At 33.9% G+C, this 57,671-nt stretch carries 43 protein-coding genes and 1 other RNA gene (2 of these 44 running past the window's edge); 15 read left to right on the top strand and 29 right to left on the bottom strand.

Annotated elements, in window-relative coordinates; genetic code table 11:
• The 4 genes from RB619_RS14430 to RB619_RS14445 form a co-directional block, all read left to right on the top strand.
• On the top strand, positions 1-226 hold the 3' end of the coding sequence (locus tag RB619_RS14430; protein ID WP_308098637.1) for a hypothetical protein. The gene continues 665 nt to the left of window position 1, outside the view; the window shows 226 of its 891 coding nt (coding positions 666-891); its start codon lies beyond the left edge, outside the window; its stop codon occupies positions 224-226.
• 32 nt (positions 227-258) lie between these two features.
• On the top strand, positions 259-900 hold the full coding sequence (locus RB619_RS14435) for a methyltransferase domain-containing protein (protein WP_308098638.1): 642 nt from the start codon (positions 259-261) through the stop codon (positions 898-900).
• 288 nt (positions 901-1,188) lie between these two features.
• Positions 1,189-1,782: a dihydrofolate reductase family protein gene (locus RB619_RS14440; RefSeq protein ID WP_308098640.1), complete on the top strand. Its 594-nt coding sequence runs from the start codon at positions 1,189-1,191 to the stop codon at positions 1,780-1,782.
• Between the two features lie 117 nt (positions 1,783-1,899).
• The gene (locus RB619_RS14445) at positions 1,900-2,073 is read left to right on the top strand and encodes a hypothetical protein (RefSeq protein ID WP_166638495.1); all 174 of its coding nucleotides are present in this window, start codon (positions 1,900-1,902) and stop codon (positions 2,071-2,073) included.
• Positions 2,074-2,291: 218 nt separating this feature from the next.
• On the opposite strand, the gene RB619_RS14450 is transcribed toward RB619_RS14445, so the two are convergent.
• The 11 genes from RB619_RS14450 to RB619_RS14500 all read right to left on the bottom strand — a co-directional run bounded on the left by RB619_RS14450 (position 2,292) and on the right by RB619_RS14500 (position 27,002).
• The gene (locus tag RB619_RS14450; RefSeq protein ID WP_308098643.1) at positions 2,292-3,911 is read right to left on the bottom strand and encodes an ABC-F family ATP-binding cassette domain-containing protein; all 1,620 of its coding nucleotides are present in this window, start codon (positions 3,909-3,911) and stop codon (positions 2,292-2,294) included.
• Between the two features lie 281 nt (positions 3,912-4,192).
• The gene (locus RB619_RS14455; protein ID WP_308098645.1) at positions 4,193-4,966 is read right to left on the bottom strand and encodes a TlpA disulfide reductase family protein; all 774 of its coding nucleotides are present in this window, start codon (positions 4,964-4,966) and stop codon (positions 4,193-4,195) included.
• A gap of 44 nt (positions 4,967-5,010) precedes the next feature.
• A complete protein-coding gene (locus RB619_RS14460; protein ID WP_308098647.1) occupies positions 5,011-5,682 on the bottom strand; it encodes a DUF3592 domain-containing protein in 672 nt (223 codons plus the stop codon).
• Between the two features lie 260 nt (positions 5,683-5,942).
• Positions 5,943-11,438, bottom strand: coding sequence for a glycosyl hydrolase family 18 protein (locus tag RB619_RS14465; protein WP_308098649.1), 5,496 nt, complete (start codon positions 11,436-11,438; stop codon positions 5,943-5,945).
• A 473-nt stretch (positions 11,439-11,911) separates the two neighbouring features.
• Positions 11,912-13,978, bottom strand: a complete 2,067-nt coding sequence (locus RB619_RS14470) for a family 20 glycosylhydrolase (protein ID WP_308098651.1) — start codon at positions 13,976-13,978, stop codon at positions 11,912-11,914.
• A gap of 158 nt (positions 13,979-14,136) precedes the next feature.
• Positions 14,137-16,077, bottom strand: coding sequence for a glucosamine-6-phosphate deaminase (gene nagB, locus RB619_RS14475; RefSeq protein ID WP_308098653.1), 1,941 nt, complete (start codon positions 16,075-16,077; stop codon positions 14,137-14,139).
• Between the two features lie 118 nt (positions 16,078-16,195).
• Positions 16,196-17,776 (bottom strand): RagB/SusD family nutrient uptake outer membrane protein, encoded by a 1,581-nt coding sequence (locus tag RB619_RS14480; protein WP_308098655.1) that lies wholly within the window; start codon positions 17,774-17,776, stop codon positions 16,196-16,198.
• A gap of 11 nt (positions 17,777-17,787) precedes the next feature.
• Complete coding sequence (locus tag RB619_RS14485) at positions 17,788-20,817, bottom strand: SusC/RagA family TonB-linked outer membrane protein (RefSeq protein ID WP_308098657.1); 3,030 nt, start codon at positions 20,815-20,817, stop codon at positions 17,788-17,790.
• A 358-nt stretch (positions 20,818-21,175) separates the two neighbouring features.
• A complete protein-coding gene (locus RB619_RS14490; RefSeq protein ID WP_308098659.1) occupies positions 21,176-22,198 on the bottom strand; it encodes a glycosyl hydrolase family 18 protein in 1,023 nt (340 codons plus the stop codon).
• Positions 22,199-22,287: 89 nt separating this feature from the next.
• Positions 22,288-23,802, bottom strand: a complete 1,515-nt coding sequence (locus tag RB619_RS14495; RefSeq protein ID WP_308098661.1) for a SusD/RagB family nutrient-binding outer membrane lipoprotein — start codon at positions 23,800-23,802, stop codon at positions 22,288-22,290.
• Positions 23,803-23,813: 11 nt separating this feature from the next.
• Entirely contained in the window at positions 23,814-27,002 is a 3,189-nt protein-coding gene (locus RB619_RS14500; RefSeq protein ID WP_308098663.1) for a SusC/RagA family TonB-linked outer membrane protein, read from the bottom strand.
• A gap of 271 nt (positions 27,003-27,273) precedes the next feature.
• On the opposite strand from RB619_RS14500, the gene RB619_RS14505 reads away from it, so the two are divergent.
• From RB619_RS14505 to RB619_RS14515, 3 genes are all read left to right on the top strand, one after another.
• Entirely contained in the window at positions 27,274-28,326 is a 1,053-nt protein-coding gene (locus RB619_RS14505) for a histidine kinase (protein ID WP_308098665.1), read from the top strand.
• On the top strand, positions 28,316-29,017 hold the full coding sequence (locus tag RB619_RS14510) for a LytTR family DNA-binding domain-containing protein (RefSeq protein WP_308098667.1): 702 nt from the start codon (positions 28,316-28,318) through the stop codon (positions 29,015-29,017). The genes RB619_RS14505 and RB619_RS14510 overlap by 11 nt, the downstream gene beginning before the upstream one ends.
• 177 nt (positions 29,018-29,194) lie before the next feature.
• On the top strand, positions 29,195-30,649 hold the full coding sequence (locus RB619_RS14515; protein WP_308098669.1) for an MFS transporter: 1,455 nt from the start codon (positions 29,195-29,197) through the stop codon (positions 30,647-30,649).
• A gap of 115 nt (positions 30,650-30,764) precedes the next feature.
• On the opposite strand, the gene RB619_RS14520 is transcribed toward RB619_RS14515, so the two are convergent.
• From RB619_RS14520 to ffs, 5 genes are all read right to left on the bottom strand, one after another.
• Entirely contained in the window at positions 30,765-31,262 is a 498-nt protein-coding gene (locus tag RB619_RS14520; protein ID WP_308098671.1) for a hypothetical protein, read from the bottom strand.
• Between the two features lie 92 nt (positions 31,263-31,354).
• Entirely contained in the window at positions 31,355-32,011 is a 657-nt protein-coding gene (fsa, locus tag RB619_RS14525; RefSeq protein ID WP_308098672.1) for a fructose-6-phosphate aldolase, read from the bottom strand.
• A 170-nt stretch (positions 32,012-32,181) separates the two neighbouring features.
• Positions 32,182-33,258 carry a hypothetical protein gene (locus RB619_RS14530; RefSeq protein WP_308098674.1) on the bottom strand — a complete coding sequence of 359 codons (1,077 nt, stop codon included), beginning with the start codon at positions 33,256-33,258 and terminating at the stop codon, positions 32,182-32,184.
• 35 nt (positions 33,259-33,293) lie between these two features.
• Positions 33,294-34,097: an SDR family oxidoreductase gene (locus tag RB619_RS14535; RefSeq protein ID WP_308098676.1), complete on the bottom strand. Its 804-nt coding sequence runs from the start codon at positions 34,095-34,097 to the stop codon at positions 33,294-33,296.
• Between the two features lie 184 nt (positions 34,098-34,281).
• An RNA gene (gene ffs / locus RB619_RS14540) (signal recognition particle sRNA small type) lies at positions 34,282-34,379 on the bottom strand.
• An 88-nt stretch (positions 34,380-34,467) separates the two neighbouring features.
• Here ffs and RB619_RS14545 point away from each other — a divergent pair.
• Both RB619_RS14545 and hutI read left to right on the top strand, forming a co-directional pair.
• On the top strand, positions 34,468-35,520 hold the full coding sequence (locus RB619_RS14545; RefSeq protein WP_308098679.1) for a glutaminyl-peptide cyclotransferase: 1,053 nt from the start codon (positions 34,468-34,470) through the stop codon (positions 35,518-35,520).
• 106 nt (positions 35,521-35,626) lie between these two features.
• Positions 35,627-36,865 carry an imidazolonepropionase gene (gene hutI / locus RB619_RS14550; RefSeq protein ID WP_308098681.1) on the top strand — a complete coding sequence of 413 codons (1,239 nt, stop codon included), beginning with the start codon at positions 35,627-35,629 and terminating at the stop codon, positions 36,863-36,865.
• Between the two features lie 71 nt (positions 36,866-36,936).
• Here hutI and RB619_RS14555 read toward each other — a convergent pair whose 3' ends face one another.
• Positions 36,937-37,815: a hypothetical protein gene (locus tag RB619_RS14555; protein WP_308098683.1), complete on the bottom strand. Its 879-nt coding sequence runs from the start codon at positions 37,813-37,815 to the stop codon at positions 36,937-36,939.
• A gap of 97 nt (positions 37,816-37,912) precedes the next feature.
• Between RB619_RS14555 and RB619_RS14560 the strand changes: the two genes are divergently transcribed.
• Together RB619_RS14560 and RB619_RS14565 are read left to right on the top strand one after the other, a co-directional pair.
• Complete coding sequence (locus RB619_RS14560) at positions 37,913-38,959, top strand: formimidoylglutamase (RefSeq protein ID WP_308098685.1); 1,047 nt, start codon at positions 37,913-37,915, stop codon at positions 38,957-38,959.
• Positions 38,960-39,084: 125 nt separating this feature from the next.
• The gene (locus RB619_RS14565; RefSeq protein WP_308098687.1) at positions 39,085-40,332 is read left to right on the top strand and encodes a DEAD/DEAH box helicase; all 1,248 of its coding nucleotides are present in this window, start codon (positions 39,085-39,087) and stop codon (positions 40,330-40,332) included.
• On the opposite strand, the gene RB619_RS14570 is transcribed toward RB619_RS14565, so the two are convergent.
• The 3 genes from RB619_RS14570 to aroC form a co-directional block, all read right to left on the bottom strand.
• Entirely contained in the window at positions 40,329-42,515 is a 2,187-nt protein-coding gene (locus RB619_RS14570; protein WP_308098689.1) for a response regulator, read from the bottom strand. The genes RB619_RS14565 and RB619_RS14570 overlap by 4 nt on opposite strands.
• A gap of 141 nt (positions 42,516-42,656) precedes the next feature.
• A complete protein-coding gene (locus tag RB619_RS14575) occupies positions 42,657-43,934 on the bottom strand; it encodes a dicarboxylate/amino acid:cation symporter (RefSeq protein WP_308098690.1) in 1,278 nt (425 codons plus the stop codon).
• A gap of 53 nt (positions 43,935-43,987) precedes the next feature.
• Positions 43,988-45,046, bottom strand: coding sequence for a chorismate synthase (gene aroC / locus RB619_RS14580; RefSeq protein ID WP_308098692.1), 1,059 nt, complete (start codon positions 45,044-45,046; stop codon positions 43,988-43,990).
• A gap of 186 nt (positions 45,047-45,232) precedes the next feature.
• Here aroC and RB619_RS14585 point away from each other — a divergent pair, with 186 nt between their 5' ends.
• Both RB619_RS14585 and RB619_RS14590 read left to right on the top strand, forming a co-directional pair.
• Positions 45,233-46,087 (top strand): UDP-2,3-diacylglucosamine diphosphatase, encoded by an 855-nt coding sequence (locus tag RB619_RS14585; protein WP_308098694.1) that lies wholly within the window; start codon positions 45,233-45,235, stop codon positions 46,085-46,087.
• Positions 46,088-46,218: 131 nt separating this feature from the next.
• Positions 46,219-46,716 (top strand): hypothetical protein, encoded by a 498-nt coding sequence (locus RB619_RS14590; RefSeq protein WP_133526994.1) that lies wholly within the window; start codon positions 46,219-46,221, stop codon positions 46,714-46,716.
• Positions 46,717-46,932: 216 nt separating this feature from the next.
• On the opposite strand, the gene RB619_RS14595 is transcribed toward RB619_RS14590, so the two are convergent.
• The 7 genes from RB619_RS14595 to RB619_RS14625 all read right to left on the bottom strand — a co-directional run bounded on the left by RB619_RS14595 (position 46,933) and on the right by RB619_RS14625 (position 54,000).
• The gene (locus RB619_RS14595; protein ID WP_308098698.1) at positions 46,933-47,355 is read right to left on the bottom strand and encodes a protease complex subunit PrcB family protein; all 423 of its coding nucleotides are present in this window, start codon (positions 47,353-47,355) and stop codon (positions 46,933-46,935) included.
• Positions 47,356-47,379: 24 nt separating this feature from the next.
• Complete coding sequence (bshA, locus tag RB619_RS14600) at positions 47,380-48,516, bottom strand: N-acetyl-alpha-D-glucosaminyl L-malate synthase BshA (protein WP_308098700.1); 1,137 nt, start codon at positions 48,514-48,516, stop codon at positions 47,380-47,382.
• Between the two features lie 507 nt (positions 48,517-49,023).
• Positions 49,024-49,506: a hypothetical protein gene (locus RB619_RS14605; protein ID WP_031455874.1), complete on the bottom strand. Its 483-nt coding sequence runs from the start codon at positions 49,504-49,506 to the stop codon at positions 49,024-49,026.
• Between the two features lie 91 nt (positions 49,507-49,597).
• Positions 49,598-50,389 carry a (Fe-S)-binding protein gene (locus RB619_RS14610; protein WP_198999540.1) on the bottom strand — a complete coding sequence of 264 codons (792 nt, stop codon included), beginning with the start codon at positions 50,387-50,389 and terminating at the stop codon, positions 49,598-49,600.
• A 123-nt stretch (positions 50,390-50,512) separates the two neighbouring features.
• The gene (locus tag RB619_RS14615) at positions 50,513-51,850 is read right to left on the bottom strand and encodes a (Fe-S)-binding protein (RefSeq protein ID WP_308098705.1); all 1,338 of its coding nucleotides are present in this window, start codon (positions 51,848-51,850) and stop codon (positions 50,513-50,515) included.
• A gap of 6 nt (positions 51,851-51,856) precedes the next feature.
• Positions 51,857-52,822, bottom strand: coding sequence for an MlaD family protein (locus RB619_RS14620; protein WP_308098707.1), 966 nt, complete (start codon positions 52,820-52,822; stop codon positions 51,857-51,859).
• Between the two features lie 50 nt (positions 52,823-52,872).
• Positions 52,873-54,000, bottom strand: a complete 1,128-nt coding sequence (locus RB619_RS14625) for an N-acetylmuramoyl-L-alanine amidase (RefSeq protein ID WP_308098709.1) — start codon at positions 53,998-54,000, stop codon at positions 52,873-52,875.
• An 82-nt stretch (positions 54,001-54,082) separates the two neighbouring features.
• On the opposite strand from RB619_RS14625, the gene RB619_RS14630 reads away from it, so the two are divergent.
• Together RB619_RS14630 and RB619_RS14635 are read left to right on the top strand one after the other, a co-directional pair.
• Positions 54,083-56,827 (top strand): putative LPS assembly protein LptD, encoded by a 2,745-nt coding sequence (locus RB619_RS14630; protein WP_308098711.1) that lies wholly within the window; start codon positions 54,083-54,085, stop codon positions 56,825-56,827.
• A gap of 28 nt (positions 56,828-56,855) precedes the next feature.
• Entirely contained in the window at positions 56,856-57,236 is a 381-nt protein-coding gene (locus RB619_RS14635; RefSeq protein WP_308098713.1) for a Rid family detoxifying hydrolase, read from the top strand.
• Here the strand turns inward: RB619_RS14635 and RB619_RS14640 are convergent.
• Both RB619_RS14640 and RB619_RS14645 read right to left on the bottom strand, forming a co-directional pair.
• A complete protein-coding gene (locus RB619_RS14640) occupies positions 57,217-57,591 on the bottom strand; it encodes a methylglyoxal synthase (protein WP_308098766.1) in 375 nt (124 codons plus the stop codon). The two genes, RB619_RS14635 and RB619_RS14640, sit on opposite strands and share 20 nt — an antisense overlap.
• 10 nt (positions 57,592-57,601) lie before the next feature.
• Positions 57,602-57,671, bottom strand: partial view of an N-acetylglucosamine kinase gene (locus RB619_RS14645; protein WP_308098715.1) — the 3' portion only. The gene runs 782 nt beyond the window's last position; the window shows 70 of its 852 coding nt (coding positions 783-852); its start codon lies off the right edge, out of view — the gene reads right to left on this strand; its stop codon occupies positions 57,602-57,604.

Genomic DNA, 57,671 nt, shown 5'->3' on the forward strand with positions numbered 1-57,671 from the left:
ATTATTGATACCTTTCTTCATAATAGGACTAGTCCCTTTTTTGATAATTTTTTTAATGCTATCTAATTTGTGGCAAACTCAAATTGAAACTATACCAGGAATAATATCTTTTTCGATAACACTTTGGGTCTCACTTTCAATTATTTTCTTCTTTTTTATTCCTCAACAAGAAGACAATCTGGACATTACAAGCAAGAAATCACAAACAAATAAGGTTTTAATTTAATCAAGTATAATTGATTGTGGCATTAAAAAATCATGAATAAATACAAAGAAACTTTTGAGACTTGGAATAAAATTGCCAATCTCTATGAAGACAAGTTTATGAATTTAAGTTTATATGATGAAACGTATGATTTCTTTTGTGACGCTTTAAAACCAGATCAACTAAACATTTTTGAAATTGGTTGTGGACCAGGAAATATTACAAAATATTTATTGTCAAAAAAGCCAAACTTACAAATTAAAGGCATTGATATCGCTCCAAAAATGATTGAATTGGCAAAAGCAAACAATCCTTCTGCTGAATTTAAAGTAATGGACACAAGAGAACTTAGTTCCTTAAATCAAAAATTTGATGCCATTTTGTGTGGCTTTTGTTTACCTTATTTGTCCAAAGAAGATTGTTCTAAATTAATAACTGATTCAGAGAAAATACTTTTAAACAATGGAATTTTATATTTAAGTTTTGTTCAAGGAAAACCCTCCGAATCCGGTTTTATTTCTGGAAGTACTGGTGATCGTACTTATTTTTATTATCATACTTTAGAAGATATCAGCAATCAACTTTTAATAAATAATTTTGAAGTTCTTAAATTATTCGAAATAAATTATCCAAAGGGAGAATTTATAGAAATTCATACTATAATAATTGCTAATAAAATTGAAAAATCAATTTAAAAACCGATTATATAAATAGGTTTTCAATGGGTTTATTTTTAAAATTCTGAAGGGATGATTTATATTGTAGAAACGGATTTCAATCTGTTAGAAACACCAGTTTTTATGCTTTATCTATAAACCGGATTGAAATCCGGCCTTACAATATTGGTCGAGTCTATGGCTCTTTTTTTTGATTTTTTTCGAAATTCACTTAACCTGAAATCCTAAAACATTTCCCTAAAAATTCTATAACACTTTTCTCTGATTTTTAAAGTAATTTTAAGTTGAATTTAAAAACTCAAAATTATGAGAAAGATAATCGTCATAACCATGATTACCATCGATGGTGTAATGCAGGCACCTGGCGGTCCAGAAGAAGATACTTCTGGTGGTTTTGAATATGGAGGTTGGGTAGCGCCGTTTGGAGATGAACAATACGGCAATGTTATGCAGGAGCAAATGAAGCCCGCCGACATTCTTTTAGGCAGAAAAACATTTGATATTTTTGAAGACTACTGGCCCAAACATGCAGAAGGCTGGCCTGGAATTAATGAAGTCACAAAATACGTCTTATCTTCAACCAGAACAACCTCCGATTGGGAAAACTCGGAATTCCTTTCCTCTATAGACGATATCAAAAAACTTAAAAAGTTAGAAGGCGGAGACATTAAAGTTTGGGGAAGCGCTACACTTGTCCAGCTTTTACTTGAGTATGATTTAGTTGATGAATTTGCACTCTTAATTTACCCGATTATTCTTGGCAAAGGCAAAAAACTATTTAAGGATAGTGCAACTCCTTCGGGATTTGACCTAACAGAAAGCACTGTTACACCAAGTGGAATAATAGCCGTAAGCTATAAAAAAGCGGGAAAAGTTAAAACAGGAACTATCGGAGAATAAAAAATGATTTTTATAATAGAGCTGAACTCCAAATCCTAAAACATTTCCCAAAAATTCTATAACACATTTCCGCGATTCTTGAAGTAATTTTAATAAACAATTTAAAAACTCAGAATCATGCAAAATAAAATTACTAGAATGTTAATGGTATTCGTAATACTGTTTTCATTTACAAGCTGCGAAGTTATTGGAGACATTTTTAAAGCCGGAATGGGATTCGGGATATTTATCGTAATTTTTGTCGTTGCGATTATTATCTGGATTTTTGCAAAAATGTTCGGCAGTAAATAGTCATAAATAAACAAATAAAAAATCCCAAATTCCAAAATTAAACTTGGAGTTTGGGATTTTTTTTATGAGTGTAGAACAAAGTCCAATCTTTGTCGAGCTTCTCGCGAAGATTTCTCCCTTCAGTCGAAATGACAAACTATGCGTGAAAGATACAGAATAGAAAATCCCAAATTCACAAAAATTGGAATTTGGGATTTTTATAATTGGAATTTCAAAAACTAAAGATTATACATCTTTTTTCTTTGTTCCTGAATTTTTTCATCATCAAGATATTCGTCAAATGTCATGTAACGATCGATAACTCCGTTTGGTGTCAATTCTACGATTCTGTTACCAACAGTTTGTGCAAACTCATGGTCATGCGTCGTGAAAATAACAGAACCTTTAAAGTTTTTCAATGAGTTGTTGAAAGCTGTAATAGACTCCAAATCTAAGTGATTTGTTGGTTCGTCTAGCATTAAGATATTAGCGCGCTCCATCATCATTCTAGACAACATACAACGTACTTTTTCTCCTCCAGATAAAACTCTTGAAGTTTTTAAAGCTTCTTCTCCAGAAAAAATCATTTTTCCTAGGAAACCTCTAATAAATACCTCATCACGCTCTTCTTCAGTTTTTGCATATTGACGAAGCCAATCCACTAAACTTAAATCATTTTCGAAATATTTATGGTTTTCAGCAGGAAGATACGCTTGATTTGTTGTAATTCCCCAATCAAAAGATCCAGAATCTGCTTTTTGTTCGTTGTTTAAGATTTCATAGAAAGCTGTTGTAGCACGTGAATCTTTAGAGAAAAGAACGATTTTGTCGCCTTTCGCCATATTCAAGTTAATATCTTTAAATAAAACTTCTCCATCAACAGACGCCGATAGGTTTTCTACATTCAAAATCTGATCTCCAGCTTCACGATCCTGATCAAAAATAATGGCAGGATAACGACGGCTTGAAGGTTTGATTTCAGAGATATTCAACTTTGAAATCATTTTTTTACGAGAAGTTGCTTGTTTCGATTTCGCAACGTTTGCACTAAAACGACGAATAAATTCTTCAAGCTCTTGTTTCTTCTCTTCTGCTTTTTTGTTTTGCTGCGCACGTTGTTTTGCCGCTAATTGGCTAGACTCGTACCAGAAAGTATAGTTTCCTGAATAGTGATTGATTTTTCCGAAATCAATATCAGAAATATGTGTACAAACGGCATCTAAAAAGTGACGGTCGTGAGATACTACAATTACAGTATTTTCATAGTTTGCCAAGAAGTTTTCTAACCAAGCGATTGTCTCGAAATCCAAATCGTTGGTAGGCTCATCCATAATCAATACATCAGGATTTCCGAAAAGTGCTTGCGCCAAAAGCACACGAACTTTCATTTTCCCTTCCATATCTGACATTAAAGTATAATGATCTGCTTCTGTGATTCCTAAGTTAGATAACATCGCAGCAGCATCAGAATCAGCGTTCCATCCGTTCATTTCTTCGAATTGAACTTGAAGCTCCCCTATTCTATCTGCATTTTTATCGTTGTAATCTAAATAAAGTTCATCCATTTCTTTTTTAACAGCGTACAAAACTTTATTTCCCATTAAAACGGTTTCCAAAACAGTATGCTCATCAAACAAGTTATGGTTTTGCGTTAAAACCGACATACGTTTTCCTGGCTCTAAATGGATATGCCCAGAAGTTGGGTCCATATCGCCTGAGATAATTTTAAGAAATGTAGATTTTCCAGCACCGTTGGCTCCAATAACGCCGTAAATATTTCCGTGAGTGAATGTGGTATTTACTTCGTCAAACAAAATTCGTTTGCCAAATTGAACTGATAAATTATTGACTGTTAACATGAATGTCTTTTTAATTAATTTGGTGCAAAAGTAGTGAAAAAGGTTCTAAGTTGCAAAGATACTAAGGTGCTAAGGTTTTTTATGCGAACGAATATTTCTCGCAGAGGCGCTAAGTTTTGTTTTTATATAGATGATTATGCGCAATCTTGTCATTTCGACGGAGGAGAAAACTTCGCAAGAAACTCCACCTGCTATAGTCGCCAATCTTTGTATAGCTACTCGCGAAGATTTCTCCTCCGTCGAAATGACAAAATTGAGATTACTTTACGAGATTATCTCAACTACAATTTACTTTCCTTCGCCAAAGCCACTTCCAAACTTTCAAAATTAGGTAGCACTTTAGAAATCAAACCTTCTTTGTTCAAGATAAAATGAGTGGGGAATGAATTCAATTGTAAAGATTCATTCATATATTCTTTCATATCTGGAATTACCGAATATGAAAGTGGTTTTCTGGCTAGAAATGTCTTTAATTGTTCAGGAGAATCTTCGGCTAAACTTATAAAAAGAATATCTTTTCTGTTTTTATATTCTTCGACTAATTTATTGACTTGCGGAAATTCTCTAATACATGGCGTGCAGTGAATGTACCAGCATTTTATCACAATGATTTTTCCTTTCATGGTTTCGTTTGTAACCAAATTTCCGTCTAAATCTTTAAACGAAAATTGCGGAAAAGCCGTTCCTTCCATTTTGTAGTTTTTATAAGCATCAAAACCAATTTGGTTTATTGTAGCTTTTATACTTGTATCTGTTTTTGGCAGAATTTTGAAAAGTTTATAAGCATATTCGTTCGCTTCAGATTTTAATCGAATTGGGATGAAATTTCCGTTCGCTAATTGATCTAAAAAAGATTCTTTGGAGATTTCTTTTGAAGTAACATCCAGCGCTTTAAAATCTCTTGAAAGCATAATGTTTTTGCTTTGATAAGCTGACCAAGCTTCGAAAGTCTTCTGAACCTGGATTGGATCAACTTCTGGGTTTCCTGCTTTGATTTGGGCTGTACTTATGTTAAAAATAAAAAGAAGTGCAATTAAGCTGATAAATTTATGCATTGATTCTGAAACATTGTATTTGACTTCAAAAGTACTTAAAAGTTTTATTTCTTTAAAAATGAAATATCCATATGATATCTATTAGGATCTTTTGGATCAATCAAAACTATAATCTCATGTGTTATCGAAAATTCTGTAGGATCTAGCCAAATATCGTCACTTTCAAACAAATAAGTTTTATTAGTCGTTAAATCCAACCACTTACTGCATATAAAATAAGGATGAGAACCATTTACTGTTACATGCATATTAAGCTGTAATCCATTAAACTTTGTTGCAATACGTTTACCGTTTTGATGCAAATAATAAATCTTTTTTCGTTTGAAATAGTCTGACCTAAAAAATGAGAAACCTGTCAAAAAGAAAACAGTTCCTGCGAGTGCTAAAACTGATGATGCAAGATACAAAGAACCAAAATTATTAACTTTAGCTTTAGTGGGATTTACTGGGTCATACAAAACTTCAACAATCTTGTCTTCATCATTACTTAGCGGATTAATACTATTATAGGAAGTAAATTGGATTTGCTTACCTTTTTTTGTCGTGAACGACACTATAGATGTATCATCTGACACTATGTCTTCGATTTTACCCTGTCCAACAGCCGCTTTTTTTATAAAAGCCATTTTTTCTTGGTACTTAGAAAAGGCTACTGCCAATAGCACCAAACCAATTATACAGAAAATATACTTCATAATAGAAATGCTACTTTTCATTTTTACTCTAATAATTAATTTTAATGCAAAATACTATTAATAGAAATGCGACAACTAAAATTCTAATCTTTTTTACCTAAAAAAAAACCTGGCAATAGAGATTTGCCAGGTTCATAATGCGCTCATTAAGGAGAAAACCAAATAACAAATCTCCTTAACTCACAGCATTTATTTGAAATAAAAATTAGATTAAAAAATAAATAACCAAACTCAATTTTAACCGTCCCAATTTTTTATTTCGAAATTTTCAATTCTTTATTCTAGTTTAAAAAATTCATTACTTTGAATGATTTTTTGTTTCCTGCTTTGTCTGTCACTACAACCAAAAACAATTGTTTTGTCGAGAAACTTTGACTTTGAAGCACTACTTCTTTACTGTTTTGAACATTTTTACGGCTTGCTACATTTTGCCCAATCAAGTTGAAAACATCAATTTGAGCAATATCTTCTGTTTCATTTGAAACCGATAAAGCGTCATTTTTAAAAAGTGCTATTGTAGCATTATTTTGTACCGAAATATCATCAAGTACCAATGTTTTTGCTGCAGATTGCGAAGCGAAATAAGCGGCATATGCATTAGATAATTCAGATGAATTACCACAAGAAGATGCGTCCCAGTTTACAGACCAAGTCATTAAACCTCTTAAAGAAGGATATGGCCCGCCTGGTTGCATAGTATATGTTCTTCCTGAAAAAGTGGTTCCAGTTCTTAAATAATTCATGGCATTAATTCCTTCTGCTGGCGTTAAATAACCGCTACCTGCTGCGCTTGGACAAGCTGGTAATGCAATAAGAACTTTTGAAGCCGGTAAACCATCAAAATGCATTCCTGTTGTACCAATGTTATATCCTTTTATCACCATATCAGTTAGGGCTGTTACCATGTTTGCTTTTTTAGCAGTACCATAATATTGGCCATCTAATCCGTTTTCTCCTCCTGTGTTATACAATTGCACCGCTAACAAATCCAATTCATTACGCAAGTTTTGAATGATTGGCAGGAAGGAACCAAAAGTATCTGTATACGTCGAATATCCTCCTTGTACATATTGTGTTTCAGGAGCTGCAGTTAATAAAAACCCAGGACCATAGTACGCTTTTAATTCCTTGAAAGCATCTACTACGTTTTTTAATCTTGGATAAGCAGAAATACCTGCATAAGAAATATCTCTTAAAGCTCCTGCGCTAAAATTCATCGATCCACCTTCAAAATCAATATCAACTCCATCAAATTGATATTCATCGATAATTGCTTTCAGACCATTAACAAAAATATTTTTTTGAGTTACATTGTCTAAAACAACATGACCATTTTGGCCTCCAATAGAAACAATAACAGGAACACCGCTATCTCTCAAGGATTTTATATCATTTTTCAACAATTGTTTATCAAAAACACCGTTGGTCAAATATCTCGTGTCATTTGTAGTTAATATTGGCGTATAACCATCTCGATTAACTGTTTCTACGAAAGAATAATCAACTACGTTAAATTTACTTCCCACCATTTGAGAAAAATATAAAAATGGAGCAGAACTATTTTCCCACGAATGTGCATATCCTAAAATTACTTTAGATGGAAGCGCAATGAATCTATTAGTGCCCACTTGAGCAATTTTAATTGTATTGTTTAATGTAGTTACACCAGATTGATTATCAGTTGCTTTGATTACAATTGGATAATCCTGATAAGCAGATGGAGTAAAATTATACGTATAAGTATTATTTGCACCTGCTGTCATATTAAACGTGCCTCCATTTATTGTAATACTAACACCTGAAACCGATCCGTCACTATCAACAGCTGTAACTGAAATTGGCACAACTTGAAATGAATTTTGATATATAGTAGTATTCGATGGTGCGTTCCAAGTAATTGCCGGTAATGAATTAGGACAAGTAGTTCCTGAACATTGTAAAGAGAACGCTTTTGTGTTTTCGGCAGTTGTACCGCTTGAAGCAGTTACTGTTGCTTTCAACGTGTAATTTTTATTGAAATCTGCTGCAGCTGGCGTCCAGTTTGCTACATATTCTGTTCCTGAAAGTGCTGCTGTAATATTTTGTCCGTTGATATTGAATACGACTGACGAAATTGTCAAGCTTGCATCAACACTTGCAGTTGCTTTCAACTGAATTGCAGTTCCCGGCGCTATCGCTACAGTCGCCACTGAAGGAGCCGTAATCGTAACCTGAGGCGGTGTAACTGTGTTTGTGTTGAAGTTGTAAACTTGAGGTGTTGTCGGCACCGCAAAGTTTGTCAAATTATTTGGAAAATAGGCTACCTCACCATTTTCCCATGAATTCAATTTTAAACTTGAAATGATTGAATATCCTGTTAAAACCGAATTGTTAAAGCTGAAATTTCCTGAAGCATCTGTAGTTGCAATAAAATTAGCATAACCGTGAGTGCTATCTGTCCAAGGTAAAATTAATTCTACTTTAGCTCCAGAGACTGGAGTTGAACCATTTTTAACTGTTCCGCTGATTAAGTTTCCACTGGTCACATTTTGAGTAAAGTTCAACGTTTTATTTGCATTTATAGCGGTATAAACTGTTGAAGCTGGACTAAAACTTAATCCTGTTTTTGCAGCGGTTACTGTATAATTGGAACCTGAAACTAAATTAGCAACACTATAATTTCCTGAAGCATCAGAAGTGGCTGTTAAAGTTGTTGTTCCTGTAACTGCTGAAATTGTTGCACCTGAAACAGCTGTTGTTCCATTTTTCACCGTTCCACTTACGGTATAATAAACAGGAGTTACAACTTGAGTGAAATTTAAGGTTTTATTTGCATTAATAGCTGCATAAACCGTTGACGCAGGTGTGAAAGTCAATCCTGTTTTAGCAATTGTTACTGTATAATCTGAACCCGCAACCAAATTAGCAACACTATAATTTCCTGAAGCATCAGAAGTGGCTGTCAAAGTTGTAGTTCCTGTAACCGCTGAAATTGTTGCACCTGAAACTGGAGTTGCTCCGTTAAGAACGCTTCCGCTTACTGTATAATAAGTCGGAGTTACAACTTGAGCAAAATTCAATGTCTTGTTTGAATTAATAGCATTATAAACCGTTGACGCTGGTGTAAAAGTTAATCCCGTTTTAGCAATCGTTACAGTATAATTTGATCCTGAAACCAAATTAGCAATGCTATAATTTCCCGAAGCATCAGAAGTAGCCGTTAAAGTTGTAGTTCCTGTAACTGCTGAAATTGTTGCACCTGAAACTGGAGTTGCTCCATTAAGAACAGTTCCGCTTACTGTATAAGTTGTCGTCACTGCACCTGTATTAAAATCGTACACTGTTGCAGTGGCCGGAACAGGAAAGTTCGCTAAGTTTGATGGTAGATAAACCACTTCTCCATTTTCCCAAGTATTTAGTTTTAAGCTTGAAATAGTTGTATAGCCACTTAAAATAACGTTGTCAAAACTATATTTCCCTTGCGCATCTGTAACGGCAAGTTTGCTTAAATAAGGATGTGCATTATCTGTCCAAGGCAAAATCAATTCTACTTTTGCACCTGAAACCGGAATTGTTCCATTTTTAACTGTTCCGCTAATTTTACTTGCGCCAACAACAATAACATCTTGAGAAAAATTCAATGTTTTATTGGCAGTCAAATTAGTATAAACCGTTGAAGCTGGCGTATAAGTTTGTCCGGCTAAAGCAGCTGTAACTGTATAATTTCCAGCAGAAGGCAGACTTAAAGAATATACACCGCTAGCATTTGTAACTGCTGTGAAATTTCCACCTGTAGAAGATGCTGTAACAGTTACACCTGAAACCGGAGTTGTATTGTTCAAAATAGTGCCACTTACGGTATAATAAACAATTGGTGCGCCTTGAACGAAATTCAACGTTTTGTTTGCATCGATTGCATTATAAACTGTTGAAGCTGGCGTGTAAGAGAATCCAGATTTCGCTGCTGTAACTGTAAAATTAAGCCCAGCAGTTAATCCTGCAACGCTATAAACTCCGCTTGCATTTGAAACGGCAGTCAAAACTGTTGCTCCAGAAGTAGCCGTAACCGTAACGCCTGATACTGGGGTCGATCCGTCTAAAACTGTTCCGCCAACTGTGTAAGTAGGTTGTGTGCCATTAATAACAACAGCAGTTTGGTTTACAGTAACATTTGTTAGTGTGACAGGCGTAAAAGTGTACGTTGCTTTTAAAGCGGTAAGCGTATAATTTTGTCCTGAAGGCAAATTATTAAATGTAAAATTACCTGCAGTAGAAACTACTGTTTGTAATACTGCATTGCTTGCATCGCGTAATTCAACTGTAACATCTGGCACTAAAGCCGCTCCGTTTTTTACAGAACCTGCAATACTTACCGTTCCTGCAACAATGCTTCCAAATGAAGTGTCAACTTGTTTTAATAAAGCATTTGGAACAGCGCCTCTGGTATCTTGAGATAATTCCCAAACCATACCTCCGGCAAGATTTCGAGATTTAATGTATTGTACTTTTAAATCCATCGATTGTTTATCTTCATAAGAGATAAACTGTTTTAAAGTAGCATTATATAAATAAGGAACTTTTGTTGTATTATCAAAATAGCGAACCCATCCTGCTGCAGCCGCAGTTGGTGTAACTAGCATTGTATTTGGATCTAAATAGGCATGTGAATTCGTAACCGGATTTCCGACTAAATCACAAATTTCGATACTTCCTGATTTTTCACAAGCTGCCGGACCATCCCAAGTTCCTGTTGGATTTTGTGGATTTGTACATCCTGAAACGATATCTCTTGGAGCCGAAACGAATAATCCCGGTAAATTCGGATTCGTTCCGTTATTAGCAACATGGTCGAATTTTTTTCCGTAAAAAGGTAAACCCATGATTAATTTATTCGCAGGAAAACCAACAACATTCAAATATTGGCTTGTCAATTCGTCAAGTGATTCAGATTGAGTTGCGCCATATAGTGGATCATTAGTGTTTCCACTTCCATATAAAGGAGCATTGTAACAGGTTTTATCATACCAGTTTCCTCCAAAATCATATCCAAAATAAGTGATGTAATCACAGTAAGTCGAAATATCTTCTGTCATTCCATACTGTCCTCTGTTAAGTGGTCCCAGATATTGTTTTGCAACATTTCGAACATTGTTTCCGGCAGCAATTGTAACTAATTTATTTGGCATTGCCTGACGCATCGCTTTTAATAAATAAACTAGATTTTTGTTGTCGTCCGGACTGTATTTTTGTGCTGGAATTGGAGCTCCGTTAATTACTTCGGTGCCATCTGTTCCTCCGGAAAGAGGATATTCCCAGTCAATGTCAAATCCGTCAATAAAAGGATATTTAGTAATAAAGTTGGCCATATCTGCAGCCAAAGCAGCTCTTGCCACTGGACTTGCGGCAATTGGAGAAAGATCCTGACCTTTAGTCCATCCTCCAACAGAAATCAAAATTTTTAGATGCGGATATTTTTGCTTAAGCTTCATTAAATCATAGAAATTCCCTTTTACAGGAGCATCCCACGGAATTCCACCTTCCATATGCTCAAAATCAGCATAAGAGTCTAAACACAACAACTTTGTATTCTCCGGATGTGCCGGATCATAAGTTGTACCATAAAAAGAATAATTTAAATGCGTCAATTTGCTTCCGTCTATCTGCGGGACATTAAAATCCCGGGCATAAATAGACCATTGCGCATAATACCCTACTACTTTTTTACCGTGAGCTGGTTGGGCTAACGCAAGTAAGGGAAACAACAAAAACAAAAAAAGTAATCTGTAATAATGTTTCATAGTTATTAATATTGGTTAATAGAAAATAAATAATTGGGCCGAAGCAGTTTTTACTGCTGGGTTTCGCTCAATGCAGTTTGGAAGGCTTCATCGATTGGAAATAAACTCAAATTAAATTCTATAGATAAATATTACTATTACTGATTCTTTATAATCATTAGCAAATAGTAGTGATTGATATTTATTTATAATTTTTAAAAAATTACTATTAAATACAACTGATAAATTTGGGACTACTCATCAATTTTAACTCTGTTATTGTCATGTTTTAAATTCTACTCTTTCTATTTGGTTTTTAAATGTTAATACTCCTTGAATGGTTATTTTTTTGTAATAATTTTATTTTTAATGTGGAATAAAAAAGAATCTAAAAGTTTAATATAATTACCTCTGCCAAATGTTTTTTTGGCAGAGATAATCAGCAATCTTAAAACAATACTTAAACTTACTAAATACTAATTCAAACCAAATTTTTATATTAATTTCTTTAAACCTGCGTAAACTGCAAGCTCAACATCGGCATAATCTTTTGTATTGCAGTCTTCGATTAATTTCTTCAAATCTTCTGATTTTAAAGTCGATTTATTATCTAAAACCAACAAAACTTGTTCTGATGCATCGCTTAATTTTTTTGCTAAAGGAAGAAATGGCTGTACCAATGGCGCATTTGCACTTAATTCATTCAATCCTTTATTAACGGCAATCCATTTTGTTAAAAATGATGCTACTTTAGCTTTATTTTCAGGCGTTTTATTCGCTACATATTGTGTTACTGCATCATTAAAAGTCAAAGCATCTTTTGCGTCAGGTGTACAAGCATCTGCAAAAAGTGTCAATGGCGAATACATTTGGTATTCCGTTCCTCCTTTGTTGCGGGTATATCCTTTTAACGGTTCGCAAACATTTGAAAACTCATTTAATGCATTGATATCTTGATTGTTTGCAATATTTCTTAAGATTACCCCTTTATTACGAATATGCGTCAAGCCTAATTCTTCAAGTCTAAACGAAACTACCTCTAAACGTTTGCGCATATTTGAAACATCTGTAATATCTTCTGCTGACCAAAGTCTTTCTGCAATTGCCGCTGTTCTTGGCCAAACTCTTGAATCAATAGTAGTTTCAGATGCAAGCTCTGTCCACATTGTCGCTTCACCTCCCAGGATTCTTGCTTTTTCTTCTGCGGTCAATACAGCACCTTTTGGCATCGGATCATTCAAATAATGACTTTCAACTGGATACATCAAATCAATATAATACCCGTTTGACAAGACTGTTTTATATCCTTTTTTTACAGCATCGACTAAAGATTGTCCTGCAGCCATTCCTTCATTTGCACCTCTCCAAGAATGCACAATTGCTTCTTTTGAAAGATCCTTTGTTAGAATTTCTTCCCAACCCATTAACTGTTTTCCATGCTTTTTAAGCATTGGAGCCAATTGCATAGTGAAATAGGTTTGTAATTCGTGATTGGTTTTTAAATTGTGTTTCTTTTTAAACTCTTGAATTTTTGGATTTGCATCCCAGTCTTTCCCTTCATTTTCGTCTCCTCCAATATGGAAATAAGCTCCCGGAAATAACGGGCAAACCTCATCAAAAAGTTCACTTAAAATTTGATATGTTTTAGGATTTGAAGGATCTAATGTTGGCGAAAAAATACCTGCATTTCTTTCAATTCCATAGGTAGCAATTGCTGTTCCCTGAATATTTTTTTCAGAAGTTCCTCCTGTCAACGTAATCACTTTGCTTCCAATTTCTGGATAAGCCGTTAAAATCGAAGATCCGTGACCTGGAACATCTATTTCTGGAACTATCAAAATACCGCGCTCATCAGCATATTTTACGATATTTTTAATTTCCTCTTGTGTGTAATATAATCCATCCGAAGCCACTTCAATTAGTTTTGGATGTTTTTTCATTTCAATTCTCCAGCCTTGATCATCAACCAAATGCCAGTGAAAAACATTCATTTTCATTGCTGCCAATCCGTCAATATTTCTTTTGATAACATCAACCGGCTGAAAATGTCTTGAAGCGTCGATCATCAAACCTCTCCAAGTAAATCTTGGAAAATCTGAAATTTGAGTGTTCGGAAAATAAAATGAGTTATTATTATTTTGCAATAATTGCAATAAGGTTTCAAGGCCATGAAGTGCACCCAAATCACTTGTTGCATTTATTGTAATCTTGTTTTGTTTGACATCTAAGTGATAACTTTCATCTTCGTACAAACCAATTTTTCCGCTTTTGGTACAGTTTATCTGAAGTTCTGCTGTTGGAACCTCATTTAATTTTGTAACAAAACCTTGTTGAAAAAATAAACCAGTCCTGCCATCTAAGCGACGCAAAAAACGAGTTACTCCGCCAAAAACTCTTGGATTTGGGTTTCCGGTAATGTTTACTTTGAAATTTTTAGTTAAAGTAAAATTCCCATCGTTTAAAACAACACTCTGAGGCCAAGGCATAAGATTTAGCTGCTCTTTTTGAATTTGAGCATTAGATGTTAAACCTGCAAATAGTAGGACTAATAAATACTTCATTTTAATTTTTTTGAAATGATGTTTCCCTCAAGAAACATTAATAAATAGATAAAAGAAACAAAACTCAGAATGATCTCTATTGAACCTCACTAATCGCTATGAAACCAATCTGAATTTTGTAATTTGATTCGCTCTAAATACGAATCCTAAATTTTATTTTAGTAATCAAAACGTTTAAAGGCTTCGATTGCTTCATATTCTGCTAATCCTAATTCATCATACAGAATTGCTGTGTTTTTATTTCGGTCTTCGGCTCTAACCCAGAATTCACGAGAATCATTTCCTTGGAACATAACTCTATCTTTTTGAGACTGGTGATATAAAATCGCATGGCGTTTCAACAATACTTCTGATGGAGAAAGCGGTACTGCCATATCAATTTCGTGAATATCCCATTCGTGCCAAGCTCCTCTGTAAAGCCATAACCAGCAGTCATCCATGTATTTTTCTGGTTTCAATTCTTTCATCGCTGCGAAAATTGCATTCAGACAAACTTCATGTGTTCCATGCGGATCTGCAAGATCTCCAGCAGCAAATACCTGATGAGGCTTGATTTTGGCAATAATATCTTTAACAATAGCAATGTCTTCTGGTCCTAAAGGATTCTTTTTAACCTGTCCTGTTTCGTAAAACGGAAGATCCAAAAAGTGTGTATTTTCATCTTTAAGTCCAATGTATCTTGTCGCTGCGTACGATTCTCTTCTTCTGATCAATCCTTTAAGTTTTCTAACTTCCAAAGAATCAATCTGATTTTCAGATTTGCTGTTCAAGAATTCAATTACCGATTTGAAATTGATGTCTTTTGGAAGATTTTCCCCAGCAAAATCGTTGCAAACTTCAGCAAACTTCAATGCTTCGTCATCTGTAACGGCAATATTTCCAGAAGTCTGATATACAACATGTACATCATGGCCTTGTTTGATCAATTTTGAGAAAGTTCCTCCCATCGAAATCACGTCATCATCTGGATGCGGACTGAAAAGGATCACTCTTTTTTTAGCTGGATTGGCTCTTTCAGGACGATGAGAATCGTCTGTATTTGGCTTTCCGCCCGGCCATCCTGTAATAGTGTGCTGCAATACGTTGAACATATTGATGTTCAAATCATAAGCAGAACCTTCCTGCGCCAAAAGATCAGACATTCCGTTATTGTTATAGTCACGGTCTGTCAATTTCAATATCGACTGTTTTGTTTTTTGGCACAACCAAACAATCGCTTTGCTTTTTAATTCCTGATTCCAGATGCATTCTCCAACTAGCCAAGGCGTTTTGAAGCGCGTCAACTCAGACGCTGCAGACTGATCTAAAACGAAAGTTGCATTTGGGTGATTCTGTAAAAATGTAGCAGGAACTTCAGAACTGATATCGCCTTGGATTGTTCTCTTGATGATATCGGCTTTGTTTTGTCCCCAAGCCATCAATACGATTCTTTTCGATCTCATAATGGTCGAAACTCCCATCGTGATCGCACGTTTTGGCACATTGTCAATTCCATTAAAATCAGAAGAAGCATCAACTCTTGTAATATGATCCAACGTAATGATTCTTGTTCCTGAATTGATATGCGAACCTGGCTCATTGAAACCAACGTGTCCTGTACGTCCGATTCCCAATAACTGAAAATCTAGACCTCCAGCTTGTTTAATATTCATTTCATAATCAATGCAGTATTGATTTAATTCATCGATTGCAACTGTACCATCAGGAATATTAACATTTTCAGGTTTGATATCAATGTGATTAAAAAGATGCTGATGCATAAAATAATGATAGCTCTGATTGTTTTCTTTCGACATTGGATAATATTCATCCAAGTTGAAAGTGATCACATTGCTAAAGCTTAATCCTTCTTCTTTGTGCATTCTCACTAGCTCCTCATATACTTTAATAGGAGAAGAACCTGTTGCCAAACCTAGTACACAAGATTTGTTTTTTTCTTGCTTAGATCTGATTAACTGAGCGATTTCCTGCGCTACAATTACTGATGCTTCGGCTGAACTTTTGAAGATTTCGTTGTGAATTTTCTCAAATCTAGTCTCTTCAAATTTACCAGCGCTTTTATAGCTAATATCAGGTTTAATTTCTAAAGCACTTTTCATTTTTTTTCTTTTTTTGGTATGTACAATTTTGGTTATTGAAATGGTATAAGTAACTCTCATCACCTATACCATTTGCAATTACTAACCAAACTTAAATTTTTATAATCTTAAATTCTTTTTAGAAATTAGGACCTGTAGTATCCCACCAAAGTCTTGTTCCTCCAGTATCCGGTCCATTTAATTTTGCAATTCCACTAGCAACTCCACCTGCATTGGCAGCTTTCTCTGATGTTACATAATTGATTCTACGAACACCAAATTGCGTAGTGATTGTTCCTCCACTGTAGTTTTTAAGTACTGGTAAAAGTTTTGGATAACCTGTTCTTCTGTAATCAGACCAAGCTTCTTGTCCTTCTGGGAAACCAGCGATCCATTTTTGAGTAATGATTTTTTGCAATTTAACTTCGTTTGTTGCTGCAGCATCCCAAGCAACTGTAACGTTATTTAAAGCAGGTGAATTATTCTCTGGGAACTTAGGATCTACATAAGCCATAGCCGTTTTTGTGTTATCAGCAGTATAAGCCGCCGCACCAGAAGCGCCTCTCTGATCAAATGAAGCTTTAATTCCCGCTTCATACAAAGTCTGAGCTGTTCCATTCATGTTCCAACCTCTTAATGCACCTTCAGCTCTTAAGAAATAAGCTTCAGCAGTTGTGAATAAAACAATTTCTTTTGATCTAACAACAGCACCTATTCCAGAAAAATCCTGGTGATCTCCTTTACCGTTGATTGCAATACCTGTACGTACACCTTTGTATTGCCCAGGAAATTGAGTTGATGTATCGAAATAAGTTGCCATTCTAGGATCTTGGTAACCACCTAAAATAGACTCCATATCAGCAGACATACGAATATCTAACCAAGAACCACTAATTGTATTAATTGGGTTTGTATAAACTGGAGATACAATTTTAAATAAATCTGCATTTGTAGTGAATACTCCAAATTTTTGAGCTACTGCTTTTTCTGCTTGAGTTTTAGCTAAAGTAGGATTAACTTTAACGATACGCATTGCAAGTCTTAAACGTAAAGTATTTGCAAATTTCACCCAAGCTTTATAATCTCCGCCGTATGATGACAAGTCAGTACTAACAAACGTTGAAGCTTCTCCAGCATCTACTCTTTTTGTTAATTCGGCAACAGCAAAATCTAATTCACTAAACATTTGATTGTAAACTTCTTCTTGAGAATCGTAAGGAATTGTAGTTTCTGGCGAACCAAATTTAGAATAGATAATTGGTCCCCAAGTATCAGTAACTCTATGCATTCCTTCCACTTTCAAAATCAATGAAAGTGCATAAAACTGATCGTATTTACCTTTTGATTTATTAGCGATATCATATGCATTAAACATTACATATTTATAAGCATAATCCCAGTTGAAAACATTCCAACCATCAACTAATGAATAAGTTGTATTATTGATACCTCCGGCAAATCCAGTTGGCGTAGCCATATATCCAGACCAGATATCACAACTTAATCCTTGCTGTAATTGATAAACCCATTCTGGAGTCAATACTTGAATATTATTGAACATTGGAGCGAAACCTCCTTTAATGTTATTAAAATCTTGCTCTAATTGCTTTGGTGTAAAACCATTTGGATTAGTATTTATATCTTCAAAATCACCTGTACAACCTACCGCAGTAAGTAATGAGATACAGATAGCTGCTTTTGCTATTTTATTTAGTTTCATTTTGTTTAAATTTAGAAAGTTACATTTAAATTAAGACCGATACTTCTTGTAGATGGCAAACCATAAATATCAACTCCTTGAAGACCTTGGCCAGTACTTAATGCAATATTTGGATCAAAAGGAGCATCTTTGTAGATAAAGAATAAGTTTCTAGCAATTAATGAAATACTTGCAGTATTGATGAAAGGCAATGATTTAGGGTTAAAGTTATATCCGATAGAAACCTCTCTAACACTTACATTTGTTGCAGAATAAACATATTCACCTGTAATACCAGCTCTACCACCAACTTGTGTGTAGTACGATTTAGCATCCATTGATGTAACTGCTGTTCCATCAGGTTTAACTGCATTTATAGTAACACCACCTGCATTTCTAGCATCGCCAGTTGCTTTTGAAACTCCAAAAGAGTCATTTTGAGCTTGAGTCAAACTCATTACATCACCTCCAAAACGACCATCAATCAATACATTTGCGAAAAATGATCCAAGCTTGAATGAGTTAGAGAAACCTAACATGAAATCAGGATTAGAGTTACCTACTTCTTCAAAGTCAGTTTTTTGGAAAGTTCCATCATCATTTAATAAAATTCTTCCTTGTGCGTCTTTCTTAAAGTTAATACCTTCAATAACTCCGTAAGGTCTTCCTTCGATTAATGCATATCTGTAGCTGTTTACTCCAGCCTCAGTTAAATTAACTCTGTTTCCAATGTTGTCAGGAAGCTCTTTTACTTTGTTTTTATTTTGTGAGAAGTTGATAGATGTATCCCAAGTGAATTTATCTCCTCTGATAATTCCAGCATTTAACACAACCTCAATACCTTTATTTTCAATACTTCCTGCATTAAATCCGTAAAAATCAACCCCTTCTTGGTTTCCAACCGGAGCAACAACTTGTAAGTATTGGTTTTTAGTTTCAGAATTATAATATGAAACCTCAAAACTAAATCTGTTATTAAACATTCTCCACTCTGTACCAAATTCGAATTCTGATTTTAACTCAGGTTTCAAAGTAGTTCCATTTTTTGGTCCAGCATTTGGTTTTGGATCTGTAAAACCTGGTCTGAAGTAGTACGTTGGAGTTGAGATAAAAGGAAAAATATCATTACCAACTTGTGCATAAGTACCACGTACTTTTCCGTAATTAATCCACTCTGGCAATGTTGTCATTTCACTAATAAGAGCAGTAACCCCTACAGATGGATAAAAATAGCTAGATGTTCCTGTGTTTGCTAAAGTCGAAGACCAGTCGTTTCTTCCAGAAAGATCTAAGAATAACATATCTTTATATCCAAAAGTTGTAGCAGCAAAAACTGATTGTACTTCTCTTCTAGAATCGATTGTTTGATAATTATTTGCATTATTTACAAAATTAGCTAATGTAAACCAGTTAGCATAAGTTAATCCTGCACTAATTCCTGAATCTAAAATTGTTTTTTGATTTGTTAATGTATTTGTGATACTTGTACCAACGTTAGCATTGAAAGAGAAATCATTTCCAATTTTTGTATTAATTGTAGCAATTAAATCACCATAACGCTGTGTGCTCAATGCATTCTCAGAGTAATATCTACCATTTGCATGAGAAAGAGTTCCTTGAGTTGTAGCAAATATTCTTTTATCAAAAAGACTTGTTATTCTGTTATAGCTATATCTTGAAGCAATAGTTAACCAATTGTTAGCTCTGTATGACAAAGACAATGCTCCATTAAAGTAATCATTTTTATCTTCAGATCTATTTCTGTTGATTGCCCAATATGGATTTTGCATAATATCTCTATTAGTCATCCAGTTTTGCGCCATTAAATTTCTTGTTGGATCAAAAACTTCATAAGTTTCTTTGTACTCATTAAAGTCGTAACCTCTTGGCATCAAATAAACACCTGTTAATGGGTTAAAGTAAAATCCGTTAACTGGTTTGTTTGCAATTGTTTGACTTGTATAGTTTGCATTAGCTGCAAAAGTCAATTTGTCATCAAAAAATTTAGCTGTTTGACGAATTCCAAAGTTATTTTTCTTTAAGCTATTTCCTGGAGTAATACCACTAGCTGATGTATTAGCATATGAAAATGCAGTAGAAGATCTTTCAGAACCTATTGAATATCCTACTGAAGTAATTTGTGTTACTCCTGTATTAAAGAAATCTTTCACGTGATCAGCTGATTTTTGTTTAGCTCCCCAAGATTCATCTGCTCCAGCAGCAGCAACATAATCAGTTTGGAATTTAGGAAGATAAGCAGCAGTTTCAAAAGTAGTTACAGAAGAAGCCGCAATATTTGCTTTTCCTTCTTTAGATTTTTTAGAAGAAAGTAAGATAACACCGTTTGCTCCTTGAGAACCATATAAAACAGAAGCTGCAGCACCTTTAAGGACTGTCATTCCTTCATAATCATCAGGATTCACTAATGAAATAACATCTCCTCCATCACGGTTACCTCCTGCTAAACTACCAAACGTATCATTAGGCTGTCCTGAACCAGAATTCAACATTGGAATACCATCGATAACATATAAAGGTTGGCTATTAGAAACAGAAGAGTTACCACGAATTACAACTTTTGTAGAACCACCAGTACCACCAGCACTTTTTGTTACAGCAACACCGGCAATTTTACCAGCAATTGTATTGATAACGTTAGCATCTTTTACACGAACTAATTCGTCTCCTTTAAGTTCTTGTGCTGCGTAAGTCAATGATTTTCTTGTTTTCTTAATACCTAAAGAAGTTACAACAACTTCACTTAAGGCATTTGAAGACGCTGTAAGCATTTTTACGTTAATTGTAGTAGCATCTCCTACAACTATACTTTGCGATTCAAGGCCAACATAGCTAAAAACTAAAGTCTGTCCTTTTTGCGCCTCAATTGTATACAAACCATCAAAATCGGTAGTTGTACCTTTTTGACCTCCTTGTACAGCAATAGACACCCCTGGTAATGGCATCCCATCAGAATCTGTAATCACACCTTTAACATTTTTTACCTGAGCAAGTGAAACTTGCGCCGTAAAAACAATCATAAAGATTAAGAAAATTTTTTTCATGTTTATTTATTTTGTTAGTTATGACGTAAAATTATTCTTAAGGCATTGTTAAAAAAAATAAATTATACAAACAACATTAAACTTTAAACAAACGACATAAAACATTCAATAATGCGTTTTGCGAAAACGTTTTCCTATGAAAATACTAAGGTGTTTTTAATAATTTTTCGCATTATATGCAAAAAAATTGCAGATTTAGTGTATAATATTAAACATTACAACTATTTAAAATACAAGGCATTAAACTCAAAAATGACGATAAAAGCCCGCAGCCAAACACATTCTTAACAAAATATTAAGAACTGTCCTGTCTATTTACTTAGCAGATTATATGAAAAATAATGTCGTTGGTATTTTTTTAGTTGCCACAAAGGCCTGTAGTCTTGATTTTTAAATTAATGTACTTTTTATGAATGACGTCTAACAAAGAATATTCATCAAAAGAATCTTGGGCAAGTTCCCAAATCATAATCCCTCCAGTATTTTGGGCTGCATATTCAACCTTTTTAGAAATCGTCGGTCTTCCGTTATAATATATCTTTCCTAATTCGTCTAAATCAGCAAATTGTTTTCCTGCTTCGACAATTTGACCATAAGTAGAACTTGTAACATTTGAGTAGGTAAAATTATAACCGTAAAAAGGTATTCCAAGCGTTAATTTTTCACTTGGAACGTTTTGTTGTTTGTGCCAAAAATCAATTCCATTTTTTGCAAAATCAAATGAACTGTGCTGACCTGGATTATTGGGTGTCCAAGGACCTGTACTGTCATATGCCATAATATTTAAAAAATCAAATGCGTTTAAAGCTGCCGCACTAATATTTTCAAAACGAGTATTATTTGGCAATGCCGCAGTCATAAGTTTCTTATGTTCTGAAAGGCTCTTTTTTAATTCTATAACAAATCCGCTGTAGCCAGTTGTGACCGCATCCCATTCGAGATCAACATCCACTCCATCTAAATTATGGAGCGCTACAAAATTTATTATATTCTGAATTAAAGCTGGCCTATTTTCGGGTTTATCAATCAGCCAAGACCAATTTGAAGCTTGTTCTGCCGAAATAACACCTCCCGCAAGAGAAATACTTATTATAATATTTGGATTAACGGATTTTGCATATGCAACAAGAGCATCTATATCGCCTGTAAAAATGATATTTCCATTTTTATCTGGATTTGCAAACGCCACATTAAGATGTGTCAATTTGCAAAACTGAATAGAAGTCATCTTATTAAAATTATCCGAAGATAAATAACCTACAACTCGAGCCGTTTTTGGTTGCCTTAAATCATCTGATTCTTTTTGAGAAGTACAGCTGTAAACTGAAGCGAGCGAAGTTATAAATAAAAGAATGCCTAATAAGGCTTTATTATTGATCATAATTTTGAATTTAAACAGATGTTTTTAATTTTAATTAGATTGAAATAATACCTTATTAGGCATAACTCTATGTTTTTAGGATTTTATTTTTAGTTTACATCCCACCAAACTTTATTTGTCCATTCATTCTTGCCACCCATTCTAGACAAAGCTTCTTGGAAATTCACACCATTTTTCTGTGCTTCATCATTTGGATAATACAAACGCGTTGGAACAACGCCACCAGTTTCTGAATCTGGATTTGTAATTGGAAGTAATTTTGGAAATCCAGTTCTTCTCCAGTTTGAATAAGCTTCAATACTATTTAATAAATAAGTAACCCAAAGTTGTGTTGCAATTTGCTCTTTTTCTTTTCCAGCTACTAAAGGTTTAGCCGTTAAATAAGTATCAATTGCAGATTGAGTTGCTGGAGTAGCTCCATAAATTTCAAGTTGTCTAATACCTGCTTCAACACCTTTTTTGTAGAAAGTCGCTGCCGAACCAGGAACCCATCCTCTAAAAGCGGCTTCAGCAAGCAACAATTGTGCTTCTGAATAACTAACATGTAAAAAAGGAGTCGTTTTTAGTTTCAAATAAGGCTGAATACCAGAAACAGCATTAGATCCACCTGGCATATCCCATTGAAAAACTCCTGGCGTATTACCAACATATAATTCTTCACCTGGAGCTGGAGCACCTCCTGCTACACCTCCTGTTTTAGGTGTTGCAAGCATTTTTAACCTTGGATCACCGTTGTTTCTTAAGAAATCAATCATGTTAGAACTGAAGTGATCTCCATTTTCATTTCCAATAAAAGCATATGACAATCCATTTCCTCTAAAATCAAGCGCACCCGGCGTATCGTTAAAAGGAAAATCCAAACATTGTCTTACACAGTTATCAGCATTGCTTTCAAAAACACCATTTGCTAATGCTGCTTTTGCTTGTTTTTCAGCTTCTGCCGGACTTACTTCAGATATTCTCATTGCAAGACGCAAACGCATTGTATTAGCCAATTTTTTCCATTTCGAAATATCTCCGTTATAAAACAAATCTCCTTTTACAGCACCTCCGCCAGCATTCAATTGTACAAATGCTTCTTGTAATTCAGCAAAAAACGCATTATAAATATCTTGTTGCTTGTCATATTTAGGCGTTACAATTCCTTTAGAGAATCCCAAACCAGCTTCTGAATAGGGACAATCGCCATAAAGATCTGTAATACGCTGCACAATCATTACTCTCATGATTTTGGCAACTGCATTCATATTACTGGCAGAAGCATCTTTACTTGTATTTTCAATAATATCTACAACACCTTTTAATTCGTTGGCGTAACCATTTCGCCATAAAGCAGTGGCATAATCATCATTTTTCTTGAATTTACTTCCAAACTCTGTTACATTCCATGCACCTGCATAGTGTTGTACGAATCCACCAGAATAAATTAGGTTAGCTCTCCACTGATAATATCCATCACCAGACATACACAATTGTGCAAAACTAAGTTGTCCTGCAGGATTTGCAGATAACGCAACTGGATCTTTTTCCAGTTCGTCAAAATTTTCGGTACAGCCAACCAGTGTAAATATTACCAGCAGGGCTATTATTTGTTTAAATTTCATAATTTCTTTTTTTAGAATGTAATTTTAAGATTAAAACCATATGATCTTCTAAATGGCAATGAACCATATTCAAAACCTTGTCCATTTCCTGAAGTATACATAGATTCTGGATCAATGTTTGGCAAATCTTTGTTGAAAGTAAATAAGTTTCTTGCAAAAGCCGAAACATAAATTGAGTTGATTTTTGCTCCGCCAAAAACACTTTTTGGTATTTGATATCCTAAACTTACCTCTCTCAATTTCACATAAGAAGCATCATAAATGAATGGTGCTGGAGTATTATTGAAAACTGAAGTCCAGTAATCTTGCGGATTTACAGGAGTTGTATTTTTCACATAAACCGGATTAGCTTCAGTTCCTGTGTTTTTAACTCCGTTAGCTACATAACCAGCGGTTGGAATCCATGTTGCTTGGCTAAAGTTTGGATCGTTTGCAACCGCTTGAGCTCTTGCTGCATTGTATGCATCTCTACCTTCAGTAGTAACATCAAGAAGTCCTTTTTGTGCTGCAAGTGAATTGGTCATAGAATAAACATCCATTCCAAATTTCATATCAATTAAAAATTGAAGTGTAAATCCTTTATAAGAAAAACGGTTTGTTAAACCTGCCGCCCAGTCTGGAAGACCTTTCCCTAAAGCAACTTTAGTATCTGTATATAAAGGTAGACCATTTGCTCCAACGATCATTTCTCCAGAAGGCGTTTTTTGGAAATCTTTACCAATAATAGTTCCGTATTGTCCTCCAACTTGTGCAACAATCGCCGCACCAGCCCAACGTGCTTCAGAAATAGTATACGTATCAATATCTGGATGCAAAGAAATAATTGAGTTTTTGTTTTTAGAAAAGTTCAAATCAATTCCCCATTCAAAATCCTTAGTTTTGATTGGTGTTCCAGATAAGAAAATCTCAATACCTTCGTTACGAAGTTTACCTGCATTTACTGAAATAAACTCATAACCAGAAGTTGCAGAAGAAGGCAAATCAATTGTTTGATCTGAAGTATCTTCACGATAAACTGTAATATCAGCTTTTAATCTGTTTTTGAAGAAAGCAGTTTCAAGTCCAAACTCGACTCCTGTTTTAGACTGATAAGTCAAATTAGGATTTGGTGCCGAAGTATTTTTGATATTTACAACGCTACCTCCATTATAAGAAGAATAAGTAGTGTAATTTAAAGCATTTTTGTAAGCTCCCGGTGCGTTTGAAACCTGTGCCCAAGAAGCTCTGAATTTTCCATAAGAGAAAGTATCACTTTGAATATCAAATGCATCAGAGAAAACAAAACCTAACGAAGCTGCTGGATAAAAAGCATCTTTGTTGATTACACTAAACCAGTCATTTCTTCCTGTAAACTCAGCATATAAATAACCTTTATAATCAAACTTAGCAGAACCGTAAATAGAATTTGTTCTAGTTTTAGTGTCTTGTGGTGCATTTTCTGTTTGGTTAGAGAAGTTGCTAATATACTCTGTACCCGGCTCAATAATATTTGTTCCAAATCTAGAATTTTGTTGTCTTCTAAAATCTCTTCTTCCTGTACCTAAAATTCCAGAAAATGTCAAATCTGTAGCTAATTTTATGTTGCTGAAAGTGGCAATAAAATCGGTATTCTGTTCAGAAACTGTAATATTTTCTAATCCAAGGTAACCAAGATCTCTTCCTGGCCAAGTACTTCCTTTGGCCATAAAATCTTTAGAATTAAAATTATAAGTATCTAAACCAGTTCTGAACGTTAATCCTAACCAGTTTTTAACCTGATACGTTCCTGTAACATTACCAATAAAACGATTTTTTACTGTAGCATTATGATTTTCGTTTACAACCCAATACGGATTCAATAAATAAACGTTGTTATTCCACTGATACATTGAACCATCAACTGGGTTTACAGAATTTTTAAGCCAAGCTTGATCAATATTTGGTGCTAAACCACTTAATGAATACCCAACATTATTTGGCGAATCTCCTAAACCTGGTCTATTATTTGTGTTTTCTGCAATATAATTTACATTGGCATCCAAAGTAAATTTATCCGATTTAATAGTTCCATTTAAAGTAGCATTGTTTCTTTCTAAACCAGATTCTGGAATCACGTCGTCATTTTTAAGACTATTGAATCCAAAACGAACAAATGCATTATCACTTCCTGCCGAAAGCGCAATACCGTTTGATATTGTAACTCCCGTTTTAAAGAAATCCTGAATATTATTATCGACTCTAGCATAAGGTTTCATAGAACCGTCAAATATTTTAACTTCTTGTCCTACTGTTGCAGAGAATTTAGGACCCCATGCATTTGTAGTATATCCATATATTTCAGTTGGCGCTTTTGTTGGATCTGGCAAAATTCCGTTTGAACCAGTCCCATATTCAGTCTGGTAGTCACTGTATTTAGCGTTTACTCGATCAAAGCTCACACCACTTGTTATTTCAACCTGTAATTTTCCTTTGCTTCCTTTTTTAGTTGTAATTAAAATTACACCATTTAACGCTCTAGAACCATAAAGTGCTGCTGCAGCCGCTCCTTTAAGAACCGTCAAACTTTCAATATCATTTGGATTGATGCTCGAAATACCATCCCCACTATCTCTTCCGTCAAACCATTTACTTGTCGCGGCCTGATCATTATTCAAACCTGAATTATCAATAGGAACACCATCTACAACATAAAGTGGCTGGTTACTTTCACCAATGCTAGATATACCTCTAATAATAACTCTTGTACTTCCTCCTACACCTGTTGCAGGAATCGATACATCAACACCGGCAACTTTACCTGAAAGTGCAGTTGCAACGTTTGTTGTAATTACTTTGTTTAATTGATCTCCTTTAACATCTTGAACTGCATACCCCAGCTCTTTCTTTTGTCTCTTGATACCTAACGCTGTAACAACTACTTCATTTAAATTTTGTGCATCAGGAGTCAGTACAACATTAATTGTTGTAGCGCCTGCAACGGTAACAGCTTTAGTTTTAATTCCAATATACGAAAACACAAGAACATCTCCTGTAGATGCTTGAATCGTATAGACTCCGTCAAAATCCGATTGAGTTACGTTTTTTGTACCTTGAACTAATACAGTTACTCCAGGCAACGGCAGTCCGCTCTCATCGCTTACCAAACCTTTGATAGTTTTCACCTGTCCGCTCATAAATTGCGTGGTGAGAAAAATCACAAAGATTAATACAAATTGTTTCATTTTTTCATGGTTTTTTTTTAGTTATGCGATAAATTTATTGTTAATTTTAACATAAATAAAACAATTTATACAAACAGCAGAAAACTTTAAACAAACGACACAAATCATTCAACATTATGTTTTACGAAAACGTTATACCACTGAAATAAAGCACCATATCGCTTTTTTTACATTTTTTTTTGCAAAAGAATTGCGTTTTAGCTACTAATTGTTTAAAGTTGCAGAAGAATTAAAAGTTTGTCAAAAAAAAGTTAACCCCCAAGAAACTAAGTTGAACGAAATTCAAAAATTAAAATTTGACATCAAACTTCAAAATCATATTTGGTTTTGGGGCATTTATTTTACTTTAAACTTTTTAAGATGGGGTGCGTATTTCAATGACTATCCTTATGCTTTCAAATCAAATTCGATTGAGTTTGCATTAGTTATACCTTTAGTATATTTCAATTTGTTTGTTTTAGTGCCAAGATTTGTCCTGAAACAAAAGTACATTCTATATACACTCTTGCTTTTAATTAGCTTATTTGCAATGTATTTATGCAAAACAGCACTTACCTATTATATTATATCTGAAAATATTTGGCCAGAAGCCAACCGAGAATATCATCCGTTTGAGATTAATCATATTGTAGCGGTTTGTATTGGAGAGCTTTACGTCTTGGCTATGGCTTCATCTGTTTATCTTACTTTAACCTGGCTGAGAGAACGTGAAAGAAACAGATCGTTAAGAGAAAATCAATTTAAAATCAAATTAAAGTATCTTGAAAATCAAATTCAGCCACATTTCTTTTTTAACACCTTAAATAACTTATACGCTTTATCGCTAGAATCTTCAAATAAAGTTCCAGACGTGATCATTAAATTATCAAATTTGATGGAATATGTTTTATATGATGTAAAAGGAACCAAATTTGTCCCACTTATAAAAGAAATAGATTACATTCAAAATTACATCGAAATCGAAAAGCTTCGTTTTGAAAATGTGGAAGTTACCATAAATTTAGAATCAAATATCGAAGACATTGTAGTACCACCATTAATATTCATTTCATTGGTAGAGAATGCCTTTAAACATGGAGGTTTAAACAATCGAAACTTAAAAATCAAGATCAATTGTAAAGTTATCGACAATAAATTGTTAGATTTTGAAATCCTAAATAATTTTGTAATTTCACAAAATCTTAATCAAAAAGGAGGAATTGGATTAATCAATACTAAAAAGAGATTAAAGTTAATTTACAAGAATAATTACAGCTTAAAACAGTCAACAAAACTAAATTACTATATAATCCGTTTGCAAATACCTATTCATAATGAAGATTAAATGCGTTTTGATCGACGATGAACCATTAGCTATCAAAGTCCTGCAAAATTACTTTACTAATTTTACAGATTTTGAAGTTGTTGCTACATTCAATAATTCCCTGGAGGCACTTGATTTTATAAACAGTACGCCTGTCGATGCTGTGTTTTTAGACATCAATATGCCAATGATGACGGGATTTGAATTGATCAGTCTTATCGAAAACAAAACCAAAGTAATTATTACTACCGCTTTTAGAGAATTTGCAGCCGAAAGTTACGATCTTGATGTTTTAGATTATTTAGTAAAACCAATTCCGCTTCCGCGATTTATAAAATGTATAAATAAAATCACAACCGAATACAACCTTAAAAACAATATTAAAGTTGAAACCGTAAAAGGTGATTCGCATATTTTTATCAAAGTCGATAAAAAGATGATGAAAATTAATATTGAAGAAATATTATTTGTCGAAGGAATGAAAGAATACATAAAAGTAGTAACTCCAGATAAAACCTATATTACGCATAAATCGTTAACTTCATTATCTGAAGAATTGCCCGCCGATCGCTTTTTGCGAATACATAAATCATACGTTATTGCCTTAAACAAGGTAAAATCGATCGAAGGAAACCGTATTCAAATACAATCTTACACTATTCCAATTGGTAGAAACTACAGCAAAGATGTAAAAAACAAAATATTGGAATAAATCTTACTTCACATTTCATTTTCTAACTAAGTTAAAACTAACACATTGTTGAAAAAATGATGCTGTTTGTTTAAATTTAACATTATTTGTGTCTTTTTATTTTTTTTTGCTATTCGTAACAAATATATTTACGGTCTTCAAAAAACAATATAATAAAAAATTAACCTTATTACAGTTATGAGTTCAGAAAATCTACAAACCAAGTGGGGACAGTTTATCCCATTGGTAATCGTATTCTTCTTTTGGGGGTTTGTTGCAGCCAGCAACGATATCTTAATTCCCGTTTTTAAAACAGCATTTCATTTATCTCAAGGTGAAAGCCAATTAGTATCATTAGCTTTTTACATTGCTTACACAGTTGGATCTTTGATCTACATGGGAATTTCAGTTTTAATAAAAGAGGATTTAGTAAATAAAATAGGTTACAAAAATGGTCTTTCATTAGGTTTGCTAATTTCTGCATTCGGAACATTATTGTTTTATCCTGCAGCAAATACAGGATCTTTTCCTTTAATGTTGTCAGGATTATTTATTGTAGCACTTGGTTTTTCATTACAGCAAACTGTTGCAAATCCATTAGCAATTGCGCTAGGACCAATCGCAACTGGATCTCAAAGATTAACATTAGCTGGTGGAATTAACAATTTAGGAACTACTATTGGGCCACTAATTGTGACTTTTGCTATCTTTGGATCAAGCACTGGAGCATCTACTTTAAGCATCGAAAGTGTAAAAATTCCTTATTTAATACTTGGTTTAGCATTTTTATTAGTTGCAATTTTATTAAAATTCTCTTCATTGCCAGATAGACCTGCTTTAATTGAAGAAGAAATTGCAGCAGAAGGCACAACTGCAAAAAAATCTGCATTACAATATCCGCAATTAGTAATGGGAATGATCGCAATCTTTCTTTATGTGGGTGTTGAAGTTTCGACAGCAAGTAACTTACCTGCTTACATGGAATCTCTTATCAATGCAAAAACTGGCGTTCTTTATACATTACAGGAAATCTCTCCTTACATCTCTCTTTACTGGGCAAGTTTAATGATTGGTCGTTGGACAGGAGCTATCGAAGCTTTTACAGATAAAGCAAGTTTACAGCAAATATTACGTTTCGTTGCGCCTTACTTAGCTTTTGGAGTTTTCTTAGCTGTAAATGCTATCGCAAAACACGATTTAACGCCATTTTACATCTACGGTTTAATCATTTTAGTGTTAATTGCTGCAGATATTGCAAGTAAAGGAAATCCAGCTAGAATGTTGCTTATATTTTCAGCGTTAGGAATTGTAGCTTTAGCTGTTGGAATGTCAACTACCGGTATTGTAAGTATATATGCTTTTACAAGCGTTGGTTTATTCTGCAGTACACTTTGGCCATGTATCTTTACTTTAGCAGTAAGCGGATTAGGAAAAAATACAAGTCAAGGAAGCAGCTTCTTAATTATGATGATTATGGGTGGTGGTATTATCAGTTGGTTACAAGGATTTGTTTCTGAATCGATCGGTATTCACGCTAGTTATATAGTAGGAGTTTTATGTTTTGCGTATTTAGCATTTTATGCTTGGAGCGTAAGCTCAATCCTTAAAAAACAAGGAATCAGTTTTGACAAAAAACTTTCTGGAGGTCACTAGAAAACACACATACAAATAAAAAAACGCTCATTTTAATTAAATGGGCGTTTTTTTTTATCATCAAAGCAATAAATCTTAGAATCTTAGAACCTCAGAATCTTAGTATCTCAGCATCTTATTTAGCATTGATAATATTATTCAAATTCGCTTTAAAAACTGCTTTATTTTGCGCCGATAATTTATAAACGACCTCTTTATCTGCGTGAATAATAACTTTGTCAATATCAGCTTTTAAAAGCGCATTAGGATCTTTAATTTTTAAAGTACATGCTCCATCAAAAAAACCGTCATCTTCAATTATTTTTCTGGCTTCAATAACAGTTCCATCTGTCAAAACTGCCGAAATTGTCATTTCTTTATTCAGCGTTTTCGAATAAAAACCATCCATAACCAATAATAATCGATACGAATTTTTAAGCTCTGGCCCTTTAAATTCATGTCGGGTAATATTGTACCGCAGACCTTTTGCCAGAGTCTGAAATTTGGTCGTGCAATCCAGTTCATAAGTAGCCACATCACCGGCGTCGTTAACACTTGTCAGAACTTTGGCTGCTTGAGCATTTATAGATAAAGTTGCAGCAAAAAACGAAACTAAAACTAAGATCATTTTCATAAATATTTCTTTTAACGTTTACATAAAAGTAAAAAAAAATCGTCTCTCTTCAACAGAAGAAAGACGATTTAATATTTATAAGAGTCTGATTCTTATTTATTTCCTTTTTCAAAATCAGCTACAAACTGAGCTAAACCAATATCAGTTAAAGGATGTTTCAATAAACCGTAAATTGCAGAAAGTGGTCCAGTCATAACGTCAGCACCAATTTTAGCACAGTTTACAATATGCATAGTGTGGCGTACAGAAGCTGCCAAGATTTGAGTCTCATAACCGTAGTTATCATAGATTTCTCTAATTTCCTGAATCAAATTCAATCCATCAGTTGAAACATCATCTAAACGCCCAATAAAAGGAGAAACATAAGTTGCTCCAGCTTTAGCAGCCAATAAAGCCTGTCCAGCAGAGAAAACAAGAGTTACATTTGTTTTAATTCCTTTATCCGAAAAATATTTTGCAGCCATAACACCTTCTTTAGTCATTGGCAATTTTACAACGATTTGATCGTGCAATTCAGCTAGTTCTTCACCTTCTTTGATCATTCCATCAAAATCCAATGCATTCACTTCAGCACTTACATCACCTTCTACAAGATTACAGATGTCAACATAATGCTTTAAAATATTGTCTTTTCCAGTAATTCCTTCTTTTGCCATCAATGACGGATTAGTTGTTACACCATCCAAAACTCCTAAAGCTTGTGCTTCTTTAATTTGAGCTAAATTAGCTGTATCAATAAAAAATTTCATAATTTATATATTTATAATTGTGTTGAACATTCTCAGGGCGTGACCTTATTTGCAAAAGGCGCACGTAGCAAACCGCTTATGCGCGCCTTTCGCAAATAAGGTCGGGCTATCCGCACTACTTCGGTAGTAAGCTTCTATCCCTCACGCAAACTCAGCTGCAAAATTACAACTTAGAATCTAAACTTAGCACCAATAGCCAAATCAATTCTCCATAAATTTTCTAATTCTTCTTTATCAAGCTTTTCAGTATATGTAGTGCCATCTGCATATGTATACTTTAATTTCTTCAAAGTTCCACCAATAAAACTAACCTGTGGACCTAATAAAAAGTGCGGTGTAATCCTAAAATGATATCCCATTCCTCCAATCATACCCAAATTAGAACCTGTTATTTTAACGGGATAACCCGCAACACCAGACTTATTTTGATACCCCATATATCCTATCGCCAACTCCAAATTAGCCTCTCCAACTCTCGCATTCTGATCTTCTGTCAATATAAAAGATGGGCCAATAAACGAAATTGTTATATCGTCACTAAAATCTCCCTCCATTTTTAATCCATTTTCATTAGTTATAGTCTGATTATAAATAGTTCCTGAAGATTTATAAACATTGTATTTCAAACCAAATCCGCCCTTACCTTCTTTCAAATAATAAGCACTTAAATCATAACTCAATCCTGATTTCAATTTTCTATAATAATCTTTTTGTTCAGAAGTTAATCCATCTGGCGATGAAGCAACCCTAAAACTCTGCCCAACATTCGCAGTTATTAAAAATTTTGAAGTTTTAAAACCAGAATAGACAGGGCCATAAACTACTTCATTAGTCGAAACAGCTTTCGAACTCACAATTGGCTGAAGAGTATCCTTTACAATTTTAGGCTTGTCATAATCCGCTGTATTTTCAATTCTCAACAAATCTGCAGTGATTCTGTGGCATGTACTTCCAAATGTACTCGGATACAAATGTTCTGTAATCAATAATGCATTTGCACCGCTTTTACGAGCTTCAATTTTTGCCTTTTCAAGTACAGTCATTAAATCGCAATTTGTTGTAAAACCTGTATCTCCAATTTTAGTAGTTCCAATTTTGCTGTAAGCCTGTGGTAGTTCAGATTTAGCGTTAAAAACAACAACTTTATCCGTTTCATTTAATTTTTCATGTTTTTCAGCAACAGAAGTTCTGATTTTTGGTGAACAAGAACAAAAAACAATAGTAACAAGCAATAAAAGGTATTTCATTTTTTTTGGTTAGAAAGTTTTGGGGTTAAATAATTTTATAATTTATAGTGGTTCATCAACATCTTCTCGTAAACTTTATCTGGAAGCGCGCGTTTCAAAACAATCGAAAATTTCTGCATGAAAACGCCAACTTTATAATGCACATTTGGCTTCTCTTTTTGAATGATTTTATAAATAGCTTCGGCCATTTCGTTCGGATTGCTTCCTGCATCAACATGTTCATTCATTGTTGAAAGCGTATCGCCATAAACCTTTTCATAAGCCGAACCTTTTACAACGGGTGCATGATAACGTCCAGACGCAATATTGGTTGCAAAATCTCCAGGAGCAACATTTGTAATTTCGATCCCAAATTGCTTTACCTCCATTCGCAAAGCCTCAGTAATCAACTCCAAAGCTCCTTTCGAAGCCGAATAAACGCTTCTATAAGGCAATCCCATATAAGCTGCAATTGAAGTTATATTAATAATTAAACCTGATTTTTGCTCACGCATTTGTGGCAAAACCGCTTTCATCACTTCAATTGGTCCAAAAAAATTGGTTTCAAAGTTGTTTTTTATTTCGTCCATCGGAATTTCTTCCAAAGGTCCCGTAATTCCAACTCCGGCATTATTGATTACAATATCTAATCGTCCAGAAATTTCAAGAATTTTTGACACAGCAGTTTTAATAGAATCAGCATTTCTCACATCTAAAGCTACTAACGGAAAAATAGAATTCAGTACTTTTTCCGGATTCCTGCTGGTCCCATAGACAACAAAACCTTTTTTATGCAAAAATTCTCCAATTGATTTTCCAATCCCTGATGATCCTCCGGTAATTAAAACGACTTTATTCATTTTTTTGAGTTATGGGTTATGAGTTATGAGTTTTTGGAATTGAGTTTATTTTTGAACTGCACAAAGCAACCAACATTTAACTTCTAACCAATAGCACCTAACTACGAATGGGATAAAAATAAAAAAATCCTCCAGAAGGAAGATTACAAATTAAATTTATTCTAAAAAAAAAAAAAAAAAAAAAAAATGGCAAGCGACCTACATCGCACCGCTCAACCACGTACCCTTGCTATGTTCCCATCCTGGAGGAGTCTGCAGGAGCTGGTCGTGTAGGACTTGCCGGTGCAAATATACAATCTTTTTATATTTTTGCAAGAGCTTTGTTGCTATAAAAATATCGTTGTATATTGGCTTATTCAAATTTTAAACTATGAAAAAATATAACTTCCTAACTGTCATTTTATTAGGAATCACATTAATTGGATGTGGAGATAAAAATAAAGGTGAAAATTCTTTATTTACTATCGATGATTCTGCATTTCCGGCTCATTTTACGCAAAAAGAACCGCTTACAATCGGAATTTTGAACCCAAAATCAAAAGAAATCGACAGCGTTGCCTACTTCATAAACGACCTAAGAGTGGGAAGCACAAAAGGTGCTACAGATTTTAGAATTGAATTACTAGATCAAAAATTAGGCTATCAATACCTAAAAGCTACTGTTTATTTTGGCGGAGACTCTTCTGATGCGACTAAAAGAATCGAGTTAGTTTCGGATATTCAACCCAAATTATTAAAGTATAAAGTTGTAAATACTTACGCACATGATAAAAAATCTTTTACAGAAGGTTTCGAATTTTACAATGACACTTTATACGAAAGTACAGGTCAAGAAGGCGCTTCATTCATAAAAAAATACGATTACAAAACAGGAAAAATTTTCAAGCAAATTGATCTTGACAAACAATATTTTGGAGAAGGAATTACATTTTTAAATGGTAAATTATTCCAATTGACGTACAAAAACAAAAAAGGCTTTATTTATGATGCAAAAACATTAAAGCTTGAAAAAACTTTTGATTACGAAAAAGACATTGAAGGATGGGGAATGACAAATGACGGAAAACACATTTACCAAACTGACGGAACAGAAAAAATCTGGAAAGTTGACCCATCGACACAAAAAATGATTGATTATATCAACGTTTATTCAGGAGAATCAAAAATCAAAGCCGTTAATGAACTTGAATGGATCGACGGAAAAATTTATGCTAATGTATGGTTCAAAGATGCTATTGCGGTTGTAAATCCAAACTCTGGTGCTGTTGAACAAATTTTAGATTTATCTGCTTTAAGAAAAACAATGAATGACGTTAAGAGTGATGATGCTTTAAATGGAATTGCTTACAATCCTAAAACCAAAACCATTTTTGTCACCGGTAAAAACTGGAGCAAAATGTTTGAAATCACAGTTTCAGAATAAACAACACGAAGAATAAAAACACGAATTTCACAAATTTCACGGATTAGTTCGTGATAATTTGTGAAATTTGTGTTTTATAACATTCTCAAAATACTAAATCCATATAATGATCACTTTAATTAAAAATATAAAAGAATTACTTCAAGTACGCGAAACTTCAATTTCTAAAGTTTCGGGCCTAGAAATGGCAGTGCTTCCTACGATAAAAAACGCTTATTTAATTATAAAAGATAATTTGATTGAAGATTTTGGCTCAATGGAAAATCTTACCGAAATCAAAGTAGACAAAATTATTGATGCAACAGGAAAAGTAATTCTCCCAACTTGGTGTGACAGTCATACACATATTGTATATGCAGGAAATCGCGAACAGGAATTTGTTGACCGAATCAATGGATTATCTTATGAAGAAATTGCCAATCGTGGTGGCGGAATTTTGAACTCAGCAAAAAAACTAAATGAAACTTCTGAAGAAGAAATCTACAAGCAGTCTAAAATTCGTTTAGAAGAAGTAATGCATTTAGGAACGGGCGCAGTTGAAACAAAATCAGGATACGGATTAACTATTGAAGGCGAATTAAAAATGCTTCGCGTTATTAAAAAACTAGGCGAAAATTATCCAATTGCAATAAAGGCTACTTTTTTAGGAGCACATGCATTTCCAACGCATTACAAAGAAAACAAAGCAGGTTATATTGACGAAATCATTACCAAAATGCTTCCTGAAATCGCTCAAAACAAACTCGCCGATTATATTGATGTGTTCTGTGAAACTGGCTATTTTTCTACCGAAGAAACAGAAAAAATTATGGAAGCCGGAATCCAATTTGGCTTAAAGCCAAAAATCCACGTAAACCAATTCAATTCTATTGGAGGCATCCAGTCAGGAATCAAATTTAACGCCCTTTCTGTTGATCATTTAGAAGTTATGAGCCCAGAAGACATTGAAGCCTTAAAAGACACAGAAACAATGCCTGTTGCATTGCCTTCTTGCTCTTATTTTTTAAGCATTCCATACACGCCAGCACGCGAAATGATAAAAGCTGGATTACCTGTAGCCTTAGCTACAGATTTTAACCCAGGTTCTACTCCATCAGGAAATATGAATTTTGTTGTTGCTACAGCTTGTATAAAAATGAAAATGACTCCTGAAGAAGCAATAAACGCCGCTACAATAAACGGAGCTTATGCTATGGGACTTTCAGAAACTCACGGAAGTATCACAAAAGGCAAAAAAGCTAATTTAATCCTGACAAAGCCAATTTCTTCTTATTATCAAATTCCGTACGCTTTTGGAAGCAATTTAATCGAAAGTGTTTTTCTGGAAGGAAAAATTTTAGAATAAAAAAAAGATAAAAAAAAGGTCTGTGAAAACTCACAGACCTTTAATATCAAAGTGGTATTATCCTTTGGCTATTATCTTAAGTTGAAACTAGTTTTAGAAACTAATTCATCGTTATCAAATACATTAATAAAATAAGCTCCTTTTTCAAAATCTTTACCAATTAAATCTTCAGAAATTTGAACTGTTTTATTTTCGTATTTCACTGTAGTTTTAAAACTGTAAGTCAAAGAGTTGTCGCCAAAGTTTTCAGTTTTCTTCTCTCCTAATACATTGTTTTTACTATCGATAACTTGTACATAATACGTTTTGTCACCAGATTTTGCGATTGAATTTTCAGCAATTGTAAAACTTACTTTCAATACATCTGCGCGGCTTGCTTTATCAGTTTCAATTTGTTTACCAGAACCTTTTACTTTATAAGCAATAGTTTTAGTATTTAAAACAGATAATTTAGATCCTTTTTCAACAGTTTTAGCCAGTTCTTCATTTTGACCTACTAATACTTCATTGTATTTTTTAGATTCACCTAAAACTACAATAGTACTATCTCTCTGATTTGTTAAAACACCATTTTGTTTTTTCAATTCATCATTTTCAGCAACTAAAGTTTTCATTTTGCCCTGCATCGCCTGAACTTGAAATCTGTATTTAGAAACATCTCCTTTTGATTTATTCAAATCATCCATAAGAGCTACTACTTTATCTCTTTCCTGAATCAATTCATCAGACATTGAAGTATTTTCAGCAATTGCAGCATCATAAGTTGCTTTCAATTCTTGTAAATCTTTCATAACAGATTCTTTTTCTGTCATTGTAGTGGTAAGCTCAGTTTTAACTACTTCTGTATCAGAAGATAATTTAAAAATATACACTAAACTACCAATCAGTAGGACTGCTAAAACAGCGATTACCGCTTTTAGACTTGAGTTGTTGTTCTTTGGGTTTTCCATATTTAATAATTTTCTTTATTAACAAATTTAAGAATTAATATATCGTAATAACGTAAGTTGTCACAATTATATTATTTTTGAGCAATATTTTTTTTATATGGAGAAATTAATTCCTTTTACTATTAATGATTTAGCTAAAGTTACCAATCACCGAAGTGGTGAAATTAAATTTGGCGAGAAAATGATTGTCATTCCTAAAGAAGCCGACAAAGTAAAATTCTTGACCGAAAGCGAGGCTAAATATGTACTTTTAGGAATTCCTGAAGATATTGGCGTGCGTGCCAACTATGGCCGTCCCGGTGCTGCTTCGGCTTGGGAAAGCGCTATAAAAAGTATTGCTAATATTCAGCACAATCGTTTTTCAAAAGGCAGTCAGATAATTGTTTTAGGACAAATAAATGTTTCGCAGGAAATGCGTGATGTTGAAAATCTTGATTTCAACGACATTGACGACCGTTCAAAACTAAGCCAGCTAGTTGAAAAAATCGACAAAGAAGTTTCTCATATTATATTTACCATTATAAAAGCTGGAAAAACTCCAATTATCATTGGCGGAGGCCATAATAATGCATACGGTAATATTAAAGGTTCGGCTCTTGCCAAAGGAAAACCTATAAATGCAATCAATTTTGATGCGCATTCTGATTTCAGGATTCTTGAAGGCCGTCACAGTGGAAATGGTTTTTCGTATGCTTATGAAGAAGGTTTCCTTAAAAAATATTTCATCTTCGGATTACATGAAAATTATACTTCAAAAAGCGTTTTAGATGTTATCAAAAAACTAGAAGATCGCGTACGTTATAATACGTACGATAGTGTAAATATTCGAAAGGAAAAAGATTTTACCCGAGAAATGGCTTTGGCATTAGAATTTATAAAAAATGATTCTTTTGGAATTGAAATTGATTTGGATGCAATTCCAAATATTGCCAGCAGTGCCATGACAATCAGCGGATTTTCGGTAGAAGAACTTCGTCAGTTTGTTTCTTTCTTTGGTCAAAATAAAAATGCCACTTACCTGCATATTTGCGAAGGTGCTCCAGATTTAGCCGATTCTCCAAATAATAATTTAATTGGAAAATTAATCGGTTACTTGATAACAGATTTCATAAAAGCAAATAACGAAAAAGAAAAATCTAACTGAAGGTCAACGAGCTTAAAACCACACATTTTTCAAATAATACAAGATTCAAATAAAGGATTGACCGATTAAACCTATCTTTGCACAGAATTTTTAGTGTTTTAAACTAAATTCTTAATACCTAAGATATGTTATTCGAAGATTTATCACTCTCAAAAAGTATACAAAAAGCCGTATTTGAAGAAGGCTACCTAAACCCCACTCCAATTCAAGAACAATCTATCCCGATCGTTTTATCAGGAAGAGACTTAATTGGCTGTGCGCAGACAGGAACAGGAAAAACAGCAGCATTTGCCATCCCAATTATACATCAATTACACCGAATTGTAGGTTCATCTAAAAAAGCCAAACAAATTCGTGCGCTTATTGTTACACCAACACGCGAACTTGCCGTACAAATTGGAGAAAGTTTTGACACTTATGCCAAATATACCAACTTAACACAGTTAACAATTTTTGGAGGCGTTTCGCAAAATCCACAAGTTGAAACCTTAAAAAAAGGTGTTGATATTTTGGTGGCAACTCCAGGAAGATTATTGGATTTGCACAAACAAGGTTTTCTAGATTTAGACCATTTGCATACTTTGGTTTTAGACGAAGCGGATCAAATGCTGGATATGGGTTTTATTAACGATGTAAAAAAGATCGTAAAATTAACCCCAAAAAACCGTCAGACATTATTGTTTTCAGCAACTATGCCAATTGCTATTCGTGAATTGGCAGAAATGTTTTTGAAAGATCCTGAAAAAGTAGAAGTTTCTCCGGTTTCTTCAACTGCCGAAAATGTAGAACAGCGTATTTATTTTGTTGACAAAACAGAAAAAAGAAACTTGCTTTATCATTTAATTAAAGAAGAAAATTTATCAAACGTGCTTGTTTTTTCAAGAACAAAACACGGTGCTGATAATGTTGTAAAAGCACTTCGCAAAAAAGATATTCCTGCTGAAGCTATTCACGGAGACAAATCTCAAAATGCGAGACAACGCGTTTTAGATGCTTTTAAAAATAAAGAAGTTGGTGTTCTAGTTGCTACAGATATAGCTGCAAGAGGAATTGATATTGAGCAATTGCCTTATGTAATTAATTTTGATTTGCCTAATATTCCAGAAACCTACGTGCATCGTATTGGTCGTACAGGACGTGCAGGAAATGGCGGAATTGCAATTTCATTTTGTGGAAAAGATGAAGAACCGTATTGGAAAGACATCAAGAAATTGATAAAAGTGGATGTCAAAATAATTACCGAGCATCCTTATCAATGGCATTCTGGAAGTCCTGAAGCCGGCGAGAAACCAAAAAATTCAAATCGAAGCGGAGGCGCTCACAAATCAAGAAAATCAAATGCTTCTAAGCAAAATAAAAAACGCTGGTATTAACCAGCGTTTTTAGCTTCTTCTATTAAGTAACTAATAATTTTAAAGAGTTTTACAGGTTCAAAAGGTTTGATGATAATATCGTTTATTCCTGATGAAATTGCCTCATCTGTTATTTCGTCTTTATCAAAAGCAGTTAAAGCCACAATTGGCGTCTTAATATCCTGCAAACGAATTCTTTTACTGGTTTCAAATCCGTTCATTAATGGCATATTGATATCCATTAAAATAAGATCAAAAGTTTCTTTTTCTAAAATCTCTAAAGCGCCAAAACCATCATCTGCCACAATGCAGATATAATTATTCTTCTCAATAATTTTCTTCGTCACAAGTTGATTAATGCGATTATCTTCGACTATTAAAATTTTATGAACTTCATTTGAGGTCAAATCAACCTCAATTTCAGCTATTATTTTTTTAGTTTTTTCTGGATCATGCTCAAACGGAATAATAAACGAAAAAGAAGTTCCCTGACCTAAATCACTTTCAAGCGTAATCGTACTTCCAAACAAACCTAATAATCGTTTTACAATACTCAAACCTAAGCCAGTTCCTTGGTAATCTTCATCTTTTCGGCCAACTTGAACAAATTTCTCAAAAATTTTACTTTGATCAACAGTCGCAATTCCAATTCCATTGTCTTTTATCAAAAAGCTTAAGAAATGATTTTTCCCTTCTGTTTTCAGTAGATCAACTTTTACCTCTACTTCGCCATTTTTTGTAAATTTCAAAGCATTGCTCACCAAGTTCATCAAAATTTGAGCGAGTCTGAGTTTATCACCAATCAAACATTCAGGAATATCTGGATCGATTTCAATATTGATTTTATTGTTATTTTTTTGAGATAAAAAAGAAAGTGAGTTCTTGATCATCATAATTTCATCAGAAATATTGAATGTCAAATTTTCCAGTACTACTTTATTTTCTTCAATTTTATTAATCTGCAGAATATCATTTACAAGAGATAATAAATATCGAGCTGAAAATTTCAGCGAACTCAAATGCTGGCTTCTTGACAATTCCTTATGCTCTTCCAAAAGCATATTGGTAATCCCAACCACTCCATAAAGCGGTGTACGCAATTCGTGGCTTATTGTTGAAATAAATTGCGTTTTTAGCAACGATGCTTCTTCAGCTACTTCTTTGGCTTTTAAAAGTTCTAAATTGTGCTTCTTTTTAAATCGGATATTTTTAATTAAAGTGATGATCAAAAACATCAGAATTAGAGAAATTAGCACAAACAGAATTACAATAATTCGGGATTTTTTAAGACTTTGATATTGTGAGATTTTTTCATTTTCAATCTTATCAATCTGTCTTTTATATTCGTCCAATTCAAGATTAAAACCTGCTATAGAAGCTTTCTTCAACTTTTCCTGGTTGTATAATTCTTCTGTGATTTGATTATACAAAGTAAGATGTTCATATGCTTCTTTATAGTTTTTGATTTTCATTAAAAACTTAGAATATTCCAAATGCGCATAAGACAAGTCTGATTTTTCATCACTGTTTTTTCCTGCTGAAATGGCGCTCAAAAAATAAGCATTGGCAGTATCATTCTCATTTCTGAAAGACGAATACATTCCGTTAAGCATATTGACCACAATCTCAGTCGACGCGTCACCATATTTTTCAATATTATTGCCTACAAATTTTAAATACGGATAACCTTCTTTAAATTTTCCAATATCAAAATAAGCCCAGGCAATATTCACATTAGTGAAATAAACTTGATCGATGGCGTTGATTTTTAAACTATATGCAATTGATTTTTTGTAATAGGAAATCCCTTTATCGAATTGCTTTTTTTCGAAACAATAAATATTCCCTAAGTTGTTATGAAGGCTATATTTTAAAGAGTCATTATTTGTTTTATTGGCATAAAACAAACTTTTATTATAGAAAAAAACAGCTTTATCAAATTCTGACAATTCACTATAATTGCCAGCAATTATTTTATAAGCTTTTGATATTAAGTAATTATTTTTCTTTGATGTAGCGTAATTTAGAGCAACGCGTGAAGTAATTAATGATTTTTCAAAATTTGATTCCTTAAAATCATCCCAAGCCTCTTTGACAAGCTTGTTAATTTTAGTATCCGAGATCGGTTCAGACTGTGCGAATGCTGAACTGATACCACAATTCAGAAAAACGATCAGAAGAAGAAAAATCCGTATTCGGGGCATAAACGGCTAGTTTTACCAAATATACACTTAAAAATAAAAAAAAGCTGTATTTCAAATAAAAATACAACTTTTCTTTAATTATTGTTTACACTTTAAACTAATAAAGATCAGTATAATGTGAATATTATTTTTGAGGTTTTACTATTCTAAACCTGCTTCAGTTTCTTTATTATTCTCCCATTGCCCCACCACAGAAGTTGCCAAAGCATTTCCTAAAACATTTGTTGCACTTCTAAACATATCACAAAAATGATCAATAGGCAAGATTAATGCAATTCCTTCAACCGGAATATCAAACATACCACAAGTTGCCGCTACCACAACTAAACTCGCTCTCGGCACGCCTGCAATTCCTTTACTTGTAAGCATTAAAACCAACAGCATCACCATTTGTGTACCTATATCTAAATGTACGCCATAAAATTGCGCAATAAATATACTGGCAAATGTCATATACATCATACTTCCATCTAAGTTGAATGAATATCCTAACGGCAACATGAAAGAAACAATTTTATCTTTTACACCAAAATCTTCCAACTCTTCAGTTAACTTTGGAAAAACAGCTTCACTACTTGTTGTTCCAAAAGCAATAGCTAACGGCCCTACAATACGTCTTAGCAATTCAGTCATTCTTCCTTTCAAGAAAATATAACCTACTGCAATCAAAACCACCCATAAAGTACTGATTCCAACTAAAAATGAGCCGAAAAATTTAAAATAAGTGATTACCAATTCCTCCGCATCTCTAATAGCAAAAACTCCTGCAATGGCGCCAAAAACTCCAATTGGAGCGAAGTTCATCACATAATTTACCATTTTCAAAACAATATGCGATGCTTTATCTAAAGCATTAATTACAGGTTTTACAGTACTTCCTAATGATGCCGCAGCTAATCCAAAAAAGATTGAAAATATTACAATCTGAAGGATTTCATTTGTTGCCATTGCCTCAAAAAGACTTTTTGGAACAATATGTTCAACAAAATTCTCAACAGAAAGTGTTTTAGTTTTTCCCGTTACTTCTGCCGCCGCTGACATATCAACGTGATCTAATTTCAATCCAACACCTGGCTCAAGAAGATTTACATAAAATAAACCAATTAATAACGAAATAAATGAAGCTGTAAAAAACCATCCAAGAGCTTTTCCTCCAATTCTTCCAACCGTTTTTATATCTCCAAGTTTAGCAATTCCAACTACTAAAGTTGTAAATACCAAAGGCGAAATAATCATTTGCACCAATCGGATAAAAACAGTTGCCAGCATTTTAATTTTACTGCTGAAAGACTGTGCTGTTTCAGCAGAAACGGTATTGTGCAATATAATTCCTAAAGTTGCCCCTAGTACCATTGCAATAATAATTTGCCCTGTTAATCCTGAAAGAAATGATTTTTTTTTAGTTTCTGTAACTTGCATTAATTTGTTTGTGTTAAGTTAAAATATTAAGACCCTCACTGTCCTAACTTTTATTAATATGTTTTGTTGATTAAATAAAAATCAGCCAAAACAATTGCGGCCATTGCCTCAACAATAGGCACCGCACGAGGTACTACACATGGATCATGACGGCCTTTTCCTGTCATTGGTGTAATATTTCCTTTATTATCTAATGAATCTTGAGTCTGCATAATCGTCGCAACTGGTTTGAAAGCTACTTTAAAGTAAATATCCATTCCATTGCTGATTCCTCCCTGAATCCCTCCAGAAAGATTTGTTTTTGTAGTTCCGTCTGGATTGTATAAATCGTTGTGCTCGCTTCCTTTCATTTCTGAACCTGCAAAACCACTTCCGTACTCAAAACCTTTCACCGCATTGATAGAAAGCATTGCTTTTCCTAATTCGGCATGCAATTTATCAAAAACCGGTTCGCCAAGACCAACTGGTACATTTTGAATCACACATGAAACAACACCTCCAACAGTATCGCCTTGCTTGCGGATGTCACGAATATATTCTTCCATAATCGTAGCCGACTTTTCATCTGGACAACGAACAGGATTGCTTTCTATTTTCGAAAAATCTAAATCTTGATATGGAGTATCTAAATGAATTGGGCCTACAGAAGAAACGTAAGCATTAATTTTAATTTCTGGAAGCATTTGTTTTGCAATTGCTCCAGCTACCACTCTACTTGCGGTTTCACGTGCAGAGCTTCGTCCACCTCCACGGTAATCACGAAAACCATACTTTTGATCATATACATAATCAGCGTGACTTGGTCTGTAGTTATCTTTTATATGCGAGTAATCGTCTGATTTTTGATTGGTATTTGGAATAATAAAACCTATTGGAGTTCCAGTTGTTTTTCCTTCAAAAATTCCAGATAAAAACTGGACTGCATCTGGTTCTTTTCTTTGCGTTACAATTGCCGATTGTCCCGGTTTTCTTCTTGACATTTCAACTTCGATTGCTTCAAAATCAAGCTGAATTCCAGATGGACAACCATCAATAATCCCGCCTAACGCTTCGCCATGTGATTCTCCAAAAGTTGTAACTCTATATAATGTGCCGTAGCTATTTCCTGCCATGTTAATTGTTTTAGCAAATGTAAGTTTTATGAATTAAATTAAAAAATATAAAATTGTGATTATTAATTAAAGGTTAAGCACTTTAAAAATCATAATTTATTAAAATTGACCTCAAATTGATAACCTTTTGATAAAATAATTCTCTTATGAGTTTCTTTTATTTGCTAAACTTCAAATCACGAAAAATTGAAAAAACGAAATGTCGAATTGGTCATTATTTCTGATGTCCATTTGGGAACTTACGGAAGCCACGCCAAGGAATTAAACAACTATCTATCAAGCATTAAACCTAAAACATTAGTTTTAAATGGAGATATTATTGATGCCTGGCAATTTCGAAAATCTTATTTTCCAAAAGCGCATTTACGAGTAATTCAGCGTATTATCGGGATGGCTTCTAAAGGAACAAAAGTGTATTATATCACTGGAAACCACGACGAAATTCTCCGAAAATTCAGCGATATGAACATGGGAAATTTTTCTTTGCTTGATAAACTAGTTCTTGAATTAGATGATAAAAAAGCATGGATTTTTCACGGAGACGTTTTTGATGCCTCGGTACAACACTCAAAATGGATCGCAAAACTAGGCGGTTTAGGTTACGATTATTTGATTCTTTCTAATCGATTTGCAAACTGGTGCTTGACTAAATTAGGCAGAGAACCCTACTCTTTCTCAAAAAAAATAAAAGCCAGCGTAAAAAAAGCGGTGAAATTCATTTCAGACTTCGAAACCACTGCAACTGATTTGGCTATTGAAAAAAAATATGACTACGTTATCTGTGGCCATATTCATGAACCAAAAATATCAACCATAGAAAATAAATACGGCTCTACTTTATACTTAAATTCGGGTGATTGGGTTGAAAATCTAACTGCTTTAGAATATCATAAAAAGCGTTGGAAATTGTACACTTACGATAAAAGCAAATTTGCTGAACAGGAAGAAAATTTATTTGAAATGGAAGACAATCTGACAGCCGAATTAATGACTGTTATCGTTGAAAAGCAAATTGTGAAATTTAAAAAAGACAATATCTAATAAATCCTAGAGCTACTGCAGGAAATGTTTTTTTAACAGAAAATGTAAATTATATAACAATTTTCAAAAATTTTATACGTTCTCTACTTACTTGTAGTTATACATTTGAAAAAATTAATTGAATCATTTTTATGAAAAAAATCATTTTATCTGCCATTATGCTATTCGGCTTAGCATTTACGGCTCATTCACAAGACATTGCTAAAAACGCGCTTGGTTTGCGTTTAGGCGACAATAACGGTTTTGGAGGAGAAGTATCTTATCAAAGAGGATTAAATCAAAAAAACAGACTTGAGTTTGATTTAGGCTGGAGAAACAGCAGTGACGTTGACGCTATTAAAGCAGTAGCACTTTATCAATGGGTTTGGAATATAGACGGAGGTTTTAACTGGTACGCTGGTGTTGGTGGTGGAATCGCTGCTTGGGACCATGATTACTACAACAATAATGTAAAATATAACGACAGCGGAACTTACGTTTTTGCTGCAGGAGACATAGGAATTGAATACGGATTTAAAGAAGTGCCAATTCTTTTATCATTAGACGCAAGACCTGAAATTGGTTCAGGATATTACGACGATGATAACTTTGGATTTGATGTTGGTTTAGGAATCAAATTCAAATTCTAAATTAAAATAAAAAATAATTGTAAAAGAAAACCTGTCGTTTTAATTGCGACAGGTTTTTTTTATGTTCAAAATTGATAACTATTGTCACCCTTAACGTCCCGAGACTTCGGGAGAAGGGCATTTGCATTGCGAGGACTTCGACTCCGCTCAGCCTGACATCTGACTAATAACGAATGACCAATAACTAATAACTTTTCACTAATTACTAATCACTAATTACTTAATAATAATCTCTTTTTTAGAATGCACTTTTACCACCGTGTAAGGGTATGAAATAACCTGTATAACCATTGCATCTGGCGCTGGGCTATTTTCCTTTACAGTAATAATGATATTTTTATCTGTTTCCTCAACTTTTTCAACCCCAATAGAATAACCACTGGTGTTTTTTTCACCCATATTCAAAATAATATAATTTGAATTACTGATATCAGCCTGTTTCATTTTATCAGCTAAAAGCGGATCATTTTCTAGCATTTTAATTTCATTAGGCTCGGTCAAAATTTCAAAAAATTTGATGTTACCACCACCATTTGACTGTTCGGTCAAAACTTCATACAATGCTGTAGAATTCGAGGTTTTTTTCGCTCCACACGAGATCAAAACAAAAACTGCTAAAACTGAAATTATCTTTTTCATGCATTTAAATTTTAAATTAATGTTTTAATCTTTATAGTCGTCAATCGCTTTTTGGTACAAAGCTTCATACTTAGGAAGTATGTTTTTGATATCAAATTTCTTCGCTACTTCCAGCGCATTCTTTTTAAATTCGCTCAAAGTGGCATCATCTTTCAAAATTTTGATTGCATTTGCCGCCATTTCATCAACATTTCCAACGTTGCTCAGATAACCCGAAACACCATCAAAATTAACTTCAGGCAAACCTCCCGAATTACTAGAAATCACTGGAACTCCAAGAGCCATTGCTTCTAAAGCCGCCAAACCAAAACTTTCTGTTTCTGATGGAAGCAAAAACAAATCGGTCATGCACAAAATTTTATCAATTTCATTACTGTTTCCAAAGAAAATTACTTTGTCGTAAATCCCTAATTCCATGCATAAAACTTCAGCTTTTTCTTTTTCAGGACCATCACCTACCATCATTAATTTAGCCGGCATTTCTTTCTGAATATTATAAAAAATCTTAATAATATCCGGAATACGCTTTACCTTTCTAAAGTTACTGATATGTGTTACGATACGCTCGTTTTCCTTCGCCATAACATAACGGTGACAAGGCGCATCTGGATCTTTTTTCACTTTATCCAATTCGATAAAATTCGGAATCACCTTAATTTTATTCTTGATTTTGAATAATTTCAAAGTATCATCTTTCAAACTCTGCGAAACCGAAGTCACATAATCCGATTTATTAATACTAAAAGTCACCGCAGGTTTATAAAAAGGATGATTTCCAACAAGCGTAATATCCGTTCCGTGAAGCGTTGTAATCATTGGTAAATTAATGCCTTCATTTTTTAGCATCTGTTTTGCCATATACCCTGCATACGCGTGCGGAATAGCGTAATGCACATGAAGAACCTCTATTTTATACAATTTCACCATATCAACCAATTTGCTCGACAAAGCCAATTCATAAGGCTGATAATGAAAAAGAGGATATTCAGGAACATTTACTTCGTGATAATGAACATTCGGATTCAAAAGTGCCAACCTCACAGGCTGACTATAAGTTATAAAATGTATTTCGTGTCCGCGTCTGGCTAATTCAAGACCTAACTCCGTGGCTACTACCCCACTACCGCCAAACGTTGGATAACAAACTATTGCTATTTTCATGTATTAAATTTAATACTACGAAAATACTCAAAAATCACGTTTAATCGAGCTTTTAAATTGTTAGATTTTTGACAATATTAGATTAATTCTAATTAATATGTTATTTTCTTGAAGCAGAACAACTTCAATCAAAAGACGATTCGTCCCGCTGTCCGCTATATCTTTTATGCCTCCCGAAGCCTCGGGACCGGCATAAAAGGATGCCGCTACCATCGGGGCTAGACTAGATATTTTTGTTTTCATAAGTCATACGCAACAGCAACTTTGTCAAAGTTTAAAACTTTGACAAAGTTAAATCACGACAAAGTTTGTCATTCCGAGGAACGAGGAATCTCCACAAGTAGCTCTACGAAGATTGGCGACATACGCTACGGAGTTTCTTACGGAGATTCCTCGTTCCTCGGAATGACAAACTTTAGCGAAACTTAAAACTTGAAACCTGAAACAATAAAACAAAAAAGGCATAAAATCTAAGTTTCATGCCTTTTCAAATATTATAAATTCTTCTTAGAAAAATCTGCTATGCCAACTATCAGCTGCAGGAACTTCCCAAGATTCATTAAACTCTTCGATATTATTTACAAGATTATTAAAAACAATCGTATTCTCAGAAACCGATTTATCTTTAACCATCTTCTTAAAATCAATTAAAGGTTTATGAGCAATATGTTCGCCTAATTTAAAAGTAACATTCATTTTATCAAGCAAATCAACATTGTACTTTTTCTCCAAACCTTGAATAAATTCAACAGAACTATCGATAGAACAACCCGTCGCTGCCTGCACATCTTGATTTACAGCTAATATGATAAAACGGTTGTATTTCAGCAAAAACGAAGCCTCTAGGCTTGTTCCGTGTGCTGCCCATTCTTCCACAAAAGCTTTTAAATCGGTTTCAATTTCAGAAAATTCTTCCTCAGAAAATTTTCTGTTCGATTGGTAAATCCAAACTCTAGACTCACCAGGTAAATTTTCAAAAGGTATATACATTTTACTTTTTGTTTATTTTGTTTTTTTTTGTTTCAAGTTTCAAGTTAAAAAAACTTAGAACCTTAACATCTTAGCGACTTAGAATCTCAGATCAAAGATCTTGCGCATTTGCAATTAACTCCGCAACGTCCATTACTTTGACCTCACCTTCTTTATGTGCATGTTTAATTCCGTCTGTCAACATTGTGTTACAGAAAGGACAACCAGCAGCAATAATGTCTGGTTTAGTTTCTAAAGCATCTTCTGTACGCAAAACGTTTACTTCTTTATTTCCTGGTTCAGCATCTTTAAACATTTGTGCACCTCCAGCTCCACAACATAAACCGTTTGCTTTTGAACGCTTCATTTCGACTAATTCAACATCTAATTTCTGAATCAAATCTCTTGGCGCTTCGTAAACTTTATTTGCTCTTCCTAAATAACAAGGATCGTGAAAAGTAATTTTCTTTCCTTTAAACTGACCGCCTTCAACAGTCAATCTTCCGTCATCAATTAATGACTTTAAGAATTCTGTATGGTGAATAACTTCATAGTTTCCACCCAATTCAGGATATTCATTTTTTAAAGTATTAAAACAATGCGGACAAGCCGTAACAATCTTTTTTGCTTCGTATGCATTTAGGACCTCGATATTCATCATGGCTTGCATTTGAAACAAAAATTCATTTCCAGCACGTTTTGCAGGATCTCCAGTACAGCTCTCTTCAGTACCTAAAACCGCAAATGAAACATTCGTACGATTTAAAATACGCACAAATGCTTTTGTAATTTTTTTTGCTCTATCATCAAAACTTCCTGCGCAACCTACCCAAAATAAAACTTCTGGCTGTGTTCCTTGGGCTAGCATTTCAGCCATTGTTGGCACTACTAAACTTTCTGACATCTTCTTATTTTGTTAAATCGGTTAATCGTTTATTTGGTTAATCGCTCCCTATGACAACCTTACTAAAAACCTTACTATTTTTATTATAATCAATTAAACGGTTAACCGTTTAAACAATAAATCTTAATTTTCGTTTTTCCAATTCAAACGGTCTTGTTGGCTGTATTGCCAAGGCGCACCGTTGTTTTCAATATTCGTCATCATTGCATTTAATGACATCGGCGCGGCACTTTGCTCCATCACTAAATAGCGACGCATATCCATAATAATAGAAAGCGGACTAATATTTACTGGACATTCTTCTACACATGCATTACATGATGTACAAGCCCATAATTCTTCTGGTGTAATATAATCGTTTAACAACGTTTTATTATCTGGGACAAAAACACCTTTGTTAGAATCAATATTTTTTCCTACTTCCGTCAAACGATCTCTCGTATCCATCATAATTTTACGAGGAGATAATTTTTTTCCTGTTTGGTTTGCCGGACATGATGATGTACAACGTCCACATTCTGTACACGTATAGGCATTTAAAAGTTGCACCCAATTCAAATCCTGAACATCGCTGGCACCAAACTTACTTGGAGCAGCATTTTCGTCAACAGGAGCTGCCGCAAACGGATCAGCATTTGGATCCATCATCAATTTAACTTCTTTTGTTACTGAAGCTAAATTATCAAACTGACCTTCTGGTTTCAAGTTTGCAAAATACGTATTTGGGAAAGCCAAAAGAATATGCAAATGCTTTGAAAAATACAAATAGTTCATAAAAACTAAAATACCTGCAATATGCAACCACCAGAAAACTTCGAATAAAAGTCCAACCAATTCGTTTGATGTGCCATTAAAAATTGGCGCAATAAACTGACTTATTGGATAACTTCCTGCTTTATGAAAATGAGAATAACCGCCTGGAACATTTTGCAAATGCAAGTCAGAGGCATTCATCAATAAGAACAAAATCATTAGAACAGTTTCGAAGTACAAAATGTAATTTGCATCACTTTTTGGAAATCCTGTTAAATCAGAATGTATAAAACGTTTTAATCTGATAAAGTTTCTTCTAAGCCAAAAAACAGTAACCGCAAAAATTACAAGTATGGCCAATATTTCAAATGAAGCGATCAAAACATCATAAACAACACCTAAATAAGGTGCAAAAATTCTATGTGTTCCAAAAAGTCCATCAATAATAATCTCTAGTAATTCGATATTAATAATAACGAAACCAACATATACAAAGATATGAAGTATACCAGCAACAGGGCGTCTCACCATTTTTGATTGCCCTAGAGCAATCAAAGCCATGTTTTTCCAGCGAGCTTTTGGATTATCTTTTCGATCTACATCAACTCCTAAATTAATGTTGCGGATGATTTTTTTTACGCTCGCTGTAAAAAAACCAAAACCAACTATAAGAAGTATGGCAAATAAAATATTATCTAAATAACTCATTTATAATTATTTTTTATCAGTTGAAGTTGTTTCTTCTGTTGGTGCTACATAAGGCTTGTTTTTCTTTCCAAAAAGAGAAACGTTTACGTAACGAGTTGGGTAAAGACGAACGTCTTGAAGCAATAATTCCAGCTCTTTTGAAGTTTTAGCCAAATTATTATATAAAGCATCGTCATTCAACAATTTCCCAGCTGTACCTTTTCCAGAATTTAAATTCATCATTAAACCATCCACTTTAGCTAAAGTTTGATTCAAGCTTCTAACTGTTTTTCCTAAATCGGCTTTGTTTAATGAATCAGATATTTTATTAAAGTTGCTTGATACTTTATTAAAATTAGAAACCATTCCATTAATCTGTCCTTTATTGGTATCTAGAATATTATTAAGACTTCCTGAAGCTTTATGAAACTGCTCCATTGTCTTGCTTAATTCTGCAATTGTTTTCTTTAAATTTTCTTGTGTGTTTTTGTCTAAAGTATTGTTTAATCCTGTCACTAGATTATCAATATTTACAAGCATTTTATCCAATTTAGCCTGAATTGGTTCCAATTTTCCTCCTAAAGATTCAGTCAATCCAAGTTCTACAGTTCCTGCAAGAGTCTGGCCTTCATCAGCAGGATTTTTATCTGCAAGATTAGGAATGATTTTAATTTGTTTTCCTCCAATTAAACTTGGAGAATACAAAGCTGCTGTACTTGTTTTAGAAATAGGAAAATCTGTTTTAAGCTGAAGTTCAACTAACAACTTGCCTGTTGTTTCACTGATTGTAATTTTATTTACTTTACCAACTGCAAGTCCGTTTATAGTAACTGGTGCCGACGGTGCTAAATCCTCAACATTATCATACTCAACAAATAATGTTTTATAATTTGTAAAAAGATCTCTGCCTTTTAAAAAACTGTAGCCCCAAATAAATAATAGTATTGACGCGATGACTAAAATAGCCGTTTTAATTTCTCTTGTTAGTTTCAAAATTCTTAGTGTTTGTACAAAATTAATATAAATATTCGAACTTGTGACTATTATTTAACTGCGTCCTGAATACTGATTTTTTCTCCATCTTTAGTTGCGGTTAAAAATGCAGCGCCATATCCTTTACCCTTAGCTTCTTGCAGGTATTTCTTTGCCGCTTCATAGTCTGAAGTTTCTTGGTAGAAATATTTATAAATATTATTTTCATAAACCATGGTTACATTTTTCAAGCCTTTAAAGTTTTTAGGCTCTAATGTTGTTTTTTTGATACTTGCAATAAGTTGCACTTTATAAAAAGTTCCTTTCACTGCATTTTTCACTGCTGCAGATGGCTCAGCAGGTTTTGGCTTTTTAGGCGTCGAAGTATCTTTAGCCGGTCTTACATCTGAAAGCTCAGGTACTCCTGAACCAAAATATTCGCTTTTATAGCTTAAAATAGCATCGGCAATTGCTTTTGCTATATCGTTTTGCCCTTCTTCAGAATTCAGAATATTTCCTTCAGTCGGGTTCGAAACAAAACCTGTTTCAACCAAAACTCTCGGCATATATGCTTTATGAAGTACCATAAAAGGTGCTTGCTTTACTCCTCCCTGTCTCAACTTCTTTCCAAGACGATCAAAATTATCTTCAATTTTACTTGCTAAAGCAATACTATTGTCTAAATATTCTTCCTGCATTAAAGTCATCCCAATCATTGATTCTGGTGAATTCGGATCGTAACCTTCATATTTACGCTTATAATCTTTTTCTAATGTAATTACCGAGTTCTCTTTTTTCGCTGCTTCAAGATTCGATGCTACTTTACTCAAACCCATTACATATGTTTCTGTACCATCAGCCGCTGTATTTTTGTTTGCATTACAGTGAATCGAAACAAAAATATTAGAATTTGCTCTGTTTGCGATATTGGCTCTTTCAACCAAATCAATAAAAACGTCAGTTTTACGAGTATAAATGACGTCAACATTTGGACTTGCTTCTAATATTTTCCCAACTTTTAGTACAATCGCCAATGCAATATTTTTTTCAATTCGGCCGCTGTAAACAGCTCCAAAGTCATGATCGCCATGTCCGGCATCAAGAGTTACTTTAAAAACATTTGCCTGACTGTAAGCACAAAACGAAATTATAGTTAGAAAAAAACTAAATAATAGCCTAGTTTTGTTAAATATATTCATAAATCTAAAAGTTAATTTTAATAATTTGCAACTGTTATAATTTTCGCAATTGATTATTTTTGCCAAAAAATTATATGTAGTTTTGACATGTCAAAAAACAAGCCATACTTTTACAAAAATAGCATTTAAACCTTTGCATACAAACTTATTTAATATCGTTTTAATATCATTTTTCCTAACACTAGGATGTGGTAAAGTATATTCACAAGATATAAAAAACCCAAAAAAGCCCTTACCTGCTGTAAAACAAACAGATAAGCCTTCGACTGTTAAAACTGAGACAGCAAAAGAAAAAGATAAATCTGTCGCAACTAAAATTGATACAGTAAAAGTAGACAGCATTAAACCTACAAAGACTTTTCTTGACGGAAAAGTAAGATACAAAGCAAAAGATTACGCGACTTTTGATAAAAAGAAAAAAACACTTACCCTTTACAATGAAGCAGAACTATATTATAAAGATGTAGAATTAAAATCTGGAATCATTGTTTTAGATTATGGCAAAGACGAAGTGTATGCTGGAAGAATAAAGGATTCTGCCGGAGTTTTGACTCAATATCCAAATTTCAAACAAGGATCAAACGAAGTACAGCCAGATTCGATCCGTTTTAATTTTAAAACAAAAAAAGCTTTAATCTTTAATTCAAGAACAGAACAAGGCGAATTTAAGATAAAAGCTGCCGTTACTAAAAAAGAGAACGATTCTGTTTACTTTTTAAGAGGCGCGCGTTTCACAACATCAACAGATGTCGACAATCCTGAATATTATTTCCAGACGAACAAAGTAAAATTTGTTCCAGGAAAAAAAGTCGTTACTGGTTTGACAAACATGGTTATTGCAGATGTTCCTACTCCTCTAGCTTTGCCATTTGCTTATTTTCCTATGAGTGAAGAAAAAAGCGTTTCGGGAATTATCATACCTAGTTATAATGACTCAAACACTAGAGGTTTCTCATTGCAAAATGGAGGGTATTATTTTGCTTTAAGCGATAATTACGACCTGACCGTTTTAGGAGATTATTATACTAACGGAAGTTACGCCATGCGCTTTGAATCGGCGTATGCGACGAGATATAAATACAGAGGAAATATCAATGTTCGTTTTGAAAATTTGATCAGTAGTGAAAGAGGTTACCCTGATTATTCGAAACAAAACATTTACAACATTCAGTGGTCGCATTCAAAAGATACTAAATCGAATCCAAATTCTACGTTTTCTGCTTCGGTAAACATGGGTAGTAGTAAGTATTTCAAACAATCCATCAATCAGGCAAATATTGGTTCTAATTTGAACAATACTTTAAGCTCTTCTATTTCGTGGAATAAAACTTTCAATACCATTCCACAGGCCAGAATAGCTTTAACGGCAACACATTCACAAAACACACAAACAGAAGTCATCAATATGACTTTACCTTCGCTTCAAGCAAGTATTGATCGTATTTATCCTTTTGTTGGCAAAGATGGAATAAAAAAAGGTTTCATAAAAAACATCAACTTACAATATAACTTAAGCGGAAAAAACAGCTTTGTAACTACAGATTCCCTATTCTTTAAACCACAAATGTTTAGAGACGCACAAATTGGTATGCAACATACAATTCCGTTAAGCACTAACTTTAAGCTATTCAAGTATTTTAGTGCCGGAATGTCGACTAATTACCAAGAAACTTGGGTTACTAAAACAATCAGCCGAAGCTACGACGCAGACCAAAGCAAAGTTGTAGACACGCCTGTAAATGGTTTTGACGCTTTTAGAACTTATAATTTCAGCTCAAATTTAGGTACTACAATTTACGGAACTTTTAATTTTGGTGCAGACAAAAAAATTCAATCGATACGCCACGTAATGCGTCCGTCGATTACGTACGCATACACGCCAAGTTTTGAAAAATATTACGATACTTATGCCGTAGATGCTTCTGGCCGAATCACGACAGAATACACCCGTTTTGAAAATGGCGTTTATGGTGCTCCAGGAAAAGAAAACTCAAACATAGTTGGTTTCTCTTTAAGCAACACTTTTGAAGCAAAAGTAAGAGACAGAGACAGTACTAAAACTGAGCCTAAAAAAATCATGCTTTTGAACAACTTAAACTTCAGTTCAAGTTATAATTTCAATGCAGACGGCAAACAGGTTTTGGCTTGGCAACCAGTACTTGTATCTGGAGGAACACAGTTTTTCGACAATAAAATGAATATGAATTTTGGTGCTACTTTAGATCCTTATGCCATTGACAATTCTGGAACTAGAATCAGCAAATATAATATTGATAACGGAGGAAGCTTGTTTAGAATGACAAGTGCCAATGTCACATTAAACTATTCATTCTCTAATAAAGGCGGAGATAAAGAAAAAACCAACACTCAGAGTGAGCGAAACGGAGGTCGAAAAGATGATTTGTTTGGAACCAATACCGATTTAACCGACAGCAGAAATAGTCAATTTGCTAATGATAAAGAAGACGGAGATGATGTAATAACAGAATTTTTCAATGCAAAAATTCCGTGGGATATGACACTTGCCTATTCATTAACCTACTCCAATATAAACAGAGAAAACAAAATAAGCGGAAACTCCATTATGATTTCCATCAACACAGATATTACGCCAAAATGGAAAGGCGGCGTTTCTACAGGATATGATTTTGTACAAAAAGGAGTTACTTTTACTCAATTCCGTTTTGAAAGAGATTTATTAAGCTGGAGAATGGCCTTTAACTGGCAACCACTTGGAACAAACTCTAACTGGAATTTCTTCATCGGAATTAAATCTGGTGTCTTAAGTGACATTAAATGGAACAAACGAAGCGTTTCAAACCGCTAAACAATTTTCGAATCAAAATACTTTCATTATGAAAAAAATCATTTTTACCGAAAAAGCTCCGGCTCCTATCGGCCCGTATAATCAAGCTGTTTTATCAGGAAATACACTTTATGCTTCTGGACAAATTGCAATTAATCCAGCGTCTGGAGAACTAATTACTGACAACATTAACGACGAAACAAAACAAGTAATGGAAAATATCGCTGCTATTTTAGAAGCGGCTGATATGACTTTTGAAAACGTTGTTAAGGCATCAATATTCATTATGGACATGAATAATTTTGCGGCTATAAACACCGTTTACGGATCTTATTTTAACGAAAAAACCGCTCCAGCTCGTGAAACGGTTCAAGTGGCATGTTTGCCAAAAAATGTAAATGTTGAGATTTCTATAATTGCAGTGCAATAGCGTTTAATAATAATTGTGCCGTTGCTTCATTTGTTGCCAGCGGCACATTATGCACATCACAAACACGAATCAGCATATTAATATCAGCTTCATGCGGATGACTAGATAAAGGATCTTTGAAAAAGAAAACCATCTTAGTGATTCCCTCAGCAACTCTTCCCGCTATTTGTGCATCACCGCCTAAAGGTCCAGAAAGCATTCTTTGCGTTTTAAATCCAGCAGCTTCAGCTTTTCCTCCTGTTGTACCAGTACCAATCAGCTTGATTTTTTCATTATGAAGGATAGCTTCATTTTTGATTAAAAAATCAATTAAATCTGCTTTTTTGCCATCATGTGCAATAATTGCAATTTCCATAAATCCAGTACTATTGATTAGCAACATGATAAGCAATTAAACCGTCAATAGGTCTTCTTAAAACATTTCCTAATTTAAGC

The organism is Flavobacterium sp. LHD-80, from assembly GCF_030929605.1.
Classification (GTDB): Bacteria; Bacteroidota; Bacteroidia; order Flavobacteriales; family Flavobacteriaceae; genus Flavobacterium.

Bases quoted from the DNA above. Each gene is read 5' to 3' on its own strand.
- RB619_RS14435 (WP_308098638.1), top strand. From the start codon at position 259: ATGAATAAATACAAAGAAACTTTTGAGACTTGGAATAAAATTGCCAAT.
- RB619_RS14440 (WP_308098640.1), top strand. From the start codon at position 1,189: ATGAGAAAGATAATCGTCATAACCATGATTACCATCGATGGTGTAATG.
- RB619_RS14445 (WP_166638495.1), top strand. From the start codon at position 1,900: ATGCAAAATAAAATTACTAGAATGTTAATGGTATTCGTAATACTGTTT.
- RB619_RS14450 (WP_308098643.1), bottom strand. From the start codon at position 3,911: ATGTTAACAGTCAATAATTTATCAGTTCAATTTGGCAAACGAATTTTG.
- RB619_RS14455 (WP_308098645.1), bottom strand. From the start codon at position 4,966: ATGCATAAATTTATCAGCTTAATTGCACTTCTTTTTATTTTTAACATA.
- RB619_RS14460 (WP_308098647.1), bottom strand. From the start codon at position 5,682: ATGAAAAGTAGCATTTCTATTATGAAGTATATTTTCTGTATAATTGGT.
- RB619_RS14465 (WP_308098649.1), bottom strand. From the start codon at position 11,438: ATGAAACATTATTACAGATTACTTTTTTTGTTTTTGTTGTTTCCCTTA.
- RB619_RS14470 (WP_308098651.1), bottom strand. From the start codon at position 13,978: ATGAAGTATTTATTAGTCCTACTATTTGCAGGTTTAACATCTAATGCT.
- nagB (WP_308098653.1), bottom strand. From the start codon at position 16,077: ATGAAAAGTGCTTTAGAAATTAAACCTGATATTAGCTATAAAAGCGCT.
- RB619_RS14480 (WP_308098655.1), bottom strand. From the start codon at position 17,776: ATGAAACTAAATAAAATAGCAAAAGCAGCTATCTGTATCTCATTACTT.
- RB619_RS14485 (WP_308098657.1), bottom strand. From the start codon at position 20,817: ATGAAAAAAATTTTCTTAATCTTTATGATTGTTTTTACGGCGCAAGTT.
- RB619_RS14490 (WP_308098659.1), bottom strand. From the start codon at position 22,198: ATGATCAATAATAAAGCCTTATTAGGCATTCTTTTATTTATAACTTCG.
- RB619_RS14495 (WP_308098661.1), bottom strand. From the start codon at position 23,802: ATGAAATTTAAACAAATAATAGCCCTGCTGGTAATATTTACACTGGTT.
- RB619_RS14500 (WP_308098663.1), bottom strand. From the start codon at position 27,002: ATGAAACAATTTGTATTAATCTTTGTGATTTTTCTCACCACGCAATTT.
- RB619_RS14510 (WP_308098667.1), top strand. From the start codon at position 28,316: ATGAAGATTAAATGCGTTTTGATCGACGATGAACCATTAGCTATCAAA.
- RB619_RS14515 (WP_308098669.1), top strand. From the start codon at position 29,195: ATGAGTTCAGAAAATCTACAAACCAAGTGGGGACAGTTTATCCCATTG.
- RB619_RS14520 (WP_308098671.1), bottom strand. From the start codon at position 31,262: ATGAAAATGATCTTAGTTTTAGTTTCGTTTTTTGCTGCAACTTTATCT.
- fsa (WP_308098672.1), bottom strand. From the start codon at position 32,011: ATGAAATTTTTTATTGATACAGCTAATTTAGCTCAAATTAAAGAAGCA.
- RB619_RS14530 (WP_308098674.1), bottom strand. From the start codon at position 33,258: ATGAAATACCTTTTATTGCTTGTTACTATTGTTTTTTGTTCTTGTTCA.
- RB619_RS14535 (WP_308098676.1), bottom strand. From the start codon at position 34,097: ATGAATAAAGTCGTTTTAATTACCGGAGGATCATCAGGGATTGGAAAA.
- RB619_RS14545 (WP_308098679.1), top strand. From the start codon at position 34,468: ATGAAAAAATATAACTTCCTAACTGTCATTTTATTAGGAATCACATTA.
- hutI (WP_308098681.1), top strand. From the start codon at position 35,627: ATGATCACTTTAATTAAAAATATAAAAGAATTACTTCAAGTACGCGAA.
- RB619_RS14555 (WP_308098683.1), bottom strand. From the start codon at position 37,815: ATGGAAAACCCAAAGAACAACAACTCAAGTCTAAAAGCGGTAATCGCT.
- RB619_RS14560 (WP_308098685.1), top strand. From the start codon at position 37,913: ATGGAGAAATTAATTCCTTTTACTATTAATGATTTAGCTAAAGTTACC.
- RB619_RS14565 (WP_308098687.1), top strand. From the start codon at position 39,085: ATGTTATTCGAAGATTTATCACTCTCAAAAAGTATACAAAAAGCCGTA.
- RB619_RS14570 (WP_308098689.1), bottom strand. From the start codon at position 42,515: ATGCCCCGAATACGGATTTTTCTTCTTCTGATCGTTTTTCTGAATTGT.
- RB619_RS14575 (WP_308098690.1), bottom strand. From the start codon at position 43,934: ATGCAAGTTACAGAAACTAAAAAAAAATCATTTCTTTCAGGATTAACA.
- aroC (WP_308098692.1), bottom strand. From the start codon at position 45,046: ATGGCAGGAAATAGCTACGGCACATTATATAGAGTTACAACTTTTGGA.
- RB619_RS14590 (WP_133526994.1), top strand. From the start codon at position 46,219: ATGAAAAAAATCATTTTATCTGCCATTATGCTATTCGGCTTAGCATTT.
- RB619_RS14595 (WP_308098698.1), bottom strand. From the start codon at position 47,355: ATGAAAAAGATAATTTCAGTTTTAGCAGTTTTTGTTTTGATCTCGTGT.
- bshA (WP_308098700.1), bottom strand. From the start codon at position 48,516: ATGAAAATAGCAATAGTTTGTTATCCAACGTTTGGCGGTAGTGGGGTA.
- RB619_RS14605 (WP_031455874.1), bottom strand. From the start codon at position 49,506: ATGTATATACCTTTTGAAAATTTACCTGGTGAGTCTAGAGTTTGGATT.
- RB619_RS14610 (WP_198999540.1), bottom strand. From the start codon at position 50,389: ATGTCAGAAAGTTTAGTAGTGCCAACAATGGCTGAAATGCTAGCCCAA.
- RB619_RS14615 (WP_308098705.1), bottom strand. From the start codon at position 51,850: ATGAGTTATTTAGATAATATTTTATTTGCCATACTTCTTATAGTTGGT.
- RB619_RS14625 (WP_308098709.1), bottom strand. From the start codon at position 54,000: ATGAATATATTTAACAAAACTAGGCTATTATTTAGTTTTTTTCTAACT.
- RB619_RS14635 (WP_308098713.1), top strand. From the start codon at position 56,856: ATGAAAAAAATCATTTTTACCGAAAAAGCTCCGGCTCCTATCGGCCCG.
- RB619_RS14640 (WP_308098766.1), bottom strand. From the start codon at position 57,591: ATGGAAATTGCAATTATTGCACATGATGGCAAAAAAGCAGATTTAATT.